The organism is Pseudomonas sp. Van50 (genome assembly GCF_055390755.1).
Genome location: NZ_AP024343.1, coordinates 5269586 through 5326534 on the forward strand (window position 1 = coordinate 5269586; position 56949 = coordinate 5326534).

General features: G+C 61.3%; 53 protein-coding genes and 3 pseudogenes (1 of these 56 running past the window's edge). 38 read left to right on the forward strand and 18 right to left on the reverse strand.

Translation table 11 applies throughout. The features are described from left to right. Together ACZ5M5_RS22450 and ACZ5M5_RS22455 are read right to left on the reverse strand one after the other, a co-directional pair. Nucleotides 1-131, reverse strand: partial view of a DUF485 domain-containing protein gene (locus ACZ5M5_RS22450; protein WP_060741155.1) — the start only. 181 nt of this gene lie to the left of the window's left edge; only the first 131 of its 312 coding nucleotides appear in the window; the start codon lies at nt 129-131; its stop codon lies off the left edge, out of view. Between the two features lie 330 nt (nt 132-461). Then, a complete protein-coding gene (locus ACZ5M5_RS22455) occupies nt 462-1316 on the reverse strand; it encodes a glycine betaine ABC transporter substrate-binding protein (protein ID WP_060741154.1) in 855 nt (284 codons plus the stop codon). A 424-nt stretch (nt 1317-1740) separates the two neighbouring features. Here ACZ5M5_RS22455 and ACZ5M5_RS22460 point away from each other — a divergent pair, with 424 nt between their 5' ends. Together ACZ5M5_RS22460 and ACZ5M5_RS22465 are read left to right on the forward strand one after the other, a co-directional pair. Next, on the forward strand, nt 1741-3039 hold the full coding sequence (locus ACZ5M5_RS22460; protein ID WP_060741153.1) for an alpha/beta fold hydrolase: 1299 nt from the start codon (nt 1741-1743) through the stop codon (nt 3037-3039). Further along, nucleotides 3032-3820, forward strand: a complete 789-nt coding sequence (locus ACZ5M5_RS22465; RefSeq protein ID WP_092170930.1) for an MlaA family lipoprotein — start codon at nt 3032-3034, stop codon at nt 3818-3820. Before ACZ5M5_RS22460 ends, ACZ5M5_RS22465 begins: the two co-directional genes overlap by 8 nt. 132 nt (nt 3821-3952) lie before the next feature. Here ACZ5M5_RS22465 and ACZ5M5_RS22470 read toward each other — a convergent pair whose 3' ends face one another. After that, entirely contained in the window at nt 3953-4867 is a 915-nt protein-coding gene (locus ACZ5M5_RS22470; RefSeq protein WP_464738010.1) for a DUF808 domain-containing protein, read from the reverse strand. Between the two features lie 132 nt (nt 4868-4999). Here ACZ5M5_RS22470 and ACZ5M5_RS22475 point away from each other — a divergent pair, with 132 nt between their 5' ends. Further along, nucleotides 5000-5605, forward strand: coding sequence for a TetR/AcrR family transcriptional regulator (locus ACZ5M5_RS22475; protein ID WP_014339596.1), 606 nt, complete (start codon nt 5000-5002; stop codon nt 5603-5605). Between the two features lie 132 nt (nt 5606-5737). Here ACZ5M5_RS22475 and ACZ5M5_RS22480 read toward each other — a convergent pair. Both ACZ5M5_RS22480 and ACZ5M5_RS22485 read right to left on the reverse strand, forming a co-directional pair. Then, nucleotides 5738-6193 (reverse strand): annotated as a pseudogene (locus ACZ5M5_RS22480) (REP-associated tyrosine transposase); the annotation flags it as partial. 211 nt (nt 6194-6404) lie between these two features. Next, nucleotides 6405-6845: a GlcG/HbpS family heme-binding protein gene (locus ACZ5M5_RS22485; protein ID WP_060741150.1), complete on the reverse strand. Its 441-nt coding sequence runs from the start codon at nt 6843-6845 to the stop codon at nt 6405-6407. A 267-nt stretch (nt 6846-7112) separates the two neighbouring features. On the opposite strand from ACZ5M5_RS22485, the gene gcl reads away from it, so the two are divergent. From gcl to ACZ5M5_RS22530, 9 genes are all read left to right on the forward strand, one after another. Beyond that, nucleotides 7113-8888 carry a glyoxylate carboligase gene (gcl, locus tag ACZ5M5_RS22490; RefSeq protein ID WP_060741149.1) on the forward strand — a complete coding sequence of 592 codons (1776 nt, stop codon included), beginning with the start codon at nt 7113-7115 and terminating at the stop codon, nt 8886-8888. 136 nt (nt 8889-9024) lie between these two features. Beyond that, nucleotides 9025-9807: a hydroxypyruvate isomerase gene (hyi, locus tag ACZ5M5_RS22495; RefSeq protein ID WP_060741148.1), complete on the forward strand. Its 783-nt coding sequence runs from the start codon at nt 9025-9027 to the stop codon at nt 9805-9807. A gap of 155 nt (nt 9808-9962) precedes the next feature. Beyond that, on the forward strand, nt 9963-10853 hold the full coding sequence (locus ACZ5M5_RS22500; RefSeq protein ID WP_464738011.1) for a 2-hydroxy-3-oxopropionate reductase: 891 nt from the start codon (nt 9963-9965) through the stop codon (nt 10851-10853). Nucleotides 10854-10996: 143 nt separating this feature from the next. Beyond that, nucleotides 10997-12277: a glycerate kinase type-2 family protein gene (locus ACZ5M5_RS22505; RefSeq protein WP_060741146.1), complete on the forward strand. Its 1281-nt coding sequence runs from the start codon at nt 10997-10999 to the stop codon at nt 12275-12277. Next, a complete protein-coding gene (gene pyk, locus ACZ5M5_RS22510) occupies nt 12267-13682 on the forward strand; it encodes a pyruvate kinase (RefSeq protein ID WP_103311273.1) in 1416 nt (471 codons plus the stop codon). Before ACZ5M5_RS22505 ends, pyk begins: the two co-directional genes overlap by 11 nt. A gap of 115 nt (nt 13683-13797) precedes the next feature. Beyond that, nucleotides 13798-14697 (forward strand): urea transporter, encoded by a 900-nt coding sequence (locus ACZ5M5_RS22515; RefSeq protein WP_464738012.1) that lies wholly within the window; start codon nt 13798-13800, stop codon nt 14695-14697. Nucleotides 14698-14717: 20 nt separating this feature from the next. After that, nucleotides 14718-15542 (forward strand): ion transporter, encoded by an 825-nt coding sequence (locus ACZ5M5_RS22520; protein WP_060741143.1) that lies wholly within the window; start codon nt 14718-14720, stop codon nt 15540-15542. Nucleotides 15543-15640: 98 nt separating this feature from the next. After that, entirely contained in the window at nt 15641-16639 is a 999-nt protein-coding gene (locus ACZ5M5_RS22525; RefSeq protein WP_060741142.1) for a sulfate ABC transporter substrate-binding protein, read from the forward strand. Nucleotides 16640-16888: 249 nt separating this feature from the next. Then, the gene (locus ACZ5M5_RS22530) at nt 16889-18091 is read left to right on the forward strand and encodes an MFS transporter (RefSeq protein WP_092170958.1); all 1203 of its coding nucleotides are present in this window, start codon (nt 16889-16891) and stop codon (nt 18089-18091) included. Nucleotides 18092-18150: 59 nt separating this feature from the next. Here the strand turns inward: ACZ5M5_RS22530 and ACZ5M5_RS22535 are convergent, their stop codons facing one another. From ACZ5M5_RS22535 to ACZ5M5_RS22550, 4 genes and pseudogenes are all read right to left on the reverse strand, one after another. Further along, entirely contained in the window at nt 18151-18342 is a 192-nt protein-coding gene (locus ACZ5M5_RS22535; RefSeq protein ID WP_003204476.1) for a PLDc N-terminal domain-containing protein, read from the reverse strand. Between the two features lie 71 nt (nt 18343-18413). Beyond that, complete coding sequence (locus ACZ5M5_RS22540) at nt 18414-18944, reverse strand: hypothetical protein (RefSeq protein ID WP_103310666.1); 531 nt, start codon at nt 18942-18944, stop codon at nt 18414-18416. A 231-nt stretch (nt 18945-19175) separates the two neighbouring features. After that, on the reverse strand, nt 19176-19694 hold the full coding sequence (locus tag ACZ5M5_RS22545) for an ankyrin repeat domain-containing protein (RefSeq protein ID WP_060741139.1): 519 nt from the start codon (nt 19692-19694) through the stop codon (nt 19176-19178). Nucleotides 19695-19788: 94 nt separating this feature from the next. Next, nucleotides 19789-21614, reverse strand: a pseudogene (locus ACZ5M5_RS22550) (long-chain-acyl-CoA synthetase). A gap of 356 nt (nt 21615-21970) precedes the next feature. Here ACZ5M5_RS22550 and ACZ5M5_RS22555 point away from each other — a divergent pair. Then, entirely contained in the window at nt 21971-22249 is a 279-nt protein-coding gene (locus ACZ5M5_RS22555) for a DUF3509 domain-containing protein (RefSeq protein ID WP_003204481.1), read from the forward strand. Nucleotides 22250-22407: 158 nt separating this feature from the next. On the opposite strand, the pseudogene ACZ5M5_RS22560 reads toward ACZ5M5_RS22555, so the two are convergent. From ACZ5M5_RS22560 to aroC, 3 genes and pseudogenes are all read right to left on the reverse strand, one after another. Next, nucleotides 22408-22951: pseudogene (locus tag ACZ5M5_RS22560) on the reverse strand (1,2-dihydroxy-3-keto-5-methylthiopentene dioxygenase). A 34-nt stretch (nt 22952-22985) separates the two neighbouring features. Beyond that, nucleotides 22986-24131, reverse strand: coding sequence for an MFS transporter (locus ACZ5M5_RS22565; RefSeq protein ID WP_103310660.1), 1146 nt, complete (start codon nt 24129-24131; stop codon nt 22986-22988). Nucleotides 24132-24165: 34 nt separating this feature from the next. Next, a complete protein-coding gene (aroC, locus tag ACZ5M5_RS22570) occupies nt 24166-25257 on the reverse strand; it encodes a chorismate synthase (RefSeq protein WP_060741135.1) in 1092 nt (363 codons plus the stop codon). A 143-nt stretch (nt 25258-25400) separates the two neighbouring features. Here aroC and ACZ5M5_RS22575 point away from each other — a divergent pair, with 143 nt between their 5' ends. Further along, nucleotides 25401-26366: an alpha/beta hydrolase gene (locus ACZ5M5_RS22575; protein WP_060741134.1), complete on the forward strand. Its 966-nt coding sequence runs from the start codon at nt 25401-25403 to the stop codon at nt 26364-26366. A gap of 106 nt (nt 26367-26472) precedes the next feature. Continuing rightward, complete coding sequence (locus ACZ5M5_RS22580; RefSeq protein ID WP_060741133.1) at nt 26473-27261, forward strand: hypothetical protein; 789 nt, start codon at nt 26473-26475, stop codon at nt 27259-27261. 139 nt (nt 27262-27400) lie between these two features. Here ACZ5M5_RS22580 and prmB read toward each other — a convergent pair whose 3' ends face one another. Continuing rightward, nucleotides 27401-28309, reverse strand: a complete 909-nt coding sequence (gene prmB / locus ACZ5M5_RS22585) for a 50S ribosomal protein L3 N(5)-glutamine methyltransferase (RefSeq protein ID WP_060741132.1) — start codon at nt 28307-28309, stop codon at nt 27401-27403. Nucleotides 28310-28563: 254 nt separating this feature from the next. Between prmB and ACZ5M5_RS22590 the strand changes: the two genes are divergently transcribed. From ACZ5M5_RS22590 to ACZ5M5_RS22610, 5 genes are all read left to right on the forward strand, one after another. Continuing rightward, complete coding sequence (locus tag ACZ5M5_RS22590) at nt 28564-29154, forward strand: cysteine hydrolase family protein (protein WP_060741131.1); 591 nt, start codon at nt 28564-28566, stop codon at nt 29152-29154. A 130-nt stretch (nt 29155-29284) separates the two neighbouring features. Beyond that, nucleotides 29285-29605, forward strand: coding sequence for a hypothetical protein (locus ACZ5M5_RS22595; protein ID WP_060741130.1), 321 nt, complete (start codon nt 29285-29287; stop codon nt 29603-29605). 73 nt (nt 29606-29678) lie between these two features. Next, nucleotides 29679-30236: a Smr/MutS family protein gene (locus ACZ5M5_RS22600; RefSeq protein WP_003204497.1), complete on the forward strand. Its 558-nt coding sequence runs from the start codon at nt 29679-29681 to the stop codon at nt 30234-30236. A 77-nt stretch (nt 30237-30313) separates the two neighbouring features. Next, nucleotides 30314-30859: a GTP cyclohydrolase I FolE gene (folE, locus tag ACZ5M5_RS22605; protein ID WP_003204506.1), complete on the forward strand. Its 546-nt coding sequence runs from the start codon at nt 30314-30316 to the stop codon at nt 30857-30859. Nucleotides 30860-30963: 104 nt separating this feature from the next. Continuing rightward, nucleotides 30964-31335 carry a glutathione S-transferase N-terminal domain-containing protein gene (locus tag ACZ5M5_RS22610; protein ID WP_464739440.1) on the forward strand — a complete coding sequence of 124 codons (372 nt, stop codon included), beginning with the start codon at nt 30964-30966 and terminating at the stop codon, nt 31333-31335. Between the two features lie 156 nt (nt 31336-31491). On the opposite strand, the gene ACZ5M5_RS22615 is transcribed toward ACZ5M5_RS22610, so the two are convergent. After that, the gene (locus ACZ5M5_RS22615; protein WP_060741129.1) at nt 31492-32658 is read right to left on the reverse strand and encodes an aminotransferase-like domain-containing protein; all 1167 of its coding nucleotides are present in this window, start codon (nt 32656-32658) and stop codon (nt 31492-31494) included. Between the two features lie 82 nt (nt 32659-32740). Here ACZ5M5_RS22615 and ACZ5M5_RS22620 point away from each other — a divergent pair, with 82 nt between their 5' ends. The 5 genes from ACZ5M5_RS22620 (at nt 32741) to ACZ5M5_RS22640 (ending at nt 41151) form a co-directional block, all read left to right on the forward strand. After that, entirely contained in the window at nt 32741-33178 is a 438-nt protein-coding gene (locus tag ACZ5M5_RS22620) for a MarR family winged helix-turn-helix transcriptional regulator (RefSeq protein ID WP_103310656.1), read from the forward strand. A gap of 333 nt (nt 33179-33511) precedes the next feature. Then, a complete protein-coding gene (locus tag ACZ5M5_RS22625) occupies nt 33512-34861 on the forward strand; it encodes an NCS2 family permease (protein ID WP_060741127.1) in 1350 nt (449 codons plus the stop codon). Between the two features lie 63 nt (nt 34862-34924). Beyond that, on the forward strand, nt 34925-35554 hold the full coding sequence (locus ACZ5M5_RS22630; protein ID WP_060741126.1) for a LysE family translocator: 630 nt from the start codon (nt 34925-34927) through the stop codon (nt 35552-35554). Between the two features lie 131 nt (nt 35555-35685). Beyond that, nucleotides 35686-39411, forward strand: a complete 3726-nt coding sequence (locus ACZ5M5_RS22635; protein ID WP_464738013.1) for a calcium-binding protein — start codon at nt 35686-35688, stop codon at nt 39409-39411. 165 nt (nt 39412-39576) lie between these two features. After that, on the forward strand, nt 39577-41151 hold the full coding sequence (locus tag ACZ5M5_RS22640; RefSeq protein ID WP_152032434.1) for a hypothetical protein: 1575 nt from the start codon (nt 39577-39579) through the stop codon (nt 41149-41151). 93 nt (nt 41152-41244) lie between these two features. Here ACZ5M5_RS22640 and uraH read toward each other — a convergent pair whose 3' ends face one another. Next, nucleotides 41245-41598, reverse strand: a complete 354-nt coding sequence (uraH, locus tag ACZ5M5_RS22645; RefSeq protein ID WP_060741123.1) for a hydroxyisourate hydrolase — start codon at nt 41596-41598, stop codon at nt 41245-41247. Nucleotides 41599-42012: 414 nt separating this feature from the next. Here uraH and puuE point away from each other — a divergent pair, with 414 nt between their 5' ends. The 6 genes from puuE (at nt 42013) to ACZ5M5_RS22675 (ending at nt 47807) form a co-directional block, all read left to right on the forward strand. Continuing rightward, the gene (gene puuE / locus ACZ5M5_RS22650; RefSeq protein ID WP_060741122.1) at nt 42013-42954 is read left to right on the forward strand and encodes an allantoinase PuuE; all 942 of its coding nucleotides are present in this window, start codon (nt 42013-42015) and stop codon (nt 42952-42954) included. After that, nucleotides 42951-43466 (forward strand): 2-oxo-4-hydroxy-4-carboxy-5-ureidoimidazoline decarboxylase, encoded by a 516-nt coding sequence (gene uraD / locus ACZ5M5_RS22655; RefSeq protein WP_060741121.1) that lies wholly within the window; start codon nt 42951-42953, stop codon nt 43464-43466. Before puuE ends, uraD begins: the two co-directional genes overlap by 4 nt. 55 nt (nt 43467-43521) lie before the next feature. Next, nucleotides 43522-44517, forward strand: coding sequence for an allantoicase (gene alc, locus ACZ5M5_RS22660; protein WP_092171116.1), 996 nt, complete (start codon nt 43522-43524; stop codon nt 44515-44517). A 147-nt stretch (nt 44518-44664) separates the two neighbouring features. Beyond that, nucleotides 44665-45168, forward strand: a complete 504-nt coding sequence (locus ACZ5M5_RS22665) for an ureidoglycolate lyase (RefSeq protein WP_060741120.1) — start codon at nt 44665-44667, stop codon at nt 45166-45168. Between the two features lie 51 nt (nt 45169-45219). Next, nucleotides 45220-46521, forward strand: coding sequence for a urate hydroxylase PuuD (locus ACZ5M5_RS22670; protein ID WP_060741119.1), 1302 nt, complete (start codon nt 45220-45222; stop codon nt 46519-46521). A gap of 500 nt (nt 46522-47021) precedes the next feature. Continuing rightward, nucleotides 47022-47807 (forward strand): outer membrane protein OmpK, encoded by a 786-nt coding sequence (locus ACZ5M5_RS22675; protein WP_060741118.1) that lies wholly within the window; start codon nt 47022-47024, stop codon nt 47805-47807. Between the two features lie 131 nt (nt 47808-47938). Here the strand turns inward: ACZ5M5_RS22675 and ACZ5M5_RS22680 are convergent, their stop codons facing one another. Both ACZ5M5_RS22680 and ACZ5M5_RS22685 read right to left on the reverse strand, forming a co-directional pair. Further along, nucleotides 47939-49093 carry a patatin-like phospholipase family protein gene (locus tag ACZ5M5_RS22680; RefSeq protein ID WP_464738014.1) on the reverse strand — a complete coding sequence of 385 codons (1155 nt, stop codon included), beginning with the start codon at nt 49091-49093 and terminating at the stop codon, nt 47939-47941. A gap of 35 nt (nt 49094-49128) precedes the next feature. Continuing rightward, a complete protein-coding gene (locus ACZ5M5_RS22685) occupies nt 49129-50061 on the reverse strand; it encodes a lipid A biosynthesis lauroyl acyltransferase (protein ID WP_060741116.1) in 933 nt (310 codons plus the stop codon). Between the two features lie 118 nt (nt 50062-50179). Between ACZ5M5_RS22685 and minC the strand changes: the two genes are divergently transcribed. The 7 genes from minC (at nt 50180) to ACZ5M5_RS22720 (ending at nt 55929) form a co-directional block, all read left to right on the forward strand. After that, entirely contained in the window at nt 50180-50917 is a 738-nt protein-coding gene (minC, locus tag ACZ5M5_RS22690) for a septum site-determining protein MinC (protein ID WP_092328440.1), read from the forward strand. A gap of 201 nt (nt 50918-51118) precedes the next feature. After that, the gene (minD, locus tag ACZ5M5_RS22695; protein ID WP_003179114.1) at nt 51119-51931 is read left to right on the forward strand and encodes a septum site-determining protein MinD; all 813 of its coding nucleotides are present in this window, start codon (nt 51119-51121) and stop codon (nt 51929-51931) included. Further along, entirely contained in the window at nt 51931-52185 is a 255-nt protein-coding gene (minE, locus tag ACZ5M5_RS22700; protein WP_003179111.1) for a cell division topological specificity factor MinE, read from the forward strand. Before minD ends, minE begins: the two co-directional genes overlap by 1 nt. A 182-nt stretch (nt 52186-52367) precedes the next feature. After that, nucleotides 52368-53003: an RluA family pseudouridine synthase gene (locus ACZ5M5_RS22705; protein WP_018612476.1), complete on the forward strand. Its 636-nt coding sequence runs from the start codon at nt 52368-52370 to the stop codon at nt 53001-53003. Between the two features lie 36 nt (nt 53004-53039). After that, nucleotides 53040-54143, forward strand: a complete 1104-nt coding sequence (locus ACZ5M5_RS22710) for a hypothetical protein (protein WP_464738015.1) — start codon at nt 53040-53042, stop codon at nt 54141-54143. 100 nt (nt 54144-54243) lie between these two features. Further along, a complete protein-coding gene (locus ACZ5M5_RS22715) occupies nt 54244-55533 on the forward strand; it encodes a M18 family aminopeptidase (RefSeq protein WP_014339686.1) in 1290 nt (429 codons plus the stop codon). 213 nt (nt 55534-55746) lie between these two features. After that, complete coding sequence (locus ACZ5M5_RS22720) at nt 55747-55929, forward strand: hypothetical protein (protein WP_060741113.1); 183 nt, start codon at nt 55747-55749, stop codon at nt 55927-55929. Nucleotides 55930-55936: 7 nt separating this feature from the next. On the opposite strand, the gene ACZ5M5_RS22725 is transcribed toward ACZ5M5_RS22720, so the two are convergent. Then, entirely contained in the window at nt 55937-56665 is a 729-nt protein-coding gene (locus ACZ5M5_RS22725) for a UTRA domain-containing protein (RefSeq protein WP_060741112.1), read from the reverse strand. Nucleotides 56666-56949: the final 284 nt, after the last annotated feature.

Here is a 56949-nt window from a genome sequence, read left to right on the forward strand (position 1 = left end):
ATCAGAAGAATGAAGCCGGAATACAGCCCAAGCATGATCGCCGAGAGAATCCAGGCGAACTTTTCCCTTTTTCTCACCAGCTCCTTGAAGCGCGGGCTGTTTTGAATCGAGAGGTAAATGCTGTCGTTCATTGTTTTTATCCTCGCAGCACAGATTTAATTGGAACGACTCTACTCTATGCGGCTCAAGGCCAGGTTCCAGACGACCTTAGTATTAGAACGACATGACGGTTTTGCCAGTTTCCCGCACATTTCTCGTAATCCCCCCTGTGGGAGCGAGCCTCTGTGGGAGCAAGGCTTGCCCGCGATGCAGGCACCTCGCTTGAACTTGAGACCTAGGCGATGCCATCGCGGGCAAGCCTTGCTCTCACAGGGCTCGGTGTAGAACCCAGGAATTGCAGGCACAAAAAAACCGCATGACACAACGTCATGCGGCTTCTCGAGCCAGCTAAATCAGGTTGATTACTTGCCGGTCCACTCCTTCACGCGGTCCGGGTGCTTGGCGACCCAGTCCTTGGCAGCGGCGTCCGGCTTGGCGCCTTCCTGGATCGCCAGCATGACTTCGCCGATCTCGTCTTTCGACGCCCACTGGAATTTCTTCAGGAACTCGGCCACTTCCGGGGCCTTGGTGCCCAGTTCCTTGCTGCCGATGCTGTTTACAGTCTCAGCCGCGCCGTAGACGCCTTTCGGGTCTTCCAGGAAGCGCAGTTTCCACTTGGCGAACATCCAGTGCGGCACCCAACCGGTGACCGCGATGGATTCGTTTTTCTTCTCGGCACGGGTCAGCTCGGCGATCATGCCGGCGCCGGAACTGGCCTTGAGTTGATAACCGGTCAGGTCGTAATCCTTGATTGCCTGTTCGGTCTTGAGCATCACGCCTGAACCGGCGTCGATGCCGACGATGCGCTTCTTGAAGGAGTCGTCGGTCTTGAGATCCTCGAGCGACTTGGCCTTGACGTACTCCGGCACGATCAGGCCGATTTTTGCGTCCTTGAAGTTGGGGCCGTAATCGACCACTTGATCCTTGTTCTTGGTCCAGTAGTCGCCGTGGGTCACTGGCAGCCAGGCCGACAGCATCGCATCGAGTTTGCCGGTGGCCACGCCTTGCCACATGATCCCGGTCGCGACCGCTTGCAGCTTCACGTCATAACCGAGTTTTTGCTTGATCACTTCGGCGGCCACGTGGGTGGTCGCGACGCTGTCGGACCAGCCGTCAACGTAACCGATGCTCAGGGTTTTGGTTTCGGCGCTGGCCAAGGTGGAACTGACGGCCAGTACCAGTGCGGCACCTGCGCCCAAGAGTCGTCGCATCTTCATCGTTACTTCCCCGAAAGTGCTGCGCCCGACGGATGTCGGGCGGCGTCAACGTATAGTTATGATGCTCAGCGCCCCCATCACGCTCGCCCTCAAACCGGTCTGAACGCCAGTGGAGTACTGACAGGATTGATCATCAACCTGTGCCGTTCCGCAACCTGCTCTGTCTGCGACGTCGAGGCAACGAGAAACGACATCAGAACGCCAGCTACTGTTTCCGGGCAATTGGCGTCTCCTCACACGTGAGATTTGCAGGCCAAATCCGGTAAATGCCAGATAACTAGCCGCCACTGCGCATGACCGTGTATCGTCCCGCTACTATCGCGCCCCGTCCGTGCCTGTTTTGTGCCCGTCATGGCACTTGGCTCCGCTTCGGTGGTCATAGGCTGCGAACTTCATTCGGCACCTTCCTCTAAGGGATCCAGTCATGCTCCGTTCCTTGCGCTTCGCTGCCCTCCTCGGCGGCCTTATCCTGAGTGCGTCCGCGCTGGCGGCAGATATTGACGCCGCCAGCTATGGCTACCCCTTGACCAACCCGTTCGAGGCGACCATCGCCACCACGCCGCCGGACCTGCGTCCGGAGCTGCCGCTGATCGAAGACATCAATCAGGCCGACCACAGCCTGACCCTGCGCCCGGAACGCGAGTTCATCCTGCCGGACAACTTCTGGCCGGTTAAAAGCCTCACCTACCGCATGGCCACCCAGGACAAGCCCGCGCCGCTGATCTTCCTGATCGCCGGCACCGGTGCGCGCTACGACAGCACCCTCAACGAATACCTCAAGCGCCTCTACTACAAGGCCGGCTACCACGTGGTGCAGTTGTCCTCGCCCACCAGTTTCGACTTCATGAGTGCCGCTTCGCGCTTTGCCACGCCGGGCATTTCCAAGGAAGACGCCGAGGACATGTACCGGGTGATGCAGGCCGTGCGCGCGCAGAACCCCAAGCTGCCGGTGACCGAGTACTACCTGACCGGCTACAGCCTCGGCGCTCTGGATGCGGCCTTTGTCGCCCACCTGGACGAAACCCGGCGCAGCTTCAATTTCAAGAAAGTGCTGCTGCTGAACCCGCCGGTGAACCTCTACACCTCGATCACCAACCTGGACAAACTGGTCCAGACCGAGGTCAAGGGCATCAACAGCACCACGACCTTCTATGAACTGGTACTGAACAAGCTGACCCGTTACTTCCAGCAAAAAGGCTACATCGACCTCAACGACGCCCTGCTCTACGACTTCCAACAGTCCAAGCAGCACTTGAGCAATGAACAGATGGCGATGTTGATCGGCACCTCGTTCCGTTTCTCGGCAGCCGACATCGCGTTCACCTCGGACCTGATCAACCGTCGCGGCCTGATCATCCCACCCAAGTTCCCGATTACCGAAAGCACCAGCCTGACGCCGTTCCTCAAGCGTGCGCTGCAATGCGATTTCGACTGTTACCTCACCGAGCAGGTGATCCCGATGTGGCGCGCACGCACCGACGGCGGCAGCCTGCTGCAACTGGTCGACCAAGTCAGCCTGTACGCGCTGAAGGATTACCTGCACGACAGCCCGAAGATTGCCGTCATGCACAATGCCGACGACGTCATTCTCGGCCCGGGCGACCTGGGCTTCCTGCGCAAGACCTTTGGCGATCGCCTGACGGTTTATCCACTGGGCGGCCACTGCGGCAACCTTAACTACCGCGTCAACAGCGACGCCATGCTGGAGTTTTTCCGTGGCTAAATATCTGCTGCTTATCGCTGCGTTAATGAGTGCGGGCATGGTCCACGCCGACAACAGCAAAGCCAACGCGCCTGTGGTGGTGGATTCGGACGGCTTCAAGGAACCGCTGACCAAACTCAAGTTCAACCCGGGGCTGGACCAGCGCGAGTTCGAGCGCTCGACCCTCAACGCGTTGAACGTCTATGACCCGCTGGAATCCTGGAACCGCCGGGTCTATCACTTCAACTACCGCTTCGACCAATGGGTCTTCCTGCCCGTCGTCGATGGCTATCGCTACATTACCCCAGGCTTCGTGCGCACCGGGGTCAGCAACTTCTTCAACAACCTGGGGGACGTGCCGAACCTGATGAACAGCCTGCTGCAATTCAAGGGCAAGCGTTCAATGGAAACCACGGCGCGGCTGCTGCTCAACACCACCGTGGGCATCGCCGGCCTGTGGGACCCGGCCACCGCCATGGGCCTGCCGCGCCAGAGCGAAGACTTCGGTCAGACCCTGGGCTTCTATGGCGTGCCAGGCGGCGCGTATTTCGTACTGCCGATCTTCGGCCCGTCGAACCTGCGCGACACCTCTGGCCTGCTGGTGGACTACACGGCCGAATCGGCGATCAACTTCCTCAACGTCGCCGAAGTCAGCTCCAACCACCCGGAACTGCTGCTCCTGCGCGGCGTGGACAGGCGCTACCAGACCAGCTTCCGTTATGGCCAACTGAACACGCCGTTCGAGTATGAAAAGGTGCGGTACGTGTACACCGAGTCGCGCAAGTTGCAGATCGCCGAGTAACTTTCGACCACCCCAAACCCACTGTGGGAGCGAGCTTGCTCGCGATAGCGCTCTGTCAGACAACATAAATGTTGAATGTCAGGCCCTCATCGCGAGCAAGCTCGCTCCCACAGTTGTCATGGGTTGCCAGTCTTAGCCTTTCAGCGCTTTCCAGAGCTTGCCGACCACCATCACCCCCGCCAACACCGCCGCCCCGGCAACGATCCCGGCCACGGCATTGAGCAGCGTCGGCACGATAAACCCGGCACCACCGGCACTGGCTGCCACGCCTTCGATCCAGTGATGCACCACTGGCACGCCATGGGTCAGGATGCCACCGCCCACCAGGAACATGGCCGCGGTGCCGATCACCGACAGGCTTTTCATCATGTAGGGTGCCGCCCTCAGGATCGCACCGCCGATGCTTTTGGCGGCCTGGCCTGGCTTCTGCGTCAACCAGAGTCCCAGGTCATCGAGCTTGACGATCCCGGCCACCAGACCATAGACGCCAACGGTCATGACGATGGCGATGCCCGACAGGACGATCACCTGCTGGGTCAGTGGTGCATCAGCGACGGTGCCGAGGGTGATCGCGATGATTTCGGCCGAGAGAATGAAGTCGGTGCGCACCGCGCCCTTGATCTTGTCCTTTTCAAAGGCCACCAGATCGACCGCCGGGTCCGCCACCGCCTCGACCAGTTGCGCATGTTCGGCCTGGTCCTCGGCCTTGCTGTGAAGGAACTTGTGGGCAAGTTTTTCGAACCCTTCGAAACACAAATAGGCGCCGCCCACCATCAACAAGGGCGTCACCAACCAAGGAACGAAGGCGCTGATCGCCAGCGCCGACGGCACCAGGATCAATTTATTGATGAATGAGCCCTTGGCCACCGCCCACACCACTGGCAGCTCCCGCTCGGCACGCACGCCCGACACTTGCTGGGCATTGAGCGCCAGGTCATCGCCGAGCACGCCGGCGGTTTTCTTGGCGGCCATCTTGGTCATCAGCGCGACATCGTCGAGCACGGTGGCGATGTCGTCGATCAGTACCAGCAAACTGCTTCCAGCCATGGAGGGGGCTCCTTGAATAATAATGCCGCGCAGCATACCGCGAGCCGCAGCGCCTTGGGGCATTCTTGAGCGCCGCGCGAAGCTGGTGCTACCATGCGCCACCGCCAGAACAGGCAAGGAACCCCTGGGTTTATGAGCACAATCCGCGAGCGCAACAAAGAATTGATCCTGCGTGCCGCCAGCGAAGAATTTGCCGACAAGGGCTTCGCCGCGACCAAGACCAGCGACATCGCGGCCAAGGCCGGCCTGCCCAAACCCAACGTCTACTACTACTTCAAATCCAAGGAAAACCTCTACCGCGAGGTGCTGGAAAGCATCATCGAGCCGATTCTCCAGGCCTCGACACCGTTCAATGCCGACGGCGTGCCCGGCGAGGTGCTGAGCCACTACATCCGCTCCAAGATCCGCATCTCCCGCGACCTGCCTTTCGCCTCGAAAGTCTTCGCCAGCGAAATCATGCACGGCGCCCCCCACCTGAGCCCCGATCTGGTGGAACAACTCAACGCCCAGGCCCGGCACAACATCGACTGCATCCAGACCTGGATCGACCGCGGCCAGATCGCCCCCATCGACCCCAACCACCTGATGTTCAGTATCTGGGCCGCCACCCAGACCTATGCCGATTTCGACTGGCAGATCAGCGCCGTGACCGGCAAGGCGAAGCTGGATGAAGCGGATTACGAAGCGGCGGCGCAGACGATCATTCGGTTGGTGTTGAAGGGGTGTGAGCCAGACTGAAGACCGAGTTGCCTTCAATCGTGAGCAAGCTCGCTCCCACACTGGGTTTGCGGTGTCTAGGCATCATGTGTCCAGCATCAACCCTGTGGGAGCGAGCTTGCTCGCGATTGAAGGCACCTCGACTTCAGATTGAACCCATATTGCATCCCACAGTGGATAGTCACCCAATCGCGTCACCAGACCTGCCCGCAGCGGGTTGGCGACAACATAGCGAGCGAGCTTGACCAAGTCCTCCTCGCGCCGCAGCGCTCGGTCATGGTATCCCTGTTGCCACAGGCTACCTTGTCGTCCAGTGGACAGGTTCACCGCCCGAGCACTCAAGGACTTGGTTTTTTGCATCAACTCATTCAACGAGCCTTGCTGCAATTCGATCAACCAATGGAAGTGATCAGGCATAACCACCCAAGCCAATGACTTCGCCCATTTCTTATCCTGGGCAAACCGAAATTGTTCAACGACCAATCTGCCTAAAGCGAAGTCCTGGAAAATCGGCTTTCGCTCAACCGTGTTAGTGGTCAATAAATAGATTCGACTCAACTCACCGTAACGGCCAATGCGCAAGCGATGTGAAGCAGGTAGATCAGGCATTCCTTCGCCTCTCCAATAATCAGGTCATCAAAGGCTAGGCCAGTTGATTTTTGGATGCCGGGCTGACTCTTGGCTGGATGTGTCTGACAGATCGTCATCGCGAGCAAGCTCGCTCCCACACTGGGTTTGCGGTATTTAGACACTATGTGTCTGGCATCAAACCTGTGGGAGCGAGCTTGCTCGCGATGGCACCAGTCCATTCACCCCAAAATCAAGCAACCACCCCCACATCCGCCCTCAACTGCAACGCCTCCACCGCCCTGACCGCCACCTGCTCATCCACATCCGAAACATCACCACTGACACCAATCGCCCCCAGCACCCTCCCGTCCTGATCCCTGATCAATACCCCACCCGGGGCCGGTACGACGTTGCCCTGCCCTAACCCATTCAACGCGGCAAAGAACGCCGGGCGTTGTTGGGCGTCCTGGGCGAGCAGGCGCGAGCCCTTGCCCAAGGCGATGGCGCCCCAGGCCTTGCCGATGGCGATCTGCGGGCGAAGCAGGCTGGCGCCGTCTTCGCGCTGCAGGGCAATCAGGTGTCCGCCACTGTCCAGGACCGCGACGGTCAAGGGCGCAGCGCTGATTTCACGACCGGCGGCAAGGGCTTGCCCGGCCAGGTTGACGGCGACTTTCAAGGTTAGAGCGCTCATGGGTGCTGTCCTTCTTTTGTTATGGAAAAGCCTTTTGGCTTCACTTTCAGAAAAACCGAACCTCACAAATAGAACACAACACTGAATATTTTTGTATACAATAATTTTCACAAATCGCCTTAACTGATGAAAGAGAGCAGCAAAACCTGACCTTCCGACGAATGAAACAGGTGCTTGAGGAAATGGATTGACCTTCGTCGTTCGCCATGAATACACTCTGCACAAAGCCACTTGTATACAATTACAAAACGTAAGAGGCACAAAACCATGAGCAAAATGAGAGCAATCGAAGCCGCCGTTCTGGTGATGCGCCGTGAAGGCGTGGACACGGCCTTCGGCATCCCGGGTGCCGCGATCAACCCGCTGTACTCCGCCCTGCAGAAGGTGGGTGGCATCGATCATGTCCTCGCTCGCCACGTTGAAGGCGCCTCGCACATGGCCGAGGGTTACACCCGGACCAAGGCCGGCAATATCGGTGTATGCATCGGCACTTCGGGCCCGGCCGGCACCGATATGGTGACCGGCCTCTACAGCGCTTCGGCCGATTCGATCCCGATTCTGTGCATCACCGGGCAAGCCCCCCGCGCCCGTATGCACAAGGAAGACTTTCAGGCTGTGGATATCACCAGCATCGTCAAACCCGTGACCAAGTGGGCAACCACCGTGCTGGAGCCAGGCCAGGTGCCGTATGCCTTCCAGAAGGCGTTCTTCGAAATGCGCTCCGGCCGCCCGGGCCCGGTGCTGATCGACCTGCCGTTCGACGTGCAGATGGCTGAGATCGAGTTCGACATCGACGCCTATCAACCGCTGCCGCTGGCCAAACCCGCGGCCAATCGCGTGCAGATCGAGAAAGCCCTGGCGATGCTCAATCAGGCTGAGCGTCCATTGCTGGTGGCCGGCGGCGGCATCATCAACGCCGATGCCAGCGACCTGCTGGTGGAGTTCGCCGAACTGACCGGTATCCCGGTCATCCCCACCTTGATGGGCTGGGGCACCATTCCCGACGATCATCCGCAGATGGTCGGCATGGTCGGCCTGCAAACGTCCCACCGCTACGGCAATGCGACCTTGCTCAAGTCGGACGTGGTGCTGGGCGTCGGTAACCGCTGGGCCAACCGTCACACCGGTTCGGTGGACGTCTACACCGAAGGCCGCACGTTCATTCATGTGGACATCGAGCCGACCCAGATCGGCCGCGTCTTCACCCCTGACCTGGGCATCGTTTCCGACGCTGCCTCGGCCTTGACGGTGTTCATCGAAGTGGCCCGCGAATGGCAAGCCGCCGGCAAACTGAAAAACCGTAGCGCCTGGCTGCAGGACTGCCAGCAACGCAAGGCCAGCCTGCAGCGCAAGACTCACTTCGACAACGTGCCGGTCAAGCCACAGCGGGTGTACGAAGAAATGAACCAGGTGTTCGGCAAGGACACCTGCTACGTCAGCACCATCGGCCTGTCGCAGATCGCCGGGGCGCAGTTCCTCCACGTCTACAAGCCACGCCACTGGATCAACTGCGGCCAGGCCGGCCCCTTGGGTTGGACGATTCCGGCGGCGCTGGGGGTGGTCAAGGCCGATCCGAGCCGCAAGGTCGTGGCGCTGTCGGGCGACTATGATTTCCAGTTCATGATCGAAGAGCTGGCGGTGGGTGCGCAGTTCAAGCTGCCCTACATCCATGTGGTGGTGAACAATTCCTACCTGGGCCTGATTCGCCAGGCCCAGCGCGGGTTCGACATGGACTATTGCGTGCAACTGTCCTTCGACAACCTCAACGCCCCGGAACTCAACGGCTATGGCGTGGACCACGTTGCCGTGGCCGAGGGCCTGGGGTGCAAGGCGCTGCGGGTGTTCGAACCGGCGGGTATCCAACCGGCGCTGCGCCAGGCCCAAGCGATGATCGAGGAGTTCAAGGTGCCGGTGATCGTCGAGATCATCCTGGAGCGGGTGACCAACATCTCCATGGGCACCGAGATCAATGCCGTCAATGAGTTTGAAGACTTGGCGCTTGTGGGCAACGATGCACCGACCGCTATTTCGTTGCTCGATTGACCGACCGGCGTCCCTGTGGGAGCGAGCTTGCTCGCGATGACGGCGCTACATTCAACCTGGATGCAAGCAGACACACCGCTATCGCGAGCAAGCTCGCTCCCACAGGGGGCCTGATAAATACTCACAGGAGACCACCATGCCGCGTTTCGCCGCCAACCTGTCCATGCTGTTCACCGAGCAGGATTTCCTCGCCCGTTTCGAAGCCGCCGCCAAGGCCGGCTTCAGTGGTGTCGAATACCTGTTCCCCTATGACTACAGCTCCGCCGAACTCAAGGCCTTGCTCGACGCCAACGGCCTGACCCAAGTGCTGTTCAACCTGCCGGCCGGCGACTGGGCCAAGGGCGAACGTGGCATTGCCTGCCTGCCGGATCGGGTCGAGGAGTTCCGCGCCGGTGTCGACCTGGCCATCGCCTATGCCCAGGTGCTGGGCAACACGCAGGTCAACTGCCTGTCGGGGATTCGTCCGCAGAACTGCAGTGAAACCCTGGTGGAGAAAACCTTCGTCGCCAACCTGAAATACGCCGCCGAAAAGTTGCAGGCCAAAGGCATCAAGCTGGTGATGGAGGCCATCAATACCCGCGACATTCCTGGCTTCTACCTGAACAACACCGCCCAGGCCTTGTCGATCCGGGAGCAGGTGGGCAGCGCCAACCTGTTCCTGCAATACGACATCTACCACATGCAGATCATGGAAGGTGACCTGGCCCGGACCCTGTCGGCACACCTGGGCGAGATCAACCATGTGCAACTGGCGGACAACCCGGGCCGCAACGAGCCGGGCACGGGGGAAATCAACTACCGCTTCCTGTTCGAACACCTGGACCGCATCGGCTACCAGGGTTGGGTCGGCTGTGAATACAAGCCGCTGACCACCACCGAAGCCGGCCTGGGCTGGCTGAAAACCCATAACGCGATCTGACGCAGTTTCCCCCTGTGGGAGCGAGCTTGCTCGCGATGGCGTCAGTCCAGTCACTCATTTCCTGGCTGACACACCGTCATCGCGAGCAAGCTCGCTCCCACAGAAAAGCACTCCCTCATTTGCTTGAAGCAATACAAAAACAAGAGGATTTTCCCATGGCTAAAATCGGATTCATTGGCACCGGCATCATGGGCCACCCCATGGCACTGAACCTGCAAAAGGCCGGCCACAGCCTGTTCCTGTCCCAGCACCACGACGCGGCTCCGACCGACCTGCTGGCCGGCGGCGCGGTGGCGTTGGCCAACCCGAAGGAAGTGGCCCAGGAAGCCGAGTTCATCATCGTCATGGTCCCGGACACGCCGCAGGTCGAGGACGTGCTGTTGCGCGCCGACGGCATAGCGGCGGGCGTGGGCGCGGGCAAGGTGGTGATCGACATGAGTTCGATCTCCCCCACCGCCACCAAGGCGTTCGCGGCGAAGATCAATGAAAAAGGCGCGCAGTACCTCGATGCCCCGGTCTCCGGTGGTGAAGTCGGTGCCAAGGCTGCGACCCTGAGCATCATGGTCGGCGGCGACAACGCCGCCTTCGAGCGGGCCCTGCCGCTGTTCCAGGCCATGGGCAAGAACATCACCCTAGTGGGCGGCAATGGCGATGGCCAGACCGCCAAAGTGGCGAACCAGATCATCGTCGCCCTGAACATCCAGGCGGTGGCCGAAGCGTTGTTGTTCGCCGCGAAAAACGGTGCCGACCCGGCCAAGGTCCGTGAAGCACTGATGGGCGGTTTCGCGTCGTCGAAGATCCTCGAAGTACACGGTGAACGCATGATCAAGGGCACCTTCGACCCGGGCTTCCGCATCAGCCTGCACCAGAAGGACCTGAACCTGGCCCTGCAAGGCGCCAAGGAACTGAACATCAACCTGCCCAACACCGCCAACGCCCAACAAGTGTTCAGCACCTGCGCGGCCATTGGCGGCAGCCACTGGGATCACTCGGCGCTGATCAAGGGGTTGGAGCATATGGCCAATTTCTCGATTCGCGACAAATAGACCCTGCCCCCCTGTGGGAGCGAGCTTGCTCGCGATAACGGTAGCCCAGCCAACATCTTTGTTGAATGTAAAACCGCTATCGCGAGCAAGCTCGCTCCCACAGGGTTCGCATCAACACTAATAATAAAAACCGGGAGCCCGCCATGTCGGTCGATCCGCAACAACTGCTGCGCGAGCTGTTTGCCACAGCCATCGATGCGGCCCATCCGCACCACGTCCTTGAGCACTACCTGCCCAGCGACCGCAGCGGCCGAGTGATCGTCATTGGCGCCGGCAAGGCCGCGGCGGCCATGGCGCAAGTGGTCGAGCGCTGCTGGCAGGGTGAAGTGTCCGGCCTGGTGGTAACCCGCTACGGCCATGGCGCGCCCTGCCAGAAAATAGAAGTGGTGGAAGCCGCCCACCCGGTGCCTGACGCCGCGGGCCTGGCCGTGGCCCAGCGAGTCCTGGAGCTGGTGAGCAATCTCAGCGAAGACGACCGGGTGATCTTTCTCTTGTCCGGCGGCGGCTCCGCCCTGCTCGCCTTGCCAGCCGAAGGCATCACCCTGGCCGACAAGCAATCGATCAACAAAGCCTTGCTCAAGTCCGGTGCGACCATCGGCGAGATGAATTGCGTGCGCAAGCACCTCTCGGCAATCAAGGGCGGGCGCCTGGGCAAGGCCTGCTGGCCGGCGACGGTGTACACCTACGCGATTTCCGATGTGCCGGGCGACCTGGCCACGGTCATCGCATCCGGCCCCACGGTGGCCGACCCCAGTACATCGGCCGAAGCCCTGGCGATTCTCCAGCGCTACCGCATCGATGTGCCGGCATCGGTGCGCGACTGGCTGCACAGCCCTGCGTCGGAAACCGTCAAGCCCGGCGACCCGAGCCTGGCCTGCAGCCACTTCCAATTGATCGCCCGTCCCCAGCAATCCCTGGAAGCCGCAGCGGTGAAGGCTCGCCAAGCCGGTTTCAGCCCGTTGATCCTCGGCGACCTGGAAGGCGAATCCCGGGAGGTGGCGAAAGTCCACGCCGGCATTGCCCGGCAAATCGCCCTGCACGGCCAGCCGCTGGCGGCGCCGTGCGTGATTCTCTCCGGCGGCGAAACCACCGTCACCGTGCGCGGCGATGGCCGTGGCGGGCGCAATGCCGAATTCCTGCTGAGCCTGACCGACAGCCTCAAGGGCCATCCCGGCATTTATGCACTGGCTGGCGACACCGACGGCATCGACGGTTCCGAAGACAACGCCGGCGCCCTCATGACCCCGGACAGCTATCGCCGCGCTGCCGAACTGGGCCTGTGCGCCAGCGACGAGTTGGATAACAACAATGGCTACGGCTACTTCGCCGCCCTGGATGCGCTGATCGTCACCGAACCGACCCGCACCAACGTCAACGACTTTCGCGCCATCCTGATCCTCGAGAACCCCAAACATGACGCCTGATAAAAAGGTCAAGATCCTCGCGACCCTCGGCCCCGCCACCCGAGGCATCGATGACATCCGCGAGCTGGTACAGGCCGGCGTGAACATATTCCGCCTGAACTTCAGCCACGGCGACCATGCCGACCACGCCCAGCGCTACCAGTGGATTCGTGACGTCGAGCAGCAGCTCAATTACCCCCTGGGCATCCTGATGGACCTGCAAGGCCCGAAGCTGCGGGTTGGCCAGTTCGCAGACGGCAAGGTCCTGCTGCAACGGGGCCAGGCCCTGCGCCTGGACCTGGACCCGACGCCGGGTGATCAACGCCGGGTCAACCTGCCCCATCCGGAAATCATCGCGGCCCTGGAGCCCGGCATGGACCTGCTGCTGGACGACGGCAAGTTGCGCCTGCGCGTGACCGCCAGGCACCGCGACGCCATCGACACCGAAGTGCTCAACGGCGGCGAGCTGTCGGACCGCAAAGGCGTGAACGTGCCCCAGGCCGTGCTCGACCTGAGCCCGTTGACCGCCAAGGACCGGCGCGACTTGAGTTTCGGCCTGGAGCTGGGCGTGGACTGGGTAGCGTTGTCGTTCGTGCAGCGGCCCGAGGACATCCGCGAGGCTCGCGCGCTGATCGGCAACAAGGCGTTCCTGATGGCGAAGATCGAGAAACCGTCGGCGGTGGCCCAACTGCGGGAAATCGCCGAATTGAGCGACGCGATCATGGTCGCCCGCGGCGACCTGGGGGTCGAAGTCCCGGCCGAAAGCGTGCCGCAGATTCAGAAAAACATCATTGGCACCTGCCGCGCCCTGGGCAAACCGGTGGTGGTGGCCACCCAGATGCTCGAGTCGATGCGCTTTTCCCCGGCGCCCACCCGCGCCGAAGTCACTGACGTTGCCAACGCCGTGGCCGAGGGGGCTGATGCGGTGATGCTGTCGGCGGAAACCGCTTCAGGGGATTACCCCCTTGAAGCCGTGCAAATGATGAGCAAGATCATCCGCCAGGTGGAAAACGGTCCCGACTACCAGGCGCAACTGGACGTCAGCCGAGCGAAAGCCGAGGCCACGGTGTCGGATGCCATCAGCTGCGCGATCCGGCGCATCAGCAGCATCCTGCCGGTGGCGGTGCTGGTGAACTACAGCGAATCAGGCAGCTCCAGCCTGCGCGCGGCGCGGGAACGGCCGACGGTGCCGATCCTCAACCTCACGCCGAACCTGCAGGCCGCCCGCCGCCTGACGGTGGCCTGGGGCGTGCATTCGGTGGTCAATGATCGGTTGAAGCAGGTGGACGAAGTCTGTTCCACCGCCCTGGAAATCGCCCAGGCCCAAGGCATGGCCCAGCGTGGCGATACCTTGCTGATCACCGCGGGCGTACCGTTCGGGCAGCCGGGGTCGACCAATTCGCTGCGCATCGAGACGTTGATCTAGCGTCTGTACTGGCCTCATCGCGAGCAAGCTCGCTCCCACAGGGGGCTGCGGTGCCCTTGTGGGAGCGAGCTTGCTCGCGATGAAGTCGACTCGGTCCCTCTGACACACACCTACCATGCCCAACACCCACTGCCCCGACTGGGCCACCGCCCTGCTCAACGGCTTCAGCCAAGTCTTTCTCCAGCGCCATCCGCTGTGCGGCCTGCTGTGCCTGTTGGCGATTCTGCTCACGGCGCCCGCCCTGTTCGGCGGCGCGTTGCTCGGCGGTGTGGCCGGGTTGTTGACGGCCCAGCAACGCGGTTACACCAAGGCCGACCGGCAAGCCGGGCTGTTCAGCTACAACGGCATCCTGCTGGGCCTGCTGCTGAGCCTGGCGTTGCCCTGGTCCGTCCTGTTGCCACCGTTGATCATCGCCGCGGGTGGCCTCAGCGCGATGCTGACCCAGCAATGGCTCAAGCACACCCGAGGCCCTCGTTGCCTGCCGGCCTACACCGCGCCCTTTGTCGGGCTGGCTTGGCTGCTGATGGGTTTCACCCTGCCGCAGCCCGCCGCCACCTCGATTGAAATGACCCTGCCCAACCTGCTGGCCGCGCTTCTGAGCGGACTGGGCCAGGTCATGTTTCTCGGCCACCCTGCGGCCGGTGCGCTGATCGCCGCCGGTCTGCTGCTGGCCAACCGGCGCGCCGGCGCTTGGGCATTGTTCGCTTCCGCCGTCGGCCTGGCCTTCACCCTCTCGCAGTATGAAAACGCATCCGCCCTGTCCGGGCTGGGCGGCTATAACCCGGTGTTGGTGGCGCTGGCCCTCAGCCAACAGCGCCGCCCATGGCTGCCGCTGATGGGCATCGTCCTGGCAATCATGCTCACGCCAGGCTTTAACGCCCTCGGCCTGCCTCCCCTGACAGCACCGTTCATCCTCGCCTGCTGGCTGATCCAGGCCACCGGCCGGGCGTGGTGTCAGGCCAGCCTCGACATCGCGCCTTGCGCTGTACGGGGCAATCCCCCTAGGCTTCGCTGATTCCGGTTCAGGCGAAGATTATGCAAAGCAGCGACAACTGGCGTGAACGCCTCTACGTGATCATTTTCCAGACCGACACCGTGGCCGGCCGGCGCTTCGACAGCACCCTGCTGTTGATCATCCTCGCCAGCCTGGTGATCGTGATGCTCGACAGCATCGACAGCGTGCACAAGCACTATGCGGCCCTGCTGGCGGCTATCGAGTGGGGCTTCACGTTCATCTTCATCGTCGAATACGGCCTGCGCCTGTACTGCTCGCCCAAGCCGCTGCGCTATGCCTTCAGTTTCTACGGCCTGGTGGATCTTCTGGCGATCGTGCCGGGGATCCTGGCGCTGTACTACAGCGATGCCCAATACCTGTTGATCATTCGGATCATCCGCATGCTGCGGATTTTCCGCGTGCTCAAGCTCAGCCCTTACCTCAAGCAAGCCAACTACCTGATGGCGGCGCTGCGCGGGAGCAAGCAGAAAATCATCGTGTTCCTGGTCAGCGTCTCGACCCTGGTGACCGTCTTCGGCACGCTGATGTACGTCATCGAAGGCCCCGAGCACGGTTTCACCAGCATCCCCAAGGGTATCTATTGGGCTATCGTGACACTGACCACCGTAGGCTTCGGCGACATCGTGCCCAAGACACCCCTGGGCCAAGTGGTGTCGTCCCTGGTGATGATCACCGGTTACTCGATCATCGCCGTGCCAACGGGTATTTTCACGGCTGAACTGGCCACGGCCATGCGCGGTGACCAGCTCAAGCACGATTGCCCGGTGTGCAGCAAAAACAACCACGAACACGGCGCCGCTTTCTGCTCCCGTTGTGGCAATGCACTGTTTAAGAAATTGGAATAAGCAAAGCACTTTTTGATGCTTGAAGGTCTATAGGCATGCAGCTAGTGTGCTGGCTAATTGCCCGGAATCCCCGTTCAAATAAAAAGGAATTCGTATAAGTGAAGAACTTCTTTGGCGCCTCCCTTCTCGCCGTTGGCCTGACCTTCGGCAGCCTGGCCCACGCCGCCCCGACCCTGCTTAACGTTTCCTACGACGTCATGCGCGACTTCTACAAGGACTACAACACAGCCTTCCAGAAGCACTGGCAGGCCGAGCACAACGAAAACATCACCGTGCAAATGTCGTTCGGCGGCTCCAGCAAGCAGGCGCGCTCGGTGATCGACGGGCTGCCGGCGGATGTCATCACCATGAACATGGCCACCGACATCAACGCCCTGGCGGACAATGGCAAGCTGGTGCCCGAGAACTGGGTCACCCGCCTGCCGAACAACAGCGCGCCGTTCACCTCGGCCACGGTATTCATCGTGCGCAAAGGTAACCCCAAAGCACTGAAGGACTGGCCCGACCTGCTCAAGGATGGCGTGCAGGTGATCGTGCCCAACCCGAAAACCTCCGGCAACGGTCGCTACACCTACCTGTCGGCCTGGGGTTACGTGCTGAAAAATGGCGGTGACGAGAACAAGGCCAAGGCCTTCGTCGGCAAATTGTTCAAGCAGGCGCCGGTCCTGGACACTGGCGGTCGCGCCGCGACGACCACCTTCATGACCAACCAGATCGGCGACGTGCTGGTGACCTTTGAAAACGAGGCGGAAATGATCGCCCGCGAGTTCGGCCGCGACCAGTTCGAAGTGATCTACCCAAGCGTTTCCGCCGAAGCCGAGCCACCGGTCAGCGTGGTCGACAAAGTCGTCGAGAAGAAAGGCTCCCGCGAAGCGGCAGAGGCCTACCTCAAGTACCTGTGGTCGCCCGAAGGCCAGGAAATCGCCGCCGCCAACTACCTGCGCCCACGGGACCCGGCAGTACTGGCCAAATACACCGACCGCTTCCCGAAAGTGGACTTCCTGTCCGTGGAAAAAACCTTCGGCGACTGGCGCACGGTGCAGAAGACTCACTTCAATGATGGCGGGATTTTCGACCAGATCTATAGCGGCCAGTAAGGCTCGACTCGCCTCAAAGCCAGGCTGTCAGCCAAGTCCAAACCTGTGGGAGCGAGCTTGCTCGCGATAACGGTCTGTTCTGCATCAATGATGTTGGAATGAAGCCGCTATCGCGAGCAAGCTCGCTCCCACAGGATCTGATCGTTACCATTAATCCCCGGCATGTCTGATATCAGCCGCAAAGCCTGTTCCTGAGCCCTGCAAGTCTTTAGCCTCACGCCATCCTTTCAATTGATCGATGAGATTGCCATGAGTGCTCATTCACCCACCTCGCCCGGCAGCACCCTGACCCGCGGCATGGTCCTGCTCTTCGCCTTCTGCTGCGGCGCCATTGTCGCCAACATCTACTACGCCCAACCCATCATCGAACTGATCGCACCCGATGTCGGCCTGAGCAGCACCATGGCCAGCCTGATCGTCTCGCTGACCCAGATCGGTTATGCCCTGGGCCTGTTTTTCCTGGTGCCGTTGGGTGACTTGCTGGAAAACCGTCGATTGATGATTCTCACCACGCTGGTGGCGATTGCCAGCCTGTTGGGGGCGGCGTTCACTGACCAGCCGAATGTGTTCCTGCTGGTCTCGCTGCTGGTGGGGTTCAGTTCGGTGTCGGTGCAAGTCCTGATTCCTCTGGCCGCGCACCTGGCACCAGAGGAGTCCCGGGGGCGGGTCGTGGGTGGGATCATGGGCGGCCTGCTGCTCGGGATCCTGCTGGCGCGGCCGGTCTCCAGCGTCGTGGCCGATCACTTCGGCTGGCGGGCCATGTTCATCATCGCTGCCGCGTTGATGGCCGCGATCAGCATCGTCCTGGCGCTGACCGTGCCCAAGCGCCAGCCCGACCATAGCGCCTCTTATGGCCAACTGCTGGGTTCGCTCGGCACCCTGCTGCGCCAACAACCGCTGTTGCGCCAACGGGCGTTCTACCAAGCCTGCATGTTCGCCACGTTCAGCCTGTTCTGGACCGCCGTGCCGCTGGAACTGTCACGCAACCACGGCCTGTCCCAGACTGAAATCGCCCTGTTCGCCCTGGTCGGCGCCATCGGTGCCATCGCCGCGCCCATCGCCGGTCGCCTGGCGGATGCCGGCCATACCCGCAACGCCTCGCTGCTGGCGATGCTGTTCGCCAGCCTGAGTTTCCTGCCGGCGTTCATCCATCCGCTCTACAGCGTGATCGGCCTGGCGGTGACCGGCGTGGTCCTGGACTTCTGCGTGCAGATGAACATGGTCCTGGGCCAGCGCACCATCTACGCCCTCGACGCCAAGAGTCGCAGCCGGCTGAATGCGCTGTACATGACCAGCATCTTCGTCGGCGGCGCCTTCGGCTCATCGATTGCCAGTGCCGTGTACGAGCACGGCGGCTGGTTGTGGGTGGTGATCGTCGGCAGCGCCTTTCCGCTGTTGGCCTTGCTGCGCTTCTTGAGTGCCTCGCGCAAGCCGTCCCTGGCCACGGCCTGAAACCCCACCCATAAAAAATGCCCGGTCGCTCGAGGCGACCGGGCATTTTCATGGAGCGGTCAAATCCGCACGTTGCCACGCGGCCCGGCAATCGCCCAGATGATCAGGCCCAGGACCGGCAGCAGCAGGATCAGCAGCACCCAGAGAATTTTCATCCCGGTTTCCGCGCCACTCTTGAGTACATTGATGATCGCCCAGATATCGAGCGCCAGGATAATCAGGCCGACCAGGCCGTTGAAGGTGGAACCCATGGTGTCGCTCCCAAATGGTGATAGGCACCCTTAGGATAGCGGGCCCCTGGCAAGGGTTCCGTTTTATTGCTTCAGACGTGGACCGCGACCTTGAGAGCTTCCAAGGCCGGCGCGGCGGCGATGCCGACTTCGGTACACAGTTCCAGCACCCGCGGCATGTCGTTGCCGTACACCAGCACCATTTGCAATTCATCGTCGAGCAACTGGCTGAAGTTCATCAGCACGTAGCCGCCGTTTTCCTTGTTCAGGCTGCTCATCTGGATCTGGATGCGGTTGAGCGCGGTCAGGGCTTCGGTTTTCGCCAGCTGCTTGGGCTTGAGATTGAACGCTACGCCAGGGCCGAACGAAGCGACGATCTGTTCGAACAGGTCCACGTAGGTGTCGGCCTGGAACAGCACGGTGTCCGGCAGGCTGCCCACCACCACCCACTCACCCAACGGGATCGGGAATGTGTCGTCGTAGTTGATATCGGGGTTGGCGGCCAGGAAAGCCGTCGGATCGGCGTAGGCCTGGGCCGCTTCGTCAGCGATTTTCGCGATGTCCGCCTCGCCGAGGCAGCCGGAGCTGATTTTACCGATGAGTTCGATGAGGGCGGCTTTCATGGGGGTGAATCCTGTGGCGAAGGGTGTCTTGAGGGCGGGCAGGATAGCGCATCACATCGGTCGAGTCAGGCGTGGCGAGGGAGCTTGTTCCCGCTCGACTGCGAAGCAGTCGTAAACCCGCTAAACAGCGGTAAACCTGACAGGTTGCGGTGGCTGGATTTTGGGCTGCTGCGCAGCCCAGCGGGAGCAAGCTCCCTCGCCACAAAAGCCGTCGGGATCTGCTCGGACCTTTCAGCCCAACATCTTTTCCAACTGCGCCGTGGTGTCTACCGCGCCCATGGTCCTGGCGGCATCGAGGGCCGAGACGCCGTTGGCGTCCTTGGCTTTCGGGTCGGCGCCTTTGCCGATCAGGTAGTCGACGATTTCCACCCGGTTGAACATCGCCGCCATCATCAAGGCGGTACGGCCATCGAAGGACGCGCCTTCCACTTGGGCGCCGCCGTCCACCAACGCCGAGACCACTGCCAGGTCGCCCTTGAACGCCGCGCCGGCAATCGGGCTCTGGCCGTTGTCGTTGCGGATTTCCGGATCGGCCTTGTGCTCCAGCAGCACTTTCACCGTTTCCACATGCCCGTGGTAAGCGGCCAGCATCAACAGGGTGTCGCCCTTGTGATTGCGCAGGTTGGGCGGCAGGCCCTTGCTCAGGAGCGCGGCCATCATGGCCGCGTCGCCCTGGCGTGCGACGTTGAACACCTGCTCGGCAAACTCGGCAGCCTCTTCCGGGGTCATCTGGCGGCTTGTATCGGACATGGGAAACTCCACTCGGGTCTTCGCAAAGCGGCTAGTTTCCCGAGGGACCCGGGCGCTGTCATCCCTTTTTTCACTGTGCCCGCCATAGCCAGAATCAATAACGCAATTGTCCGCCCTGGATCCGCACCGCGAGTTGCCGGTCCACCCGCACGTACGTATCGGTACCCGGCAACCAGGCATAGACCGGCTCATCCCCTGCGACGCACGGGTCGAACCCTTCAGCCTTGAGGCGCGTCTTCTGGTACTTGAAGGTGCCGGTGGTGTCCATCTTCACCTTGATGCGCAGGAACAGCGGCACGGCATAGGCGGGCAACTTGCATTGCAAGAATTGCAGCAGCTCGCTGAAGTCCAGGGTCGCCAGGGATTCGGCCGGGGTGATCGCCGCCATGCCGGCACGGCCATTGGTGCCATTGATCTCCACGCCATAAGCCACCGCCTCAGCCACCTGCGGGTGTTGCAGCAAGACGTTTTCGACTTCCGTGGTGGAGACGTTTTCGCCTTTCCAGCGATAGGTGTCGCCGAGGCGATCGACGAACTGCCCATGCCCGAAGCCGATGTTGCGCAGCAGGTCTCCGGTGTTGAAATAGCGGTCGCCGGGCACGAAGACATCCCGGCAGATGGTTTTTTCGGTCAAGGCTTGCTCGGTGTAGCCGTCCAGTGGCGCCTTCTCGTCGATCCGCGCCAACAGCAGGCCCGGTTGGCCCTTGGGCACTTTTTGCATGCGGCCTTGCAGGTTGCGCAACGGCAGGCCGCTGGCATGGTCGTACTGCACCAATTCCCAGCCCATCAGGGAGAACCCGACGGTGTTGTCGAAATTCAGGATGTTGGTGAAACCGATATTGCCATCGCTGGCCGCATACAGCTCGCAGATGTGATCGATGCCGAAACGCGTCTTGAAGGCCGACCAGGCCCCGGGCCGCAGGCCGTTGCCGATCATTTTCTTCGCACCGTGGTGGCGGTCATCGGCAACGACGGGTTGGTCGACCAGGTAGCGGCACAACTCACCGACATACCCCAGTGTGGTCGCCCGGTAACGGCGTACGTCGCTCCAGAACTGGCTGGCGCTGAACTTGCGTCGAATCGCAAACCCTGACGCGCCACAAATCGCCGCCCCCAACACACGCACAGGCCGGTGGCGTGGTACAGCGGCAAGGTGCAATAGACGACATCGTCTGGCTGCATGTCCAGGGCGATCAGGCCGAAGCTGGTGGAGGTGCGCATCCAGCGACCATGGCGAAACACCCCGGCCTTGGGCAGCCCGGTGGTGCCCGAGGTGTAGAGGTAAAAACACGGATCGTTGCAGAAAACCTCCCGGCTGCACGCCGGGTTATCGTCCGGGTAAGCCTCGCAACCGGCCATCAGGTCGACGAAACCAGACGGCACATCGACGCCATCCTGATCCGCCAGCCACCAGGTCCTGTCGCTCGGCAGTGCGGTGCGCGCTCGCACATCGTTGAACGCCGCGACCCGCTCATCCCCGACCAGCACCGCGATCGGGTTGACCAGGGCCAGGCTGTGCACCAGCGCATCGCCGGTTTGCGAGGTGTTGAGCATGGCACTGACCGCGCCGACCTTGGCCATCGCCAGCACGCTGATCAGCAACTGCGGCCGGTTCTCGACGAATATCGCCACACAGTCGCCCTTGCCGATGCCTTGGGCCAACAGGTAATGGGCGATGCGATTGGCCTGCCCGTTGACCTGTGCATAACTCAACACCGTATCGCCACACAGCAGCGCCGGGCCCTGGGGATTGCGTCGGGTGGCCTGTTCGAAACACCAGCCCAGGCCACAAGGTTGGGTCGGGTCCAGGACATTGGCCAGCTTCCTGCCCTTGACGATCCGGGGAACGGCTCTGGCGATGGCTGGCAGCTTGCGCAGCATCATGCCCCAGGTAATGGCGTCGCTGGGTGTACGACTCATGGTGATCTTCCCCGTTCGACCTCGTGGGTCTCGGTTCTTGTTATCGGGCTGGCGGTGATTTTGGCTCGAAAGTACGCTGGCGGTCGCGGCGCTGTACATGCGGTTTTTGCAATGTTTTGTATCTGCTGCCCGAGGCAGGCGAAGCGTGAGCGCCGGAAAACGATTTGGTTCCAAATATCGTTGCCCGACCACGCAAAATGCAGGATGCACGATGGCCGTTCATGCAAGATGCACGAAAGCGAAAACAGAGCAAAAACATAAAACGTTGTTTTTAAAGTACTTTTTTAAATGCTAAATGCTGGCACAGACAGTGCAACCATCCCTCCACGGTTTGCCACACCATGGAGCAGTCAACTATGAACATGATTCAAGAAAAGTTTGCATCCCTGTTTTCCAACTACGAAGTGACCACCCAGCCCCGCCCGGATGGCGGCATTCTGCTGACCTTGCGCAATAGCGACGGCAAGCTGTTCAAACGCACGATTTCCTACGCTCAATTGCACGCGGGGGATCAGTTGTCCTGGGCGATCAGCGCGATCCGTCGCGACTTGGCCGAACAAGCCAGCGAGTTGCCCCAGATCACGCTGCTGCAGAGTCAGCATCGGTTTGCGCTGCCGACTTACCATAGCGCTTGAGTCTGCCGGAAACTCGCGTCGCTGTTGACTGGGAAAACGGCGCTTCTTTCAGAAATGGGAAGCGCCGTTTTTTTGCGTCTTGAAAAAGCCCGCCGTGTTCCGGGCGATGGGCGGACATCTCCGTTCGACGGTAACGGCCGCTCACTTTTGAACGCAGGTCAGTCTTCCAGGCGAGGAAACCGGCGAGCGATATCATCGCCGGTGAACTCAGCAGCCACCCCCGGGAATCACCAGACAAACGGATCGAAACAAAATGCGGCCGTTCCCCCTTGTCAAACCAATGCGGCGTACCGGCAGGCACCGTTATCAAATCATTCCTTTCACACAGCACCGCATAGACATAATCGCCAAGGTGCAGGTTAAACAACCCTCGACCACTGACGAAAAACCGTACCTCGTCCTGGCCATGGCGATATTCATCAAGCCACTCGGCCTGCGGCTCGACCTGTTCGGTGTGATCGCTGCTCACGCTGACCACATCGACCGCAACGTAACCGCGCTCAGTCATCAACGCATCGATCTGAGCCTGGTAAGCCGCGATGATGTCCTCCTCACTGGCCCCGGCTGAATTTTCGCCGCCGCTTCCCAGCGATCGAAGCGAACACCTTGTTCCGCCAGGGTCGCGGCAATGTCCTCGAAATGGGTCAACACCTTGTTCGGAATGTCAGGGCTCGAGACGTGATAAACGGACAGGCTGCTCATGACAATGGCTCCAGCAAATTAATGGTTCGAAGGCTCATGGCCGGTCCTCTTGCATGCGTGTCGCAATGATAACGGCTGCCGCGAAGGCGGCGAGGCTGGCGAGGCTGAACGTCCAACTGGCGCCCAGGGCGTTCCAGCTGTAGCCGGAGTACAACGCGCCCAAGGCCCCGCCCGTACCGGCCAGCGCGGCATACAGCGCCTGCCCCTGGCCTTGCTGGCGAGGACCGAAGCTGCGTTGCACGAAATGGATAGCCGCGGCGTGAAAGCTGCCGAAGGTCGCCGCATGCAGCACCTGGGCGAACAACAACACCCAGAGGAACTCGGCCAGCGAGCCCAGCAACAGCCAGCGCAACGCCGCCAGCAGGAAACTCGCCAGCAGTACCCGGCGCACGGAAAACCGCGCCAGGATCCGGCTCATCAGCAGGAAGACCAACACTTCCGCCACCACACCGACCGCCCAGAGCAGCCCGATCAAGCCACGACTGTAGCCCAGGCGTTCGAGGTGCAGCGTCAGGAAGGTGTAATACGGCCCGTGGCTCACCTGCATCAAGCCCACGCAGGTGTAGAACGCCAGCACGCCAGGGTTGCGCAGTTGCCGCAGGAAGCCCTCCCCCGCGACTCGCGCCCCCTGCAAGGGCTGGGCGTTGGGCACCCAGAAGCTGGCAAGGACGATGCCGGCCATGATCAACACCAGCGCCACCGGGTAGATGTCCAGGCTCAGCCATTCGAACAAGCGGCCGAGCACGACCACGGTGATGATGAAACCGATGGAGCCCCACAAGCGGATCTGGCTGTAGCGCGAGGCCTGCCCGCTCAAGTGGGCCAGGGTGATGACTTCGAACTGCGGCAACACCGCATGCCAGAAGAACGCATGCAGCGCCATGACCATCGCCAGCCAGGCATAGCTTTTATCGATGAAGATCAGCGAGAAGGTCAGCAGCGTGCAGATCGCGCCGAACCGCACGATCGCCAGGCGTCGGCCGGTGTAATCCCCCAGCCAGCCCCAGATGTTCGGCGCCACGCAGCGCATCAACATCGGGATCGCCACCAGCTCACCGATGCGCGCCGCGTTGAAGCCCAAGTGATCGAAATACAGTGCCAGGAACGGCGCCGTCGAACCGAGCAGGGCGAAATAGAACAGATAGAAGCTGGAGAGCCGCCAGTACGGCAGTGCCGCCATGGTCGTCAGGCCACGGCGGCTGGCAGGCCGGCCATCAAAGTTGCCCCAGCACCGGGGTGCTGACGCGGACGTCGGCGTTCTGGCCGCGATGACGCAGCAAGTGATCCATCAGCACGATGGCCATCATCGCCTCGGCGATGGGCGTGGCCCGGATGCCGACGCACGGGTCATGACGGCCCTTGGTGATCACATCGACAGGGTTGCCATGGATGTCGATCGAGCGGCCCGGCGTGGTGATGCTGGACGTCGGTTTCAAGGCCAGGTGCGCCACGATCGGCTGACCCGAGGAAATGCCGCCGAGGATACCGCCGGCATTGTTGCTGAGGAAACCATCCGGGGTCAGTTCGTCACGGTGCTCGGTGCCCCGCTGGGCGACACAGGCGAAACCGGCGCCGATCTCCACGCCTTTCACCGCGTTGATGCTCATCAGCGCGTGGGCCAGCTCGGCGTCGAGGCGGTCGAAGATCGGCTCGCCCAGGCCCGGCATCACCCCTTCGGCCACCACGGTGATCTTCGCGCCGACCGAATCCTGATCCCGGCGCAGTTGGTCCATGTAGGCCTCGAGCTCCGGCACCTTGTCCGGGTCGGGGCAGAAAAAAGCGTTCTGCTCTACCGAATCCCAGGTCTTGAACGGGATTTCGATGGGGCCCAACTGGCTCATGTAGCCACGGATGACGATGCCCTGGCTGGCCAGGTACTTCTTGGCGATCGCCCCGGCCGCCACGCGCATGGCGGTTTCCCGGGCCGAGCTGCGGCCGCCGCCGCGGTAGTCGCGCTCGCCGTATTTGTGGTGGTAGGTGTAGTCGGCGTGGGCTGGGCGGAACAGGTCCTTGATGGCCGAGTAGTCCTTGGACTTCTGGTCGGTGTTGCGGATCAGCAGGCCGATGGCGCAGCCGGTGGTGCGCCCTTCGAACACCCCGGAGAGGATTTCGACTTCATCGGCTTCCTGGCGCTGGGTGGTATGGCGGCTGGTACCGGGTTTGCGGCGGTCCAGGTCACGCTGCAGGTCGTCCAGGGAAATCTCCAGCCCCGGCGGGCAGCCGTCGACAATGGCGACCAACGCCGGGCCATGGCTTTCGCCCGCGGTGGTGACAGTGAACAGCTTGCCGTAGGTATTGCCGGACATGCAGGGTGCTCCGTGAAAAACGCTGAGAGACTCAACCTTGGATTCGTAGTGGGCGCCAGTATACGCAGGCTCCCCGCGTAGTTCATCCTCGAACCTTATCGGCGGCCACCAGTCCAACCGGCACCTTCGCAACTAATGGCGTGATGATGTTAAAGCTGCTTGCCCTAAGCCTTACCTTGTTTACCGGCCTGTTTTCCTGCCTGGCCCAGGCCACGGTGCTACAACGCCCCATCAGCCTCGACACCGGCAGCGGTGAGCTTTTCGGCTCGTTGTTGCTGCCCAAGTCCGACACGCCGGTGCCGGTTGTCCTGATCATTTCCGGGTCCGGTCCTACGGATCGCGACGGCAACAACCCCGAGGGCGGGCGCAACGACAGCCTCAAGCGCCTGGCCTGGGTGCTGGCCAGGCACAACATCGCCAGCGTGCGCTATGACAAACGTGGTGTGGCCGCCAGCCTCGCGGCGACCCCGGACGAGCGCAACCTGAGCGTCGAGGCCTATGTGGCCGATGCCGTGGCCTGGAGCCACAAGCTCGCCGCCGATCCACGCCTGGGCCCGTTGATTTTGCTGGGCCACAGTGAAGGCGCGTTGATCGCCAGCCTCGCCGCGCCCCAGGCCAACGCGGCAGCGGTGATTTCGCTGTCCGGCAGTGCCCGGCCGATCGACCAGGTATTGCGCCAACAACTGAGCAACCGCCTGCCGCCGCCGTTGATGCTGCGCAGCAATGAGCTGCTCGACAGCCTCAAGGCCGGTCGGCTCGACAGCAACGTGCCGGCGCAACTGCAGGTCATTTTCCGCCCCAGCGTACAACCCTACCTGATCTCGCTGTTCCGCCAGGACCCGGCCCGGGCCTTCGCCGCGTTGCAGATGCCAGCCTTGATCATTCAGGGCAGCAACGATATCCAGGTCGGTGCCGATGATGCCCGGCAGTTGAAAGCCGCCAAGCCCGACGCTGAACTGGCGCTGATCGAGGGCATGAACCACGTGATGCGCATCGTGCCCAACGACGTGAAACGGCAACTGGCCTCCTACAAGGACCCCAACCTGCCCTTGGCGGCCGAACTGGGTACGCGGATTTTGCGTTTTATTGACTCGTTAGCCGCGCGTTAGGCGGTTTTAGTCGATTTAGCTTCAGTACTGGCAAAAACAGCCGATAACCCGGTGTCGGATAGCGCAATGGCTACCGACCCGCCGGCCTGGACAGGATTTTGCCGTTATGACTGAAACTCAAGCTTCCCCCGACACCGCTGCCGAAGCCCCCGCCTCGTCTGCGGTGGAGCTGCCGTGGGCCGACGTGCATACCGAGCATCACAAAATGCTCCGCCTGGCGCCGCTCAAGACCGACCGCGCCACCGGTGTGCGGCCGCTGCGGTTTGTCGAGTTCAGCTATGTCGAGCGCCACAGCAAGGAACGCAGCCTGCTGCGCATGAGCATCCAGCTGCCGAACCAGCGGGTGCGCAAGGAACAGAATCACCTGGATGTCTGGGCCGACCACGTCGAAAAACGCCTGTTCTTTTCGCCGGAAAACCTGCAGATCGAGCCGTTGAATCGTGGCATCGGCCGTTTCCTCGCGGCCCAAGGGATTACCTGGGCCAAGAAACGCTGGTCGGCCTACCGGGTCGAGGGCTCCGACCTGGATAACAAGGACGCCCTGAACGAAGACACTCGCCTGCGCCGCGACCGCTTTCTCAAGGCCCAGGGTTTCGAGGTGGCCTACGCCGACGCCCAGCACCTCAAGGGCAGCATCAAGCCGGCCCAGGTTGGCGATTTGGTCGGGGACTGGAACACCGAGAAGCTGCAGTTCGTGACCATCCTCGAAGCCGCGCAGATGCTGCAACAAGCCGAGCAGAACCTGGCGGAACAGGAAGTCAAACTCAAGCAGCAGGAAGAAAAGGTCACCAAGTTCAAGCGCGAAGACGCCGGCCTACGCTTCACCATCACCTGCCTGGTGGCCTTTGCCATGTTCCAGGCGGGGTTGCTGATCTGGATTGCGACGCGCCATTGAACTCAATAGCGCATGAGTAACCCTGTGGGAGCGAGCTCGCTCGCGATAGCGATGGATCAGTCAACTGCAATGTGGCTGATCCGACACCATCGCGAGCAAGCTCGCTCCCACAGGGGTGTATCCGGATGGATAAGAGGGATCAAACCCGCGAAGCGAACAACCCCTGGTGCTGGCGGCACTGCTCGGCGCTGAGCATGAACACGCCATGGCCGCCGCGCTCGAAGTCGAGCCAGGCGAAATCGACTTCCGGGTACAGCGCCTCGACGTGCACCTGGCTGTTGCCGACCTCGACAATCAACAATCCCTTCTCGGTCAGATGATCGGCCGCCTCGGCCAGCATCCGGCGAACCAGGTTCAAGCCATCATCGCCACAGGCCAGGCCCAGCTCCGGTTCGTGCTGGTATTCCTGCGGCATGTCAGCGAAGTCCTCTGCATCGACGTAGGGTGGGTTCGACACGATCAGGTCGAAACGCTGCCCCGGCAAACCGTCGAAACCATCGCCCTGGACGGTGAACACGCGCTCATCGACGCCATGGCGCTCGATGTTCTGGTTGGCCACTTCCAGTGCTTCGAACGACAGGTCGGCCAGCACCACCTCGGCCTCCGGGAATTCATAGGCGCAGGCAATGCCGATGCAGCCGGAACCGGTGCACAGGTCGAGAATCCGTGCCGGCGCCTGGCCCAGCCAAGGCTCGAAACGCTTTTCGATCAGCTCGCCGATGGGCGAGCGTGGAATGAGCACACGTTCATCGACGATGAACGACATTCCACAGAACCAGGCCTCACCCAACAGGTAAGCCGCCGGGATGCGCTCGGCAATACGCCGACGCAGCAGACGTTGCACATGGACCAACTCTTCGTCTTCAAGACGGCAGTCCAGGTAGCTATCGGCAATTTCCCACGGCAGGTGCAACGCGCCCAACACCAGTTGCCGGGCTTCGTCCCACGCATTGTCGGTGCCATGGCCGAAAAACAGATCCTCCCCATGGAAACGGCTGACGGCCCAACGGATATGGTCGCGCAGGGTACGGAGACGGGAAGTGATCACGGCGGCAAACTCCAGAAAAATCGACGGGCGAGTCTACCAGCCAAACGCGGCCCCACCCAAACGCGCCTTGTTGACGAACGAAAAGCGCCGGACCAATCGTAGGATTTATCCGTTTTTTGCACCATCTATTGAACAGGACGAGCATCTTGACAAGGCTGTAGGCCAGCAACGGCGGCCCTTGCGATGGAAGCGATTCACAGAACCGCTCAGCCAGAGGAGAATGTCGCAAAAGCCCCACTCGAAGGAGCCCCAGAATGTCCGTTCCAAAAACGATGTTTCAACTCAGCGGCCGTGGTTATGCAGCGGCCAATCTGAGTCAAGCGACCTTGATCATCATCGATGCCCAGAAGGAATACCTCGCAGGGCCCCTGGCCCTGAGCGGCATGGATGCAGCCGTCGCGAACATCAAGCAACTGCTCGGCGCGGCCCGTGCAGCCGGTCGCCCGATCGTGCATGTGCGCCACCTGGGCACCCATGGCGGGCTGTTCGATCCACAAGGCGAACGCGGGGAATTCATTTCCGGCCTCGAACCCCAGGGCGACGAAACCGTGGTCGAAAAGTTGCTACCCAGCGCCTTCCACGGCACCGAACTGAAAAAGCGCCTGGAAGATTTCGGCCCCCTGGACCTGATCGTGTGTGGGTTCATGAGCCACTCCAGTGTCAGCACCACCGTGCGCGCCGCCAAGAACCTGGGCTTTCGCTGCACCCTGGTGGAAGACGCCTGCGCCACCCGCGACCTGCCTTACAAGGGTGGAGTCCTCAGCGCCGAACACGTGCAGCAGACCGAAATGGCGATCATGGCCGACAACTTCGCCACCCTGGCCTTGACCCGCGACTTCACCTGATGCGCCTCGATGAGCGGCCCGTCCTGCCGCTCATCCGCAAAAGCCTCTCATTTGCCGCAATTGCCCTACCTTCAGGAACAACCCGAATATCTTCCGGTCGAAGGGCCGATACCCATTGAGGAAGGTCGGAATGAAGTTATCCGATGGTTTTGACGCACGTCGCTTGCGGCCCAAAGGCCCGAGCAACTGGCGTTTTCGTTTTGGCGCGGCGATCGCTGCGCTCCTGGCAACACTCGGTGTCCTGCTGGCCATGGCCGGTGCGGCCAGCCTGCTGGGCCGTCCACCCGCACTGGGCGAGTTGAATGCCACCCCACTGGGTTCGGCGATCATCCTGGCAGCCGGCCTTGTCGTATTGCTGTTGGGCGTCTGGCTCTGGCGCCGCTGCCGCCGTCGCGCCCGCCAATCCCTGGAGCTGGCCATGGCTCCACACCTGATGAAAAAGCACGACTGATCCGCCACCCGACGTTTTGTCGCGCCTGATCCCGCCAGAGTTGGGTAAACTGGTCGGCTTCGCGGAGGCTGACATGCAAGACGACGACTTTTCCCTGTTCAAAAGTGCGATCCAGGGCGTAAAACCGATCAAGCACGACCGTGCCGAGACCGGCAAGCCCAAGGCCGATCGCGCGCAAATCGCCAAGCTGCGCCAGGCCGCCACCGTGCGCACCGACGCCACGACCGTGGACGGACTGTCCGATCAGTTCGTGATCGACGTCGGGCCGGAAGATGAGTTGATGTGGGCGCGCGACGGTGTCCAGGAAAGCCAGATGCGCAAGCTGAAGGTCGGCCAGATCCCCTTCGAAGGCAGCCTCGACCTGCACGGCATGAGCGTCGAAAAGGCCCGCGAAACCCTTTGGGCGTTCCTGGCCGAAGCCACTAAATTCGAAATCCGCTGCGTGCGCGTCACCCATGGCAAAGCCGTACGCCTGGATGGCAAGCGACCGATGATCAAGAGCCACGTCAACACCTGGTTGCGCCAGCACCCGCAAGTGCTGGGCTTCACCTCCTGCCAGGCGAAACACGGTGGCGCCGGGGCGGTCTACGTGATGCTCAAGCGCACCATGATGGAAGGTCGCGACGAATAGCCTTCGCTTGCCGAGCTTGCAGCGCCGTGTCCGCCACCGTACCCTTGCCCTTTGCGAAAAATCCCACAGGTAGCTTCATGTCTCTGGAACAGAATTACACCGCGATTCTCGGCCAACTGGGCGAGGACGTTTCCCGCGAGGGCCTGCTCGATACGCCCAAGCGCGCTGCCAAGGCCATGCAGTACCTCTGCCGCGGTTATGAACAAACGCTGGAAGAAGTCACCAACGGTGCCTTGTTCAGCTCCGATAACAGCGAGATGGTGCTGGTCAAGGACATCGAGTTGTACTCGTTGTGCGAACACCACCTGCTGCCTTTCATCGGCAAGGCCCACGTGGCCTACATCCCGAGCGGCAAGGTGCTGGGGTTGTCGAAAGTCGCACGCATCGTCGACATGTATGCGCGGCGCCTGCAAATCCAGGAAAACCTCAGCCGCCAGATCGCCGACGCGGTCCAGCAAGTGACCGGTGCCCTGGGTGTGGCGGTGGTGATCGAGGCCAAGCACATGTGCATGATGATGCGCGGTGTGGAAAAGCAGAACTCTTCGATGATCACTTCGGTGATGCTCGGCGAGTTCCGGGAAAACGCCGCCACTCGCAGCGAATTCCTCAGCCTCATCAAGTAACCCGTCGCAAGAAGAAAACCGGCATGCATCGCCGGTTTTTTTTCGCCGGTGAAAAATCAGGTAAGCTGCGCGCCCTCTTCTTCCCTGCCGCGAGGCTGAATACCGTGATCGTCAAAGCGCTTCGAGTTGGCTTGGGCCAGCTCATCATCCTCATCGACTTCATCACCCGCCCCGGCAAGAAACAACGCCCGGCCGAGGCCCAGGCGCAGGTCGACCAGGCCGCCCGCAGCCTGACGCTGTATCAATTCCACGCCTGCCCGTTCTGCGTGAAGACCCGCCGCACCTTGCGCCGCCTCAATGTGCCGGTGGCCCTGCGCGATGCGAAAAACAACGCGCAGGATCGCCAGGCGCTGCTGGAACAAGGCGGCAAGATCAAAGTGCCGTGCCTGCGTATTGAAGAAAATGGCGAGAGCACCTGGATGTATGAATCCAAGGCGATCATTGAGTATCTGGATAAGCGGTTCTCTGCAGCCTGAGCATTTTCTACTGTGACTACTGGCCTCATCGCGAGCAAGCTCGGCTCCCACAGAGGATGTGTGGATGATTGCAGATTTTCAATCAACACCGGCCCCCTGTGGGAGCCGAGCTTGCTCGCGATGGGGCCCGGACAGCCACCACAAAGCCCCCTGATATCAAGCCGCTTTTGCAGCCAACGCCTCCCGCACCACCCCCGCCAACCGCTTGAGCCCTTCATCCAGCCGCGCCGGGTCGATGTGGCTGAAGTTCAAGCGCAAGTGCCCCGGATGCTGGTCCGGCTCCGGGAAGAACGGCTCCCCCGGCATGAACGCAACGTCGGCCGCCAGCGCGGCGGCGAGCAAGGTGCGGGTGTCCAGCGGTTGCCTGAGGGTCAGCCAGAAAAACAACCCGCCCTGGGGCACGTTCCAGTCCGCGATATCAGAGAAATGCTTTTGCAACGCCGCCTGGAACCGGTCGCGACGGTCCCGGTAGAAATCCCTCAATTCACTCAAATGGCTGCGGTACTGCTCGGTACCGATCCATTGCAGCGCCTGCCACTGACCGATGCGATTGGTGTGCAGGTCTGCCGACTGCTTGAGCCGCAGCAGGTGCGGGAACAAATCCGGGCTGGCGATCAGGTAGCCTACTCGTAGTCCCGGCAACAGGGTTTTCGACACGGTACCGGTATAGATCCAACTGGCCTTCTTCAAGCGACTGACGATCGGCGTGGCACTGCCGCCATCGAACGTCAGCTCGCGGTAGGGTTCGTCCTCGATCAGGGTGACGCCAAACTCGTCCAGCAGCGCCGCCACGGCATCGCGCTTGGCTTCGCTGTAGCGCACCGCCGAGGGGTTCTGGAACGTCGGAATCAGGTAGATGAACGCTGGCCGATGCTGCTCCAGGCGGGCCCGCAACTGGTGCAGGTCGGGGCCGTCGGCCTCCAGGGGCACGGTGATGCAGTCGGCACCGAACAGTTGGAAGATCTGCAACGCCGCCAGGTAGGTCGGCGCTTCGAGCATCACTTCAGTGCCCACGTCGATGTGCAGCTTGGCCGCCAGGTCGAGGGTTTGCTGGGAGCCGCTGACCACCAACACCTGACTCGCCTCACAGGCCACACCCAACCCCCGCGCCTGGGCCGCCAGGGCTTCGCGCAGGGCCGGTTCGCCTTCGCTCATGCCGTACTGGCCCATGGATAACGGCATGGCCGCCCATTCCACCTTCGGCAGCATGGCTTCGGCCGGCAGGCCGCCGGCGAACGACATCACTTCAGGGCGCTGCGCCGCCGCGAGGATTTCTCGAATCAAAGAACTTTTGAGGCGCGAGACACGTTCGGAAAAAGCCATGGGGGTCACCTGTAGCGGGTCGCTGGAAAAATGAGTCAAACTGATTGACTGAAATTACTCCGACCTCTCTGGATACGTCAATATGATTGACCTTAAAAACCCGACTTCCCAACAAATGGCCATGGAAGCGTTTTTCTTCGGTTACCAGGCGTTCACCGCCAAGGCCGATGAAATGCTCGAACGTCGTGGGTTGAGTCGGGTGCACCAGCGCATCGTTTTTTTCATCGCCCGCTACCCGTCCTTGAGCGTGAAGGAATTGCTGGCGCGGCTCGGGGTGAGCAAGCAGGCGCTGAACATGCCGTTGCGGCAGTTGATGGAAATGCACCTGGTGAACAGCGTCGCGTCCGAGACTGACAAGCGTAAGCGGCTGTTGGAACTGACGGCCGAGGGCGAGCGGTTCGAACAGGCGTTGCGGCGTGAGCAGGTGAAATTGCTGGAGCGGGTGTTTGCCGAGGCTGGGGAGGCGGCGGTGAATGGATGGTTGGCGGTGAACCTGGCCCTGGGCAAGTCTGGCGACTGAAGGCGTCTGATCCGACGCTATCGCGAGCAAGCTCGCTCCCACAGTGGGACGGTGGTGAAAACAAGACTTGGCTTCACCCATGAACCCTGTGGGAGCGAGCTCGCTCGCGATAGCGCCCGCAAGGGCGATATATCCCTATCGCCAGACATTTCGTCGACAATACAGAAAACATTATTTGCATTATTTGTATACAAAAGCATAATTCGCTTCGTGCGAGTTCCTGACCAACAGGTCAACATACTTCGCCAGCCTTACCTGCCTCAGCGCATCGCAGCCACCCCAGGGCGTTTGCGGTGCTGGAAATAACAATAAGACTCTTGAGGAGTACTCGCTGTGGAAAGCCGCAAACCCGAAGCCCGGACGCTGGACCTCTCGCCGCCACTACGCAGTGGCTGGCTGGAACGCCTCTTCAAACTCAGCTTGCATGGCACCACGGTGAAGACCGAGCTGATTGCCGGCCTGACGACCTTCATCACCATGGCCTACATCATCTTCGTCAACCCCAACATCATGGCCGACGCCGGCATCGATCACGGTGCCGCGTTCGTCGCCACCTGCATCGCCGCCGCCCTGGGCTGCCTGTTGATGGGCCTGTACGCCAACTGGCCAGTGGGCCTGGCACCGGGCATGGGCCTGAACGCCTTCTTCACCTACACCGTGGTCGGGACCATGGGCTACAACTGGGAAACCGCGTTGGGCGCGGTGTTCATTTCCGGTGTGCTGTTCATGATCCTGACCCTGTCACGGGTGCGCGAGTGGCTGCTCAACAGCATTCCCGTGAGCCTGCGGTTCGCCATGGGTGCGGGGGTCGGGTTGTTCCTCGGGCTGATCGGCCTGAAAACCGCCGGGATCATCGTCGACAGCCCCGCGACCCTGATCAAGCTCGGTTCGTTGCGTGAGCCCGGTCCGCTGTTGGCTGCGGTGTGCTTCCTGATGATCGCCGTGCTCAGTTATCACCGCGTGTTCGGGGCGATCCTGATCAGCATCATCGCCGTGACCCTGGCCGGTTGGGGCCTGGGGTTGGTGCAGTACAACGGCGTCATGTCGACCCCACCCAGCCTGGCCCCGACCTGGATGGCGATGGACGTGGCCGGGGTGTTCAATGTCAGCATGATCAGCGTGGTGCTGGCCTTCCTGTTCGTGCACATGTTCGACACCGCTGGCACCTTGATGGGCGTTGCCCAGCGCGCCGGGCTGGTGAAAGCCGATGGCAAGATCGAGAACCTGTCCCGCGCCTTGAAAGCCGACAGCGCCTCCAGCGTATTCGGCGCCATGGTCGGTGTGCCGCCGGTGACCAGCTACGTGGAAAGTGCCGCCGGTGTGGCCGCTGGTGGCCGCACGGGGCTTACCGCCGTGACCGTCGGTGTGCTATTTATTGCCGCCATGTTCTTCGCACCGCTGGCCGGGATGATCCCGGCCTATGCCACGGCCGGGGCGTTGATCTACGTGGCCATGCTGATGATGGGCGGCATGGCCCATATCGAATGGGACGAACCGACCGACAGCATTCCGGCCATCGTCACGGCCATCATGATGCCCCTGACGTTCTCGGTCGCCGACGGTATCGCCCTGGGGTTCATCACCTATGTGGTGCTCAAGGCCGGCACCGGTAAACACAAGGAAATTTCCGTCAGCCTGTGGGTGCTCTGCGCGATCTTCATCGCCAAGTTCATCTTCTTGTAAGCGATACCGTATCCACCCTGCCTCACCCCTTGGGTGAGGCTTTTGTCCATCAGGAGCAAAGCAATGAATCTGGAAACCTGGCTGTTGTTCAGTGGCGCCGCCTTGGTGGTGATCCTTATCCCCGGCCCGCTGTCGCTGTTGATGATCGGCAACAGCCTGAACTACGGCCTGCGTCGCTCGTACCCGGCATTCCTCGGTGGGGTGATCGCGTCGATCTGCCTGCTGAGTGCCTCGGCGTTGGGGCTCGGTGCGTTGTTGCTGGCGTCGGAACAATTGTTCAGCGCCCTGAAAATCGTCGGTGCCCTGTACCTGTTCTACCTGGCCTGGCAGAGCTGGCAGCAATCGCGGCAACCTGCCCAAGGCGCCGAAGTGCCCCAGGCCGCCGCGGTGCCACGTTTCCGCGCGTTGTTCGGCCGGGCGTTCGTGCTGGGTGCCAGCAATCCGAAAGACATCCTGTTCTTTGCCGCTTTCCTGCCGCAGTTCCTGAGCGCCGAACAACCCTTCCTGCCGCAACTGCTGATCATGATCGCCACCTGGACCGTACTCGACCTGCTCTGCAAACTGGCCTACGGCCTCGGCGCCCACGGCGCGGCGCGCTATCTGCGCACCGGCAAGGGCCAGAGCTGGTTCAACCGGATCAGCGCGGGCCTGTTTGGCGGCGCGGGTGCAGCCTCCTTAATGTCCACCCACTGAGCCCTCGGCTTTGCGAATGCCTTTGTGTGCGGCATTCGCAAAACATCGCAACAACCCATCGATATACAGCACTCGGGAAAACACCTTACATAGAGGGCCAATTCAAACATCGTTGAACAAGGAAGTTCACAATGGCCCAACTTATAGCGCCCTCTTGCGCTACTGACGACCGGGGTGTCGTCATTAGCGATATTGTCTTTCAGGCCAATGAGCATACGATCGAGACGCTCGACTTCAAAGTCGCCGATCAATCGCAACTCAATCCGGAACACAAGCACCGGCAAGCCCAACTCGAAGTCGTCGACAAACTTTACGGCCCGCTCCAGATCGGCTCCGTAGCCGTGACCCGCTCCGCCCTGAATGCACTGGGTGCAACCACTGACGGTCAGGTATTGAACGGTGAAAACAGTTTCTTTCGCATCGCCAGTCGTTTTTTCCTGGACTCACTGCAGTTCAATGCAGCGGATGTCGAAACTCATATAAAACTGACCGCCGATGCAAACGACTACCGCTTGCCGACATTGCTTTTTGAAATAGCCAGCCAACGCTCACGCTCTGCGCGTCCATTATTAAGAGCCAACCTTGCAGTACAGACTGAAGCGGGCAGTTATCACAATATCCTGGAAAAACTCCTGAAGTCTGCACAGGGCCTCGACCCTCATCAGTTTGCCCAGACTTCACTGAACTGGGTAAACAAGACCAAGAGCCAGATCCTCATCCCCACCGGCCTGGGACTCCAGGCCTTCGGAATCTACAGCGGCCTGCGCGGCCTGCAAGACGCCATCCGCAACAAGGACGACTACCAGACCCTGTTCAACGGCGCCAGCGTGGCCGCCGAAGTGGCTTCCTTGGGCGTCGAAGCGCTGGTGACCCGACAAGCCACGCAAATGATCCGGGCCGGTCAGCGCTCCCTGGGGGATTTCGCGAAAACCACCTTCGCGACTCGACTGGCCCGGGGAAGTGGGCTGATTGCCAGCGTGTTGACCCTGCCTTTCGATATCGTCTCTGCAGTTGACGCTTTCAAGGCCGCCGCCAACGCGAGTGGCAAAGCGGCCACCGATCATTACGTCAGCGCCGCCTTGAGTGTCACCAGCGCCGCGATGACCCTGACCATCGGCTTGGCCGCGCTGGCGGGCTTCAGTTCAGCCGGTCCGGTGGGCCTTGCCGCCGGGCTTATCCTGGTGGTCGGGTCACAGGTCTGGGGGGCGATTCGCCAGGTCGATGAGATCGACGACTACATAACCCTCAGTGCCCACGAGCGCCTGCGAACGGGTTGGTTCGCCTTCTGGACTATCAGCCCTGACGACGATATCCAGGAGCGCTACACCCTCGCCAAGGCGACCGCCGAACACACCAGGCAACTGCGGGCCAACGCCTTGAACTTGCTCAAGGGCCCGTTGAAAGACAGCACCGAGGCGATCGTGAACGGTCGATTCACCGTGGAACTCGAGCAAGTGACCTACAACACCTGGAACTGGTGGACCGGCGAAAAGTATCAGGCAACGAACACGCGCCCGAAAATCAAGGACAGCGATGACTGGATTGATGCCCGCCAAGGCGTCACGCTCGAAACGCCTGGCGCAGTCATCGAAGCGGCGGCGGAGCACAAAGGCATCCGTTGGTACATCGGCGGCGGCAATGACACGGTTTTCGGGGTAGAAAACAAGCCGAACGTTTTCCACTACGGGTCAGGCGTCAAGCGGCTGAGGGGCGGCGCGAAAGACGATGTATTCGTTTTCGAAGGCTCGACATCCATTGCCCCGGGAGACGAAGTACCTGCGCCGAACCGGCTGGCAGGTGGTTCGGGTAACGACACGCTGATACTGGCCGGCAATCCCGGCCATGGCCAGGTGCCGCGACTGGGTTATCACATCGACCTGGAGGCGGGGCAGGCGTCCATCATCACTCAGGAAGATCCCAAGAGCGAAAGCGGACAGCATCTCCACGCGCTTCTTGAAGGCATCGAACATGTGGAAATCCTTGAGGGCGGCACCCATGTCATCAAGGGCAGCGCCGGCGCGAACATCATCAAGTCCCGGGGCAACGATCTCATCGAGGCCGGCGCGGGAGACGACCGGATCTTCATTCTCGGCGGCAACAACCGCAACGCCGACGGCGGGCCTGGGGACGATGCCTACGTCATCGCCCACAAACCCGGCCACGTATCGATCACCGAGGACGGCATGGGCAGCAGCGTCATTTCCCTGGACTGGCGCGCCGACCTGATTGAAAGCTGGGTGATCGAGCAGGGCAACCTGGTGATCACGTCGTGCTTCGATGGCAATGACTGGGAGTCACGCAAAGTCACCCTCAACAATGTCTATGCCGATACGGACTATCCAAGAGCCTTACAGAACAACCGCCTGACCTTCACGACAAAGGACGGCTTCCACTGGGTGCCAGACCTGCCGGAGACGCTGGAGCACGACAGCCCCCTCGTCATTGAAGCGGTCATGGTGCAACACGGCATCCCCCGGAACCCGGCCATCCTCAATGACCGAAGCGAGCGCTGGGTGGCCCACGATAAGGACACGAGCTACTACGTTTCCCGGTTGATTGAATTCACCACGCTCAAGGTGAGACAGAAAAGTGAGTATTGCACCACGCTTCACCTGGACTATGCCCATAGCGAACTGACCCGGGTCGAAGCTCACTACAACGCCTATGTCATCCAGGAAGACGGAGGGGACACGGTGAAATATGGTGAGTGCGGTCTCACCCTGGATTTTGGCAGTCGCCGTGTCGTCCTGAACAACCTGGCCCGTTCCGATGAGCGCTACAGCGCGCGGACAAAGACCAGCGGGCGACGTGCGTTTTCCGCATTGGATTCACAGCACACGTTTATCCTGATCATGCGCGACGGCGCCTCCTACCGCCTGGCCATCCCCACCCCCGACCCCGCGCGGTTGCTGAATAAGGGATTCATCGACAAGGATCCGGTGCAATGGAACACACAAGCCCCCCTTTCACTCACGCCGACCAGAAAGCACTACGCGTTTCTCCAGCCCCTGGATAAGAAGCCCCATCCCATGGGCAACCAGGCCACCTGCGCGATGCTCACGCCAGCCGTTGAGCAGACCGGTATCGAAGTGCTGACAGGCCAAGGCTCCACGTACCTTGTCCACCTGAGCCCGGGCATGACACTACGGCTGACCACGCCAGGCGCGCTGGCTGGCGCCAATCCCCGACTGCCCCAGGCATCCACTTGGGAACTCGACGCCACCCGCCTCGGGGAGGTCGAGATCAAACTGGCCAATAACCTGCTGCAGGTAGGCACGACGATCCTTCATCTACCCGCCTACGCAGAGGACGACCTCGTCGACCAGATACGCGTCATCACGGCCCAGGGTGTCGTCCATGCAGTCGACAGTCTGTTCGAGCGCGTCTATGTAACGGCACTGGACGGCCGGTATTTTTCGCCCCCGGTCGATCCCGAAGCCGCCCTGCCCCCCGAATTGTCACGGTTAGCATCGGCACAACTGAGGGTGTCCAACATGGCGCTCAAAGATGGCTCGCCCGGCTCACTGAGTTATCACCTCAAGGCGCGCCAGTGGACCCTCGATACAGATGAATCGCGGGTCATCGCCGCAACGAGCCTAAGAAAAACCAACTTGTGCGATCACCATCTCAGCCTTTATCAGGACCTGGCTCGCGAAGGGCTCAGCCAGAACCCACCCCTGGACGACGAGGCGCTGCGCTTGTTGCGCGAACAGTGCGTGAAATGGGCCGAAGGCACGACGTTGAACAAGTCACTGATGCTTGCGCAGGCCATCGCGCTGAGCCCGACTTTTGGCCTGGAACTTCCTCATTGGCGTTGGCTGCTCTCCCCAGGCGAGATCGTCTCCAGACAGACCTAGTCCTGAGGAGTGACTGCGAACGTCTTTTGCCGATGCAATACATATGTAGTGCACCCGCCCGTTGATTTTCCAAGAACATCTTTCAGCGCGTTGCCCGTCAATCCACACGACGGGCGGCGACGTATTCATTGTTCATACTTTTCAAATTCAAGAGCGCAAACGTCAATGAGCCCCAGAAAAAACACCCGCCCCAACGTTCCAACTTCGCCTCCCGATACGCCCCACGGCAGTCGCGATACCACACCCGAAAGCCTGCCCAGGAGCCCTATCAGGGTCGATGGCAGCGATTCGTCGCCCGGCTCGTCGCCTGGGCGACAAACCGAAGCCGCTGACGCCCAGGCCACGGCGGTCCAGGTAGCGGAACTCACCTCCCAAGCCGCCATTGCCCATGTGCCCGCCTCGCTATCGCTGGACAATTATTACCTTTCCCCCGAGCTGATCCCCATGCTGTCGGACCCGGACCCGACCTCCGGGATCCAGACATTCAGGACCCGGACTTACGTCAAACTTGCCGAAGGTGGGACGGTGCTATTGGGGCGCGATGCCGACCAAAACTACCGGGCGCGCTCAAGCGCTGAGCTCGTTGCGTCCGGCCCCCGCCTGGAACAAGTCGAAGGCAGCCTACTGTGGCGGCAGGTTTCCCACGGCAGCGACTCCACGCTCACCATTACCCGCTACAACGTGCCGGACGATGATCCTCTGGAAGGGCCCGCGCCCAAGCGCCAGCGCACGGCGCCACCCTCCAGCGAAGTCGCAGTGGAAACCACCCCGGTTTTTCGCAAGGAATGGGGGGTCGAGCCAAAGCTCACCCTGCCGGCCTTCATCACCATCGGCGACGTTCACTATAAGCGGGTGACACGTGTCGACGCACGGGACTACCCCATTGCCTACATCCAGCAACCTGGCCATCCCGCCTATGATTTTGATCTGCTGGAAGCCATCCTCAGGCATACCCCGGACGAGCAGCCCCGAAGCGTAATCCGCGTGCCGCCGGACAACCATTGGGAGATCGATGCCAGGCTTCCCTTCGAGAAACCGCTGACGGCCTATGTCAGGGAAGTGTTTCCCGAGGTCACCACAGTCACCCTGGAAAATATCGCCAGAAGGCAGTTCGAACTCGCCAACAGCTCCTCGATCGCCGATGCTGCGGGCCTGACCGCACTGAGGCAGATTTTCCATAGCTGGAAAAACGCCGTTCCCTCGCCCCATCCGCAATGGACCGACCCCTTGCTGATGCTGCCCGTACTCCCGACCTCGTCAGGGATCACGAGCGCTTCGCGTTCGATAGACCTGCCCATTTCCACCTCGACGGGGAGACTGGATCGGCTGGATTTCGACCCCCTACGGTTCCCGCGAGAGTGGAATTTCTTCATGTCGACCTACTCGCCGATGGACCTCAAGCGCTTCATGGCCGGCATCCTGACGCGCAATGGCTACACGGTCATGGAGCCCAACAGTTTCAACAGCTTTCCGGCGCTGGTGTTTCGGCGCACCGGGCATGACTATGTATTTTTCATGAGCCTGCATCGCACTCGCATGCCGAAACTCTCCCTGCCCACCCACATGAATCCCAACACCACCGGCATCAACCTGGAGACCCAGGTCGGCGACGCTGCCGCACAAGCGGTCAAGGACGCCCATCAGGCCGGCAAAATCATCTGGCTAAAGGGCGGTTCACAGATCCGGCCTGGCTACGCGGACACTGTCTTTATCATTCGGGATGACAACGCCAGGCTGTAGGCTGGCGGCAAAAAAAAGCCCGCAGTGTGAGCGGGCGAAAAACCAAAGAAGCGCCATGCGCAGTCGCTTCCAGGAGAGGCAGCTGCTTGGGGGTCAACTGCCTCGATAGGTTGAATAGGCGTAGGGCGAAATCAGCAGGGGCACGTGATAATGCTCCTGCTCGGCCGAAATGCCGAAGCGCAGCACCACCACATCCAGGAACGCCGGCTCGGGCAGTTGCACGCCACGTGCGCGGTAATAATCGCCGGCATGAAATTGCAATTGATAGACGCCCGAGCGGTAGTCCTCCCCTTGCAGCAAGGGTGCATCGCAACGGCCATCGCTGTTGGTCTGCGCGCTGGCGACCAGCTGCAATTGCGAGCCCTCCACCCGGTACAACTCGACCTTGATCGCGCTGCCCGGGCAGCCATGTGCAGCATCCAAAACGTGAGTAGTCAAACGTCCCATTGCTTCTGCGCGCCTTGCTGCGAGGGCAGCCCGGCACGACGCCTCCTGAATCAGTTGAAAGACAGGCCGCACCGGTTCGGAGCACGAAACGCTGCGGCGATGAGCGAATTAAGACACTTTAAAAGAAAATTGTACACAATAAAAAATAAACATTCAGTCCATGGACTGCGCAACGGCACGCCGGCCCCGGCCTCAAGCAAACCAAATGAATACAAGATCCTCCTGACGATTCATTGACCAAGTGGGCAGGTTTCTTGCAGTGTAGACAAGCCAGGGACCGCGGTGAAAAATGCAGAAAATCAGGCTTACAAATCGCGCATAAAGTTGTATACAATCACTCCATCGTCGTGACGCCAGCCTATATTTCATCATCAGGGCGCCACCCACATGGTTCGAACAAGAAGGAAAACTGCAGTGAGCGCTGACTACCCACGCGACCTGATCGGTTACGGCAATAACCCTCCCCATCCCCAGTGGCCGGGCAACGCCCGCATCGCTTTGTCCTTCGTGCTCAACTACGAAGAAGGTGGCGAGCGTAACGTCCTGCATGGCGACAAGGAATCCGAAGCGTTCCTTTCGGAGATGGTCGCCGCGCAACCGCTGCAGGGCGAGCGCAACATGAGCATGGAATCGCTGTACGAGTATGGCAGCCGTGCCGGTGTCTGGCGGGTCCTCAAGCTGTTCAAGGCATTCGACATCCCGCTGACCATCTTCGCCGTCGCCATGGCCGCCCAGCGCCATCCGGACGTGATTCGCGCCATGGTCGCCGCCGGTCACGAAATCTGCAGCCACGGCTATCGCTGGATCGACTACCAGTACATGGATGAGGCCCAGGAGCGCGAGCACATGCTCGAAGCGATCCGCATCCTCACCGAAATCACTGGCGAGCGCCCGCTGGGCTGGTACACCGGCCGCACCGGCCCGAACACCCGCCGGCTGGTGATGGAAGAAGGCGGTTTCCTCTACGACAGCGACACCTACGACGACGACCTGCCCTACTGGGAACCGAATACCCCGAACGGCAAGCCGCACCTGGTGATTCCCTACACCCTCGACACCAATGACATGCGCTTCACCCAGGTGCAGGGTTTCAACAAGGGTGACGATTTTTTCCAATACCTGAAGGACGCTTTCGACGTGCTGTATGCAGAAGGTGCCGAGGCGCCGAAGATGCTCTCCATCGGGCTGCATTGCCGGCTGATCGGCCGCCCTGCGCGCCTGGCATCCCTCAAGCGCTTCCTCGAATACGTCAAAGGCCATGAACACGTCTGGTTCAGCCGGCGTGTCGACATCGCCCGCCACTGGCAGCAGGCCCACCCGTACCAAGGGGCTTCGAATCCAGGAGCCTCGAAATGACCGCCTTCCAGACCCTCAAGCCTTCCACCTTGAGCCGTGACGCCTTCGTCCGGGCTTTCGCCGATATCTACGAACATTCGCCATGGGTCGCCGAAAAGGCGTTTGAACTGGGCCAGGATCCCTCGATCGACGAGATCGAGACCCTGCACCAGCGCATGAGCGACATCCTGTTGAGCGCCGATCACGCCAGCCAACTGGCGCTGATCAACGCCCACCCGGACCTGGCCGGCAAAGCCGCCGTCCAGGGCCAACTGACCGAAGCCAGCACGAACGAACAGGCCGGCGCCGGTATTCACCAATGCACGGCCGAAGAGTTTCAACGCTTCACCGAGCTGAACGACGCCTACAAGGCCAAGTTCAAGTTTCCCTTCATCATGGCGGTAAAAGGCAGCAACCGGCACCAGATCCTCGCGGCATTCGAAACGCGCATCCATCACTCGGCAGACGCCGAATTCAAATGCGCGCTGGCAGAGATCAACAAGATCGCGTTGTTCCGATTACTGACCCTTTAGCGAGCAGCCTCCTGCAAGCATCCCCAGCCAACTTATTTAAAGGCAGACAAGAAGAATGAAAGCTTACGCCGTACCTTTCGAGAAGTTCGTCAACCTGGCCGACGCCCGCCTGGGCACCAAGATCATCTCGGTCACCGACGACTGGTTCGCCGACGCCAACCGCCTGTTCCAGCCGACCCCGGCCGTGTGGAAGGAGGGCGTGTTCGATGATAACGGCAAGTGGATGGACGGCTGGGAATCGCGGCGCAAGCGCTTCGAAGGCTACGACAGCGCGGTGATCCGCCTGGGTGTGGCGGGGTCGATCAAGGGCGTGGACATCGACACCTCATTCTTCACCGGCAACTACCCACCATCAGCCTCCCTCGAAGCCTGCTTCCTGACCGAAGGCGAGCCGGACGAAAACACCCAGTGGACTGAAGTGCTGTCGGCCGTGGAGCTGCAAGGCAACAGCCACCACTACCACGAGATCAGCAATGACCAGGCCTTCAGCCACCTGCGTTTCAACATCTACCCTGATGGCGGCGTGGCCCGCTTGCGGGTCTACGGCATTCCGTACCGCGACTGGTCGGCCGTGGGCGACAACGAACAGATCGACCTGGCCGCCGCCCTCAATGGTGGTCGCGCCCTGGCCTGCTCCGACGAGCACTTCGGCCGCATGAGCAATATCCTCAACCCGGGTCGTGGCGTGAACATGGGCGATGGCTGGGAAACCGCCCGTCGTCGCACCCCGGGCAATGACTGGGTGATCGTCGCCCTGGGCCATGCCGGCGAGGTCGAGAAAGTCATCGTCGACACCCTGCACTTCAAGGGCAACTACCCCGACAGTTGCTCGATCCAGGGCGCGTTCGTCAAGGGCGGCACCGACAGCCAGATCGAAACCCAGTCGCTGTTCTGGCGCGAACTGCTGCCGAGCCAGAAGCTGGAGATGCACGCCGAGCACACCTTCGCCGAGCAGATCAAGGCCCTGGGACCGATCACCCACATCCGCCTCAATGTGTTCCCGGATGGTGGCGTGAGTCGCCTGCGGGTGCTGGGCAAGGTAGCGAAGTAAACACCGCACCTGTGGCGAGGGAGCTTGCTCCCGCTGGACTGCGCAGCAGTCCCATTTTGAGGGCCGCTTCGCGCCCCAGCGGGAGCAAGCTCCCTCGCCACAGAAGCTGAACAAACGACACAGAATTTTTTGGATAAGAAGACCAGCATGCGCACACTCAAGATCGAACCGTTGACCAAAGAAGCCTTCGCCCCGTTCGGTGACGTGATCGAAACCGACGGCAGCGATCACTTCATGATCAACAACGGTTCGACCATGCGCTTCCATCGCCTGGCGACGGTGCAAACCGCTACGCCGGACGATCAGGCGATCATCAGCATCTTCCGCGCCGACGCGCTGGACATGCCGCTGACCGTACGCATGCTGGAGCGCCATCCGCTGGGCAGCCAGGCCTTCATTCCGCTGCTCGGCAACCCCTTTCTGATCGTGGTCGCGCCACTTGGCGATGCACCTGTATCAGGCTTGGTCCGCGCCTTCGTCACCAACGGCAGGCAGGGCATTAATTACCATCGCGGCGTCTGGCACCACCCGGTGCTGACGATCGAAAAGCGGGATGACTTCCTGGTGGTTGATCGCAGTGGCACAGGCAATAACTGCGATGAGCATTTTTTCCAAGAGGATGAGTGTTTGATCCTCGCCCCCCACCAATAAGAGAAGGTCCGATCACGCGCAGACAAGCGTGACGGGCGAGAGGTAAAGACTGTGGAAGCACATATGCTGGAATGGCTGAACCTGAGCGTGCGCTGGGTTCACATGATCACTGGCGTGGCCTGGATCGGCGCGTCGTTCTACTTCGTCTGGCTGGAAAACAACCTCAATCGCGTCAACCCCAGGAGCGGCCTGGCCGGTGACCTGTGGGCCATCCACGGTGGCGGCATCTACCACCTGGAAAAATACAAACTTGCACCACCGTCCATGCCGGACAACCTGCACTGGTTCAAATGGGAAGCCTACTTCACCTGGATGTCGGGCATCGCCCTGCTGTGCGTGGTGTTCTATTGGAACCCGACCGTCTACCTGCTGGCCCCCGGCAGCGGCCTGAGCGGCCCCGAAGGCGTCGCCTTGGGCATCGGCTCGTTGTTCGTCGGCTGGTTCGTCTATTCCTTTCTCTGCGACTCGGCCCTGGGCAAACGCCCTGCCTTGCTCGGCCTGATCCTGTTCGTGCTGCTGATCGCCGCGGCCTACGGGTTCAGCAAGGTGTTCAGCGGTCGCGGTGCCTACCTGCATGTCGGGGCGGTCATCGGCACGATCATGGTGGGCAATGTGTTCCGCATCATCATGCCGGCACAACGTGCCCTGGTCGCGGCCATCGCCGAGAACCGCACTCCCGACCCGGCATTGCCGGCCAAGGGCTTGTTGCGTTCGCGCCACAACAACTACTTCACCCTGCCGGTGCTGTTCATCATGATCAGCAACCACTTCCCGAGCACCTACGGCAGCCAGTACAACTGGTTGATCCTGGCCGGTATCGCCGTGGCGGCGGTGTTGGTGCGGCATTACTTCAACACGCGCCATGACAGCAACCGGTTTGCCTGGACGCTGCCGGTCGGCGCCCTGGCGATGATCTGCCTGGCTTATGTCACCGGCCCCAAACCCATGCCCAGCGCACCGGACGTGGCCAAGGCACCCGGCGTGATCGAGTACCAACCGTTGCCGGAAACGGCAGTGGGCGGCGGCGCGAAACCGGCGACCGCCCCCGCCGCACCGGCCTCGGCCCCCACCCAGGCCGCCAACGCCCAGGGCCCCTCGTTCGAGAAGGTCCACAGCGTGATCCAGGAACGCTGCTCGGTCTGCCACTCGGCCAAGCCCACCAGCCCGCTGTTCAGTGCCGCGCCGGGCGGGGTGATGTTCGATACGCCGCAGCAGATCCAGCAACAGGCCGCGCGCATCCAGGCCCAAGCCGTGACCAGCCAGATCATGCCATTGGGCAACATCACGCAGATGACCCAGCAGGAACGCGACCTGATCGGCGCGTGGATCAACCAGGGCGCGCGCACCAACTGAGCCAAGCGCTCCAAACCGTTAATCGTCATACCGCTGACAGGTCGACCGGCACACCACCGGTCCCCCGTCAGCGACTGCCTGCGCCTCAACAATAAAAACAAGAGGAAAGCACCCGATGACCAAGCCCCGCCATCACGCCCCAAATTCGCCGCCCATGCGCTGTTGCAGGGCACTTGAGCCCTTCAAGGCAAGCCCGTATCCTGCGCGGCCGTTTGAAGCAGGCCTACAACAAAATCCCTTCCGATCCTGACCGGACCGCCAACTTGTTGCGGCGTTGGCGGACATGACGCGCCCCTGAAAACAGCTTTTCCGACTGATCAAAAAACCGCAGGCCACGCCATTTCCGGTTTTTTCCGGACTTGGCTCAGCGCTTGCTATCAGCATTCGCCACGCTCAAAAAGCTGACCGAACGGATGTTTTTTAATCCATGGAAAAAGGCGCCACACCAGAGCGCTGACCTTAAAAAATGGCGGTACCACTTACCTTTGGGAGCAAACCGAATGAAACATACGTGCACCAGCCTGATACTCGCAGGATCCTTGCTGGTCGCAGGCCAAGCGATGGCCGACGACCTGTTCCAATGGCAGAACAACAGCCTGACCTACCTGTATGGCAAGGATTTCCAGGTCAACCCGCGTATCCAGCAGACCGTGACCTTCGAACACGCTGATGCCTGGAAATACGGGGACAACTTCTTCTTCCTCGACCGGATCTTCTACAACGGCCAGGACGACAGCCAGTCCGGCCCGAATACCTACTACGGCGAGTTCAGCCCGCGCCTGTCGTTCGGCAAGATCTTCGACCAGAAGCTGGAACTGGGGCCGATCAAGGATGTGCTGCTGGCCATGACCTATGAATTCGGTGAAGGCGACAACGAGTCCTACCTGATCGGCCCGGGCTTCGACCTGGCGATTCCCGGCTTCGACTACTTCCAACTGAACTTCTACAACCGCCAGACCGAAGGCCCGCGCGCCGGCGACAATGTCTGGCAGATCACCCCGGCCTGGGCCTACACCGTACCGGTGGGTTCTTCCGACATCCTGATCGACGGTTTCATCGACTGGGTGGTGGACAACGACAGCAACTCGAAGGGCACCTACCACGCCAACCTGCACATCAACCCGCAGATCAAATATGACCTGGGCAAGGCCTTGAAGCTTGGCGCCAAGCAGCTGTATGTGGGCGTGGAGTATGACTACTGGAAGAACAAATACGGGATCGAAGACAGCGAAGGGTTCAAGACCAACCAGAGCAACACCAGCTTCTTGCTGAAGTATCACTTCTAATCACGTCACCCTTGTGGGAGCGAGCAAGCTCGCTCCCACATTGGTTTCGTGAAAGCCAGGATTCAGCGCCCACCGCAAATCCCTTGTGGGAGCGTGCTTGCTCGCGATAGCGGTGGACCTGCTTGCATCAGTCAGGACAACCCCAGGAACCGACTCAACGCCTCGCGCTGCGCCAACGCATCCTGGCGTCCCAACTCGATCAGCTCGCTGCAGTACCCCGCCTCGAACAACAGATAACTCAACACCCCCGCGCCACTGGTCTTGGTCGCTCCCGGCCCCCGCAGGAAAACCCGCAACGCACGGGGCAGTTCCTGACGATGGCGAGCGGCGATTTCATCGATGGGCTGGCTCGGCGAAATCACCAATACCTCCACCGGTGCGGCGCCGAGGGCATGGGCCGGCACATCATCGGGCAGCAGGTGGCTGAAACCGTTCAGGCGTTGAAGCAATTCGATGTCGCTTTCCAGGCTGTCAATGAAGGTGCTGTTGAGCATATGGCCACCGATCTGCGCCAGGGTCGGTTGCAGGCCGGTGTAGCTGCGCTCGGAAGGATCCTGGCCACCGACGCCACGGGGGTTGCCGCTGACGCCGATCACCAGCACGCGATTGGCCCCCAGGTGTAAGGCCGGGCTGATGGGCGCCGATTGCCGCACCGCGCCGTCGCCAAAGTACTGCGGACCGATCTTGACCGGCGCGAACAACAGCGGAATCGCCGAACTGGCCAGCAGGTGCTCCACCGACAACTGCGTCGGCACACCGATACGTCGGTGGCGCAGCCAGGCATCGATGGTCCCGCGTCCCTGGTAGAAAGTGACGGCCTGGCCGGATTCATAACCGAATGCCGTCACCGCCACCGCCCGCAGTTGCTGTTCGGCGATGGACTGCTCGATGCCCGAGGCGTGGAATTGGGCCTGGAGCAGTTCGCGCAGCGGCGAACTGTCGATCAGCGCCACCGGCAACTTGGCCCCCAGGCCCAACAGGCTGTGGGTAATGAAACGCGTCGCCTGGGCGATCACGCCGCGCCAGTCGCTGCGCATGACCTGATGGCTGCGTACCGCTTGCCAGAACGCCGTCAGCCGTTCGATGGCGGTCTTGAAGTCCATCGCCCCGCTCGCCAGGCTGACCGCGTTGATCGCCCCGGCCGAGGTGCCGACGATCACCGGAAACGGGTTATCCGCCCCGTCGGGTAACAATTCGGCAATCGCCGCCAATACCCCCACTTGATACGCCGCCCGAGCCCCGCCGCCGGAAAGAATCAAACCTGTAACCGGTTCAGCTGGGGTCATCGCAATGCTCCGTGCTCAAGGTGATATCAAAAAACTCAGCCGCGTTTGTCGTACAGCTTGGGCTCGCCCGGTGGACGGCTCTTGAAGCGCCGGTGGGCCCAGAGGTACTGCTCGGGACAATCGCGCACCGATTGCTCGACCCATTGATTGATGCGGATGCAATCGGCTTCCTCGGTCTCCCCCGGGAAATCCGTCAACGGAGCCTGGATCACCAGGCGATAACCGCTGCCATCGGCCAGGCGCTCCTGGGTGAAAGGCACCACCAGCGCCTTGCCCAGGCGGGCGAACTTGGTGGTGGCGGTGACCGTCGCGGCCTGGATGCCGAACAGCGGCACGAACACGCTTTGCTTGGCGCCGTAGTCCTGGTCCGGCGCATACCAGATCGCCCGGCCGGCCCGCAGCAGCTTGAGCATGCCCCGCACGTCGTCACGCTCCACCGCCAGGGAGTCGAGGTTGTGCCGCTCGCGGCCCCGGCGCTGGATGTAGTCGAACAACGGGTTCTTGTGCTCACGGTACATGCCATCGATGGTGTGCTGCTGGCCGAGCAAGGCCGCGCCGATTTCCAGCGTGGTGAAATGCAGCGCCATCAGGATCACGCCCTTGCCCTCGCGCTGAGCCTGCTTGAGATGCTCCAACCCTTCGACATGGGCCAGTTTCGCCAAACGCGAACGCGACCACCACCAACTCATGGCCATTTCGAAAAAAGCGATGCCGGTGGAGGCAAAGTTTTCCTTGAGCAGACGCTTGCGTTCGGCAGCGGACTTTTGCGGGAAACACAGTTCCAGGTTGCGACGGGCAATGCGCCGTCGGTCGCCAGCCACCCGGTACATCAGCGCCCCCAATGCACGACCGACCCGCAGCAATAACGGATAAGGCAATTGCACGATCAGCCACAACAGCCCCAGGCCGCACCACAGCAGCCAGAAACGCGGATGAAAAAATGCAGCTCGAAAACGCGGGCGATCCATTACAACTTCCATTAGGACATGGGCCGCGCATTCTACATTGTTCGACCCGGGTTGCGGCTGGCGGACGATCTCGTTATAAGTCTCGGCACTTTTAGTGACAAGCCGTTGTACGCCGACCATGAGCCAAACCGAACCGCTAGACCAAGATCCCGTGTTCCAGCTGAAGGGCAGCATGCTCGCCATTACGGTGCTGGAACTGGCCCGCAACGACCTGGAGAGCCTTGACCGGCAACTGGCGGCGAAAGTCGCCCAGGCCCCGAACTTCTTCAGCAATGCCCCCCTGGTGCTGGCCCTGGACAAGCTGCCGGCTGGCGAAGGCTCAGTGGATCTGCCAGGCCTGATGCGCATTTGCCGCCAGCACGGTCTGCGCACCCTGGCGATCCGCGCCAGCCGCATCGAAGACATCGCCGCCGCCATCGCCGTGGACATTCCCGTGCTGCCGCCGTCCGGCGCCCGGGAACGCGTGCTGGAACTGAGCCCGGCCGAAGCGAAGAAAGCCCCGGAAAAACCACCGGAGCCCACCATCAAGCCAACGCGGGTCATCACCTCGCCAGTGCGCGGCGGGCAGCAGATTTATGCCCAGGGTGGCGATCTGGTCATCGTGTCGTCGGTCAGCCCGGGGGCGGAACTTCTGGCCGATGGCAACATCCATGTATACGGCCCGATGCGCGGTCGAGCACTGGCCGGCGTCAAGGGTGATACCAAAGCCAGGATCTTCTGTCAGCAATTGAGCGCTGAGCTGGTTTCCATCGCCGGGCAGTACAAGGTCTCCGAGGATTTGCGTCGCGACCCGTTGTGGGGCGCCGGCGTTCAGATCAGCCTGTCGGGCGACGTGTTGAACATCATTCGGCTTTAACGGATACTGCCGCATTTTCCAAGCATCTCTAAAACGAGCGAAAACGGCTTAAACGACGTAGGAAAAAGGATCTGGCAGTGTTTACCGGAGGTAGACCCCGCCCGACAGCCGATTCCAGCCAAGCCTGTCCAATTGCAACGGTTTTCCAGAGATGTTTTTCAGGGGCTGACAAAGTCCCTTTTTCCTTAGGGGTGAAACACCTTGGCCAAGATTCTCGTGGTTACATCCGGCAAGGGTGGTGTGGGTAAGACCACCACCAGCGCCGCTATCGGTACCGGCCTCGCTCTGCGCGGCCACAAGACAGTCATCGTCGACTTCGACGTCGGCTTGCGCAACCTGGACCTGATCATGGGTTGCGAGCGCCGCGTGGTCTACGACTTCGTCAACGTGGTCAACGGCGAAGCGAACCTGCAACAGGCCCTGATCAAGGACAAGCGCCTTGAAAACCTCTACGTGCTGGCCGCCAGTCAGACCCGCGACAAAGACGCGCTGACCCAGGAAGGCGTGGAAAAGGTCCTGATGCAACTCAAGGAAGACTTCGAGTTCGTGGTCTGCGACTCCCCGGCCGGTATCGAGAAAGGTGCCCACCTGGCCATGTACTTCGCCGACGAAGCGATTGTCGTGACCAACCCGGAAGTGTCGTCGGTCCGTGACTCCGACCGCATGCTGGGCCTGCTGGCGAGCAAATCCCGCCGCGCCGAGAAGGGCGAAGAGCCGATCAAGGAACACCTGCTGCTGACCCGCTACAACCCACAACGGGTCAGCGACGGCGAAATGCTCGGCGTCGAAGACGTCAAGGAAATCCTCGCGGTCACCCTGCTGGGGGTCATTCCGGAATCCCAAGCGGTACTCAAGGCTTCCAACTCCGGCGTGCCGGTGATTCTCGACGACCAGAGCGATGCCGGCCAGGCATACAGCGATGCCGTCGATCGCCTGTTGGGCAAGACCGTGGAGCATCGTTTCCTCGATGTAACGAAGAAAGGTTTCTTCGAGCGCCTGTTTGGAGGTAGGTAATGAACCTTTTTGACTTCTTTCGTGCCAACAAAAAGCCCAGTACCGCCTCGGTCGCGAAAGAGCGTCTACAGATCATCGTGGCGCACGAACGCGGCCAACGCAGCACCCCTGACTACCTGCCAGCCTTGCAGAAGGAACTGGTGGAAGTGATCCGCAAATACGTCAACATCGGTAGCGATGACGTGCATGTGGCGCTGGAAAGCCAGGGCAGCTGCTCGATCCTGGAACTCAATATCACCCTGCCGGATCGCTGATCGCCCCGGCGGGAGCCACGGCGGCTCGGGTCCCCACAGCCCTTTTGTGGGAGCGGGCTTGCTCGCGAAGACGGTGGCACATTCAGTATCGATGTGCCTGAAACACCGCTTTCGCGAGCAAGCCCGCTCCCACAAGGGTCGGGGCCCAGCCGCCGTTGGCGTTTGTAACGAGACTGTTTTCAATGCCCCTGTCCAACATCCGCATCATTCATCAGGACGCCGCTGTCCTGGTGGTCGACAAGCCGACCCTGTTGCTTTCCGTGCCCGGCCGGGCCGACGACAACAAAGATTGCCTGATCACCCGCTTGCAGGAAAACGGCTATCCGGAAGCGCGAATCGTGCACCGACTGGACTGGGAAACCTCCGGCATCATCCTCTTGGCCCGTGACCCGGACACCCATCGCGAACTGTCCCGGCAATTTCATGATCGCGAAACCGAAAAAGCCTACACGGCGTTGTGCTGGGGCCAACCGGAGCTGGACAGTGGCAGCATCGACCTGCCCTTGCGCTACGACCCGCCAACCAAACCCCGGCATGTGGTGGACCATGAACAAGGCAAACACGCCCTGACCTTCTGGCGCGTACTGGAACGTTGTGGCGACTGGTGCCGGGTCGAGCTGACGCCGATCACCGGGCGCTCGCACCAATTGCGCGTACACATGCTCTCCATCGGTCACCCGCTGCTGGGCGACGGGCTCTACGCCCATCCGCAGGCCCTCGCCGCCTGGCCACGCCTGTGCCTGCACGCCAGCATGCTGAGCTTCACCCACCCGCAAAGCGGCGAGCGCTTGCGCTTCGAGTGCCCGGCACCGTTCTAGATCCGTGAAAATGGTTTCATCCAATAAAGGCTTGGCATGCAGGTTATTGATTTTCAGGAAACACCCGTCAAAAAAGTCCGCCACCAATTGCTGTATCTGATCTACGGCGACAAGGACGCTTATCGCCACGAAGCCAAGTTCAGCATCCTCACCGCCCTGGCCCACGGCAATCCGGCGACCCTGCCCAGCATCAGGATCCTGACCGACCGGCCTGAGGATTATCGCGGCTGGCCAGTCGAAACCCTCGCGCTGAGCCCGCAGTTGCTGGCCGAGTGGCAAGGCAACAACGGTTACATTCACCGACGCAAGGCCTGTGCCATCGCGGCCGGCCTGACGCTGGCGGAGAAGACTCTGTTCGTCGACACCGACACGCTGTTCCTGTCCGATCCCGACCTGCTGTTCAAGCAAATCCAGCCAGGGCAGTACCTGATGGACAGCTTCGAATACCACTGGGACTATGTCTGCAAGCGCGAGGACTACCTCAAGCTGGGCACGCGCCTGCGCGCCCACGGCATCACCCCAGACAACAGTTTCAAGCTCTACAACAGCGGGTTATGCGGTGTGACGGACAAAGACGGCGCGCTGCTGGCCCAGGCCGTCGGGCTGATCGATGAGTGGACCGAAGGTGGCTTCGACATCCACACCATCGAACAGATCGCGATTTCATTCACCCTGCGCAACCAGGCCATCAGCGAAACCAACAAGCACGTTTATCACTACTTCGCCGAGAAGCGCTTCTTCCACACCATGCAAGCGCACTTCTTTGCCCAGCACGGCGAGGCATTCAATACCCAGTTGGTGGAGCGTTGCCACGACGTTCCGCGCACCCGGCCTTTCCCGTCGGCCTGGCGGCGGCTGAAGATCAAATGGAAGTTGCGCAATCACAGCGGCCCCTTGCACAGGATCGGTCGCGACCTGCTGTATGGCAGCGCGGCACCGGAGCATCCTTACTACAACCTCTGCCGGCACCATTGGTGGGATTCGGCATCGCGGGAGATCCTTCGCCTGGACCCGAAGCGCCAGCAACAGTGGTTCGGCCAACTGGAGCACTGGCCGCGGCACCTGCCAGAACCGTCCAAGGCACAAGACAAGTCCCTGATCATGGCGCACTTGCGCAAACGGATCACGGCCTCGGGCTGATCGATGGCGGGGCCCGTGGAACAACCCTCGACGGGGGATTGGCCTGCAACGCAGGCTGTCGATGGGGTAAACTCCCGCCCATCGCTGTCTGGAGTGACTTATGCGCGCAGAGTTGAACCAAGGCCTGATCGACTTCCTCAAGGCCTCCCCTACCCCGTTCCATGCCACCGCCAGCCTGGCCAAGCGCCTGGAGGCGGCCGGCTATCAGCGTCTTGACGAACGCGAGACCTGGGCCACCGAGGCCAACGGTCGCTACTACGTCACGCGCAACGACTCCTCGATCATCGCCTTCAAGCTTGGCCGCAACTCACCGCTGCACGACGGCATTCGCCTGGTCGGCGCCCACACCGACAGCCCTTGCCTGCGGGTCAAGCCACAGCCGGAACTGCAACGCCACGGGTTCTGGCAGTTGGGCGTGGAAGTCTACGGCGGCGCGCTGCTGGCGCCGTGGTTCGACCGCGACCTGTCCCTGGCCGGGCGCGTGACCTTCCGCCGCGATGGCAAGGTCGAAAGCCAGTTGATCGATTTCAAGGCGCCGATCGCCACGATTCCGAACCTGGCCATCCACCTCAATCGCGAAGCCAACCAGGGCTGGGCCATCAACCCGCAGAACGAACTGCCGCCGATCCTCGCCCAGTTCGCCGGTGACGAGCGCGTCGACTTCCGTGCCGTGCTCACCGATCAACTGGCCCGCGAACACGGCCTGAATGCCGATGTGGTGCTCGATTACGAGTTGAGTTTCTACGACACCCAAAGCGCCGCGGTCATTGGCCTGCACGGCGACTTCATTGCCGGCGCGCGCCTGGACAACCTGCTGTCGTGCTACGCCGGCCTGCAAGCCTTGCTGAACGCCGACACCGAAGAAACATGCGTACTGGTGTGCAACGATCACGAGGAAGTTGGCTCGTGCTCGGCCTGTGGCGCCGACGGCCCGATGCTGGAACAAACCCTGCGTCGCCTGCTGCCTGAAGGTGAAGAGTTCGTTCGCACCATTCAGAAATCCCTGCTGGTGTCGGCGGACAACGCCCACGGCGTGCACCCCAACTATGCCGACAAGCACGACGCCAACCACGGCCCCAAGCTCAACGCCGGTCCAGTGATCAAGGTCAACAGCAACCAGCGCTACGCCACCAACAGCGAAACCGCCGGGTTCTTCCGTCACCTGTGCATGGCCGAAGAAGTACCGGTGCAGAGCTTCGTGGTGCGCAGCGACATGGGCTGCGGCTCGACCATCGGCCCGATCACCGCCAGCCAGCTGGGCGTGCGCACCGTGGACATCGGCCTGCCGACCTTCGCCATGCATTCGATCCGCGAACTGTGCGGCAGCCATGACCTGGCGCATCTGGTGAAAGTGCTGAGCGCGTTCTACGCCTCTCGCGAGTTGCCATAACCGCCCCGAAGGCATGATGAACCCTGTGGGAGCAAGGCTTGCCCGCGATGAAGGTGATGCGATTTTTCCAGAAATCGAGTCGCCTTCATCGCTAGCAAGCGTTGCTCCCACACAGCGTTCGCCTCGGGATTGAGGGGTGTGCTGACACACATCATCACAACCCGGCAAAACCCCGACTAGACTGGCCTTACCCCCCCTGACAAGGCCGTCTCCATGGTTTCCATGTCTTCGTTCAACAGCATGCTGGTCCCCATCATCGCCGGCATGATCCTGCTGGCCATCGGCTTCAACTTCCGTGACAAGAACGTCGGAGTCTTTGCCATGTGGATCGGCATGTTGCTGATCCTCGCCACGGTGTTATTCAGGATCCTGGCCAAACTCAACGAGTCAGCCTGAGTTCACCTCAAGCGGGCGGTTGCTCGGGCACATCCACCCCGACATGGATCGCGTCGTGTCGCCAGAACTCCAGGTCGCAGTCGATCAGCCGCTGGTGCTGGTCATAGTTGACCCGTGCGATGCGAAGCCCGGGGCTGCCCACCGAAACCCTCAACGCCGCTGCCGCCTCCGGCTGTAAAGAGGTGGGCACGATTTCGAACTTCACCCGGCCGTAGTGCAGGTCGTAATGGCGGGCGTACAACTCGGTGATGGACTGGTTGAGATCGAACTCGAGGATGTCCGGAAAATACTGTGGGTTCAGGTAGTGTTCGACGTAGAGCACCAGGCGCTCGTCGATACGACGCACGCGGCAGATCTGGATCACGCTGGACAGCGCCGGCAGTTGCAACCAGGCACACACGGCCGCCGAAGCCGGTTGCAGGCGCGCCGAGATCACTTGGGTAGAAGGCACACGCCCCTGGGCCGCAACCATGGCGTGGAAATGGCTGCGCTGCATCAGGTTGTAGGCCAGGCGCGGCGGCGAGACGAACCAGCCGCGGCGCTCCTCCCGATAGATCTGCCCCTGGGCTTCGAGCTGCAACAACGCCTCGCGCACGGTGATCCGCGTGGTCCCGAACAATTCACTGAGCTTGCGCTCGGCCGGCAACTTGCTGCCGGGCGCCAGCAACCCGTGGTCGAGTTGCTCTTGCAGGACCTGTCCGATGGCTGTCACCGCTTTGGTTGCATCGATGCGCATCAACGTTACCTATCTGGACTAGGCCAGCACTGTTTCGGGGCAGGATCGACGGTTCATCGATCCACTTCTGGGTCCAGCAAGCCTAGGCACTGCACATGACTGGCAGATGACAGAGCCGCCGAACGGTCGTTGTGCCAGCGTGCAAATTAACGGCCAAGTCCTTTCATATCAGCTGTTTAACCATGGTCTACGCTTAATTCGCAGCCAACCTCCACGAGCCGGGTATTTCCTGGAGCCTCCAACACCGACATCAAAATGTCACAGGGCTCGCCTACATTGGCTCA

What these genes read in the sequence shown, in the direction of transcription:
- alc (WP_092171116.1), top strand. Translation starts at nt 43,522, where the DNA reads ATGAAAGCTTACGCCGTACCTTTCGAGAAGTTCGTCAACCTGGCCGAC.
- ACZ5M5_RS22630 (WP_060741126.1), top strand. Translation starts at nt 34,925, where the DNA reads ATGAATCTGGAAACCTGGCTGTTGTTCAGTGGCGCCGCCTTGGTGGTG.
- ACZ5M5_RS22535 (WP_003204476.1), bottom strand. Translation starts at nt 18,342, where the DNA reads ATGGGTTCCACCTTCAACGGCCTGGTCGGCCTGATTATCCTGGCGCTC.
- ACZ5M5_RS22485 (WP_060741150.1), bottom strand. Translation starts at nt 6,845, where the DNA reads ATGAGCGCTCTAACCTTGAAAGTCGCCGTCAACCTGGCCGGGCAAGCC.
- aroC (WP_060741135.1), bottom strand. Translation starts at nt 25,257, where the DNA reads ATGTCCGGCAATACCTACGGCAAGCTGTTCACTGTCACCACCGCGGGC.
- ACZ5M5_RS22715 (WP_014339686.1), top strand. Translation starts at nt 54,244, where the DNA reads ATGCGCGCAGAGTTGAACCAAGGCCTGATCGACTTCCTCAAGGCCTCC.
- ACZ5M5_RS22635 (WP_464738013.1), top strand. Translation starts at nt 35,686, where the DNA reads ATGGCCCAACTTATAGCGCCCTCTTGCGCTACTGACGACCGGGGTGTC.
- ACZ5M5_RS22555 (WP_003204481.1), top strand. Translation starts at nt 21,971, where the DNA reads ATGAACATGATTCAAGAAAAGTTTGCATCCCTGTTTTCCAACTACGAA.
- uraH (WP_060741123.1), bottom strand. Translation starts at nt 41,598, where the DNA reads ATGGGACGTTTGACTACTCACGTTTTGGATGCTGCACATGGCTGCCCG.
- ACZ5M5_RS22685 (WP_060741116.1), bottom strand. Translation starts at nt 50,061, where the DNA reads ATGGATCGCCCGCGTTTTCGAGCTGCATTTTTTCATCCGCGTTTCTGG.
- ACZ5M5_RS22475 (WP_014339596.1), top strand. Translation starts at nt 5,000, where the DNA reads ATGAGCACAATCCGCGAGCGCAACAAAGAATTGATCCTGCGTGCCGCC.
- ACZ5M5_RS22705 (WP_018612476.1), top strand. Translation starts at nt 52,368, where the DNA reads ATGCCCCTGTCCAACATCCGCATCATTCATCAGGACGCCGCTGTCCTG.
- ACZ5M5_RS22515 (WP_464738012.1), top strand. Translation starts at nt 13,798, where the DNA reads ATGCCCAACACCCACTGCCCCGACTGGGCCACCGCCCTGCTCAACGGC.
- ACZ5M5_RS22665 (WP_060741120.1), top strand. Translation starts at nt 44,665, where the DNA reads ATGCGCACACTCAAGATCGAACCGTTGACCAAAGAAGCCTTCGCCCCG.
- pyk (WP_103311273.1), top strand. Translation starts at nt 12,267, where the DNA reads ATGACGCCTGATAAAAAGGTCAAGATCCTCGCGACCCTCGGCCCCGCC.
- ACZ5M5_RS22545 (WP_060741139.1), bottom strand. Translation starts at nt 19,694, where the DNA reads ATGTCCGATACAAGCCGCCAGATGACCCCGGAAGAGGCTGCCGAGTTT.
- ACZ5M5_RS22530 (WP_092170958.1), top strand. Translation starts at nt 16,889, where the DNA reads ATGAGTGCTCATTCACCCACCTCGCCCGGCAGCACCCTGACCCGCGGC.
- minE (WP_003179111.1), top strand. Translation starts at nt 51,931, where the DNA reads ATGAACCTTTTTGACTTCTTTCGTGCCAACAAAAAGCCCAGTACCGCC.
- uraD (WP_060741121.1), top strand. Translation starts at nt 42,951, where the DNA reads ATGACCGCCTTCCAGACCCTCAAGCCTTCCACCTTGAGCCGTGACGCC.
- ACZ5M5_RS22620 (WP_103310656.1), top strand. Translation starts at nt 32,741, where the DNA reads ATGATTGACCTTAAAAACCCGACTTCCCAACAAATGGCCATGGAAGCG.
- ACZ5M5_RS22595 (WP_060741130.1), top strand. Translation starts at nt 29,285, where the DNA reads ATGAAGTTATCCGATGGTTTTGACGCACGTCGCTTGCGGCCCAAAGGC.
- hyi (WP_060741148.1), top strand. Translation starts at nt 9,025, where the DNA reads ATGCCGCGTTTCGCCGCCAACCTGTCCATGCTGTTCACCGAGCAGGAT.
- ACZ5M5_RS22540 (WP_103310666.1), bottom strand. Translation starts at nt 18,944, where the DNA reads ATGAAAGCCGCCCTCATCGAACTCATCGGTAAAATCAGCTCCGGCTGC.
- ACZ5M5_RS22725 (WP_060741112.1), bottom strand. Translation starts at nt 56,665, where the DNA reads ATGCGCATCGATGCAACCAAAGCGGTGACAGCCATCGGACAGGTCCTG.
- folE (WP_003204506.1), top strand. Translation starts at nt 30,314, where the DNA reads ATGTCTCTGGAACAGAATTACACCGCGATTCTCGGCCAACTGGGCGAG.
- ACZ5M5_RS22520 (WP_060741143.1), top strand. Translation starts at nt 14,718, where the DNA reads ATGCAAAGCAGCGACAACTGGCGTGAACGCCTCTACGTGATCATTTTC.
- ACZ5M5_RS22505 (WP_060741146.1), top strand. Translation starts at nt 10,997, where the DNA reads ATGTCGGTCGATCCGCAACAACTGCTGCGCGAGCTGTTTGCCACAGCC.
- ACZ5M5_RS22470 (WP_464738010.1), bottom strand. Translation starts at nt 4,867, where the DNA reads ATGGCTGGAAGCAGTTTGCTGGTACTGATCGACGACATCGCCACCGTG.
- ACZ5M5_RS22575 (WP_060741134.1), top strand. Translation starts at nt 25,401, where the DNA reads ATGATGTTAAAGCTGCTTGCCCTAAGCCTTACCTTGTTTACCGGCCTG.
- ACZ5M5_RS22565 (WP_103310660.1), bottom strand. Translation starts at nt 24,131, where the DNA reads ATGGCGGCACTGCCGTACTGGCGGCTCTCCAGCTTCTATCTGTTCTAT.
- ACZ5M5_RS22455 (WP_060741154.1), bottom strand. Translation starts at nt 1,316, where the DNA reads ATGAAGATGCGACGACTCTTGGGCGCAGGTGCCGCACTGGTACTGGCC.
- ACZ5M5_RS22710 (WP_464738015.1), top strand. Translation starts at nt 53,040, where the DNA reads ATGCAGGTTATTGATTTTCAGGAAACACCCGTCAAAAAAGTCCGCCAC.
- ACZ5M5_RS22675 (WP_060741118.1), top strand. Translation starts at nt 47,022, where the DNA reads ATGAAACATACGTGCACCAGCCTGATACTCGCAGGATCCTTGCTGGTC.
- ACZ5M5_RS22640 (WP_152032434.1), top strand. Translation starts at nt 39,577, where the DNA reads ATGAGCCCCAGAAAAAACACCCGCCCCAACGTTCCAACTTCGCCTCCC.
- ACZ5M5_RS22500 (WP_464738011.1), top strand. Translation starts at nt 9,963, where the DNA reads ATGGCTAAAATCGGATTCATTGGCACCGGCATCATGGGCCACCCCATG.
- ACZ5M5_RS22460 (WP_060741153.1), top strand. Translation starts at nt 1,741, where the DNA reads ATGCTCCGTTCCTTGCGCTTCGCTGCCCTCCTCGGCGGCCTTATCCTG.
- ACZ5M5_RS22600 (WP_003204497.1), top strand. Translation starts at nt 29,679, where the DNA reads ATGCAAGACGACGACTTTTCCCTGTTCAAAAGTGCGATCCAGGGCGTA.
- ACZ5M5_RS22580 (WP_060741133.1), top strand. Translation starts at nt 26,473, where the DNA reads ATGACTGAAACTCAAGCTTCCCCCGACACCGCTGCCGAAGCCCCCGCC.
- ACZ5M5_RS22680 (WP_464738014.1), bottom strand. Translation starts at nt 49,093, where the DNA reads ATGACCCCAGCTGAACCGGTTACAGGTTTGATTCTTTCCGGCGGCGGG.
- ACZ5M5_RS22720 (WP_060741113.1), top strand. Translation starts at nt 55,747, where the DNA reads ATGGTTTCCATGTCTTCGTTCAACAGCATGCTGGTCCCCATCATCGCC.
- ACZ5M5_RS22615 (WP_060741129.1), bottom strand. Translation starts at nt 32,658, where the DNA reads ATGGCTTTTTCCGAACGTGTCTCGCGCCTCAAAAGTTCTTTGATTCGA.
- ACZ5M5_RS22590 (WP_060741131.1), top strand. Translation starts at nt 28,564, where the DNA reads ATGTCCGTTCCAAAAACGATGTTTCAACTCAGCGGCCGTGGTTATGCA.
- minC (WP_092328440.1), top strand. Translation starts at nt 50,180, where the DNA reads ATGAGCCAAACCGAACCGCTAGACCAAGATCCCGTGTTCCAGCTGAAG.
- gcl (WP_060741149.1), top strand. Translation starts at nt 7,113, where the DNA reads ATGAGCAAAATGAGAGCAATCGAAGCCGCCGTTCTGGTGATGCGCCGT.